Below are 57671 nucleotides of genomic sequence, written 5' to 3'. Positions count from 1 at the left end.
AGGTGACGTTCATGAAGAAATTTGACTTAACGGTAATCGGTGCTGGGGCTGGTGGGTATGTCGCAGCAATCCATGCAGCAAAAAGTGGATTAAAGGTTGCCATTATTGAAAAAGGAAAAGTTGGGGGAGCATGTTTTAATCTGGGATGCATTCCTTCTAAAATCATGCTTGAACATAGTAAAGTGGTACAAAAAATTCGTGAATCTGCACAATGGGGTATTACTGTACCTTCTATAGATGTTGATTTTCCTAAGTTAATGAGTCGAAAAGAAAAAATTATCCAACAACTACTTGATGATATTCATGTGTTTATCCAAAACGCGACGATTACCTTTATCACGGGAGAAGCAAAAGTTACAAGTGATGGCAACATAACTGTAAATGGTGAACAAATCAAAACCGATCACATTATCCTTGCAACAGGTAGTAAGCCTTTTGTTCCGCCATTTAAAGGCTTAGAAAATGCTAAATATCATACAACGGATACAATTTTTAATATCCGAGAGTTACCTAAGCAATTAACGATTATTGGTGGAGGTGTGATTGCAGTTGAGATGGCCTTTAGTTTAGCACCACTTGGAACAAAGGTAACCATCTTAAATCATAGTAAAGATATTTTACAGACGGAAGAGCCGGAAGCACGACCAATTATTCGTCAAAAATTACATGATCTTGGTGTTGAACTAGTTTTAGATTTTGAATTCCAAGAAATCCGAGAAAATGAAGTGATAACATCAAGAGGTAACTATCCTTTTGAACAATTATTGTTTGCAACAGGAAGAAGACCAAATCTTGAAGTGGTAAGTGACTTAAATCTTGAGATGGATGGGCACTTTATTAAGGTGAATGATGAATATCAAACAAGTATACCAAACATGTATGCAATCGGGGATATTATTGGAGGTTATCAATTGGCCCATGCAGCAAGTGCAGAAGGAATTCATGCAGTTGAAGCAATTCTAGGTAATCATCCAAAACCAATTGACCCAGATACTATTCCTCGTTGTGTCTATACAAATCCGGAGATTGCTACCTTTGGATTGTTAGAAGATGAAGTAGAAGAAGAGTGTATCGTTACGAAATTACCGTTCAAAACAAATCCTAAGGCGTTGATGGAAGGAAATGATGTTGGATTTATCAAGTTTATTGCATCAAAGGATCGTCACGACATTTTAGGAGCTTGTGTAGTGGGGGATGGAGCAACAGAAATACTCAATTCCATGTTGTCTGTCAAAGTCGCTGGAGGAGATGCAGATGACCTATCGAAAATCATCTTCCCACACCCTACAGTTAGTGAACACATCGGAGACGCAGCAAGAGCGGTATTCTGGAAAGCAATTCATAGTTAAAGTAGGCGTTTTAAAAACGCCTACTTTTGCGACGAGAATTGTGTAACAACCGCAGGAGCAAATTTTCTCTGAAAAGGATGGTGGCATTTTAATGCGACCACCGCAGAAGCAATATATTCTAGAACGAGGATTGTGTAGCAACCGCAGGAGCAATACTTATATAAGTAAAGAAGGTGTCCAAAGAGTTTTAACTTTTTGGACACCTTCGCTCATTTTCATAATACAAACTTTTTTGTTGCAGTTTTCAAATCGTTCGCTAATTCTTCCAATCCATTCATCATGTCAACAATTTTTTCCAATTCATTATGTTGTCCTGCAGCACTTGCAGTAACTTCTTCGGCACTTGCTGCGGATTGTTCAGATATCGCGACAACTTGTTGCATTCCTAATACAGTACTTTCTTTTTCCTCTAACATTGCTTTTAATCGATCAGTAAATTGCATGATGCGTTGTTCGATATGAGAAGCATGATTTAATTGTTCTTTAAAAGCAACTTCTGTACTTGTCACGGAACCTCTTTGTGAGTTCAATAAACTACTACTTTTTTGAACTATACGGGAAGTTTGTTCGGCTTGTTGTAAAATGGAAGCGACGATATGTTGAACATGTTCTGTTTCACTTTGAGATTGCTCCGCTAATTTTCTTACTTCTTCTGCAACAACAGCAAAGCCTCTTCCGTGCTCACCTGCACGAGCTGCTTCAATAGATGCATTTAATGCCAATAAATTTGTTTGTGCTGTGATAGCTTGAATTGATTCCATGACTTTGTTAATGTTTTGGATTCTTTCACCCAATGTGTTCATTTGTACATCTAAATCTTCATTAACAGTCGATACATCGCTTGTTTGTTGTCGTAAGTTTTCTACTTCTTTCATTCCAAGACGGGCTTGATTGCTTGATTCTTGAATACTTTCTAACATCTCATTTGAAATAACAGAAAGTTCATCAATTTTATCTCCTAATAAGGACAATTGACAATTTGATTGGTCAATTTCTGCTGATTGAACTTGTGAACCTTTTGCAATCTCTTCAATTGCTTTTGCAATTTCTTCACTACTTTGGGACATTTCTTCCATTGAACGATTCATCTGAACCGATTTTTCTAATATTAGGTCAGATGCTTTGCTTACATTCCCTACAACCGTATGCATCTGTTCTCGCATATGATTAAACGCAAAACCTACTGAACCAATCTCATCATTATTTAAGCGGCTCTTATCCACTTCGACTGTTAATTTCCCGGCAGCAGCCTCTTCTAAAGCAAGTTTCACCTTTTGTAAAGGCTTTAAATTTCTTGCGATAAATAGGTATGTTAACACAGCAAGAATAATGGACATGAGAATGGCAGCCCATATTGTGATATTTACGATTGAATTAAAGGTTTCGAGAATAGTTGATTTCGGAATAACCGTTTGGATGATCCATTTTGCTTCATTTTGGTCGATTTGTATAGGCGTAAAGAGTGAGAAGGCATCTTTGTTATTTAAAGCAGTATCTTTAGAATAAAAAGTTACCGTTTCACCAGATTGAATCTTTTGTGATTGTGTGTCCCATTCAGAAATTAAATCAGATATAGGTTGATTTTTTACATTTAAATTTGAACTATCTGAAATAATGGTACCAGCAGGAGTGATGACACGTTGAAGGGCAGTTTCTGGAACATTTTTTGCAATTAGTTCATCAAAGAAGTCTAGGGTGAAATCTGCTAATGCAACTCCGAAAAATTGATTATTTACTATAATCGGAATCGTAGCGGTTACCATAGAGACCGTTCCATCTTTTAATTCATAGTCATATGGTTCAGTAATATAGGGTAATTGTTTTTCTTTCGGTGTTTTAAACCAGTCTTCTTCAGCAACACCTTCGATAGGCATGTTCGTAATATTATTTTCCTCTCTATATGTATACTGAGCAAAAAGATTAGAATTTTTAAGTATACTATCATCCGTCAAATCGATGTCTTTTAAATTGGCTGCATCCAAAATAATAGATACACCTAGAAAGTTTTCGTTGGAGCTTAACACTTTTTGTTGCAAATCGATTATTTGGGTAGGGTTTAACTGATTTTGAGCATATAAAGATGAAATAACATCCGATTCGGTTTTTAAAACACTAATTGTTTTTTCAAAAACTTGTTGAATTTCTTTTGATGTGGTATTACTTACAGCTTGGATATTCTCCTCACTTTGTTTTAAACTATTTCGGTAAATGATAACAGTAGAAACAGTACTATAAATCGCAAATAGTAAAACAAAGATACTAATGGTTAGTAATGATAGCTTTAACACAAGATTTTTCTGTTTTTTCATAAGGACTCACCTACATATACATGATCTGCATAACATTTCTTTAATCAGTACAACGAAGAATTATGGTAAAAAATGTTATAATATGTTGAATATAGCACCGAATATTACTCTTGTGTTAATTAATTTTGAAATGTCAAAAAATTGTTTCAATTTAGGGCTCTGTAAATTCCACTTGTTTTTCTAAGATAATTAATATAATATATTTATTAGGTGCCAAACCTAGTAAAGTTTATACTTTACAACTAAAGCGCTCGCATACGGCACGGATTGCCGGAGTGCTTTATTTTTATGAGCAGGGAGATGAGCCCCTGCTCTTTTTATATGAGAAAAATTTGCGTCGGTTCTAATTATAGAACAGGCGCTTTTTTGTGTTTAAGTAATGAAAATTTTACATAAAAATCAAATTTAATTATTGGGGGTAAAGCATGACCAGAGATATTTAAGTATGATAAAATCCCTTTATAATTAATTTAAATGTGAGTTGAGAAAAATGATGGAAAGTCAAAAATTTGCAATTGTTGATTTGGAAACAACAGGGCATTCACCAGCCTCTGGAGATCGAATGATACAAATTGCAATCGTCATTATGAAAGATTGGTGTATTGAGAAGACTTTTACATCATTCATTCATCCAGGTAAACCAATTCCAATATTTATACAAGATTTAACAAATATTACAGATGCCGATGTGGCGAATGCTTTACCTTTTGAAGACCATGCAAATGAAATTTACGAACTATTACAAGATGCAATTTTCGTTGCTCATAATACTGATTTTGATTTATCTTTTTTGCAATCTGAATTCATGCGTGCAGGCTTACCAAAATGGAGAGGGAAAAAAATTGATACTGTCGAACTATCAAAAATTTTATTCCCTACTTCGTTAAGTTATAAATTAGGGGATTTGGCTGCGGATTTGGACATTCCTTTAGATAATGCTCATCGCGCGGATGATGATGCAAAGGCTTGTGCTTACCTCCTAAAAAAATGTTGGGAAGAGCTTTTATCCCTTCCATTAACGACAGTTGAGCAATTGCATAAAAAGTCTTTTCAACTAAAGACAAATATTTCTCAATTGTTATTCGATGCACTGCAAATCAAACGAAAATCCGTAGAACAAGAAAAAGAAATTATCTATTATAATCAATTGGCTTTAAAGAAACGACCAGTGAAGACAAAAGACTGGGAAAAACCCATACAATTCCCAAAAACGGTTGATGAAAAAATGGTGTTATTCCAACAACGAATCCCATCCTTTGAAGAACGTCCAGGACAATTTCAAATGATGGATGCCATTTGGGAACATTTGAATAATAAATCTGAACTTATGATTGAAGCTTCAACAGGTATCGGAAAAACGATTGGATATCTATTGCCTTCAGTTATCTATGCAAAACAAAACAATAAAAAAGTATGTATTAGCACATATACCACACATTTATTAGAGCAGCTTTTAGCTAGTGAATTACCGAAAGTGGAAAAAATACTCGGTTGTAATGTCAACGTGACCCTTTTGAAAGGTAAACAAAATTATGTAGATGTGGCGAAATTTGAGCAACTACTGAATTTACGAGATTTATCCTATGATGAGACATTAACAATCCTTCAAGTGTTAGTTTGGCTTTCAAAGACAACTACAGGAGATTTAACGGAACTAAATGTTTCGGGTGGCGGTCAGTTATTTATTGATAAAATTCGTAAAAATAATGAGAGCTCAAAGCAGCAACAAAGCTTTGATTATTACGAACGTGCAATCCAAGAAAGTGAACAAGCGGATTTAATTATTACGAATCATGCTATGTTGTTGGCAGATATAGTACGTAATGAACCAATATTTGATAGTATTGATGGATGGATTATTGATGAAGCCCATCAATTTATACAAGCGGCTGTTAATCGAGATGAAACGATTTTCACCTTTACCAATTGGAAATATGTTTTTGGACAAATTGGATTATCAACAGATGAGCAGTTATTTTCCAAATTTCAAGCAGTTGCTTTAAAAAATCAACTTGTTCCGATACAACTTTTCCATCAACTGGAACGGAAATATATGAGGTTAGTGAACTTATTTGATAAAGCAATGCAAGAAATTGTTTTTCAAATGAAAGGCTTTAAACCTAAAGGTAAAGGGGAAACAAAGCAATCCGCATTTTTATCTGAACTAGTACTCGATCAAGGATTAATGAAAAGCGTTTCCCATGCAATGCAAAATTGGATTGAACTTGCCGAAAGAATTGTTGAGTTTTTTAAAGGAGATATAGAACAAGTTCCCAAGCAGCACAAAATTGTAGTAGAGCAGTGGGAATATTGGATTCGAGAATACAAAATCAAAGTTGCAGAATGGGATGAAGTATTCCTACAGCAAAGTACAGAATACTCGTCATGGATTGAAATTGATGTACGTAATCTACCAGGTAGTATTCGGGTTATCAAGAAACCAATTGATATAACTAATACAATCCAGCACTTATTAAACCCAATTCGGGAGAAAGCTGCTATTATTTGGACATCTGGTTCGCTCTCAGTTCCAAATAATGAACGATTTATTGCAGATCAATTAGGGATAAATAGAAATGTGCCTTTATTAACACTTCAAGCGCCAACTCAATATTATAAAGGTGCTCAAGCATATATCGTGACAGACATGCCAGATATTCAAGCCGTTTCCCAGACAGACTTTATTGAATCGGTTGCACTAGCAATCACTAGAATCGTTCGTGCTACAAACGGACGTTGCTTTGTTTTATTTACATCTCAAGACATGTTAAGGAAAACCGTTGAACTTATACAAGAAAGTGAACTGTTACACGATTATATGTTGTTTGCTCAAGGGGTAACGAATGGAAGTCGAATGAGGTTATTAAAAGCCTTCCAAAAGTTTAGTCATTCTGTATTATTTGGGACAAACAGCTTTTGGGAAGGAGTAGACGTACCGGGAGAAAGCTTATCTTCGGTAATCGTTGTACGTTTACCATTCTCTTCTCCAGACGAGCCTACCTTCAAAGCAAAATCGTTGTTAATTCAACAACAAGGACGGAATGCCTTTACGGAATTATCATTGCCAGAAGCAATATTACGTTTTAAACAAGGGTTTGGACGACTAATCCGATCTTCCCAAGATAAGGGTGTTTTTATTGTCCTTGACCGACGAATTGAATCAAAGTCATATGGAGTAGAATTTTTAAAATCATTACCGAAAATTTCTATTCAAAAACTACCTCTACAAGATATGGTTTTAGAGGTTGAACATTGGTATAATAACAAAGATGAGGAAAGAAAGCAGGTTGACGAAAATGATAAGTAAGAAACAAACGAATATGAAGGTGATTCGATGAAAAACTGGATAATTTTCATTTCGGTTTTTTTACTTTCATTGATCCTGGCCATTTCAATCTTCGTAATATGGAAAGCCGATACACCATTTAATAAAATTGAGAAGCAAGCAGAGGAATTAGCAATCTCTTCTGGGAAGCTTACAAAAGTGTCTGATAGCTACGTTTACAATGGTAATAAACCGTATGTTACTATTTTCGGGGAAGATGAAAATGGTAAAGAAAAAGCATTATTTGTTCCGGTCAGCTTAGAAGAGAACTCGATTCAGGAAGTATTTTTGCAAGACGGTATTACTAAGGAACAAGCTTTATCGGTCTTAAATAATGAAGAGAAAGTAAAAGAAATCCTCCATACGAAATTAGGCTATGAGGAAGTCGGTCCAGTTTGGGAAATCACCTATATGAACGAGTCCGAAAAACTAAATTATGTCTACATTGTTTTTGAAGATGGAGAATGGTGGAAACGCATTTTGAATTTATAAGGGGAAGATGAAACGATGAAAAATCTACTAGCCAAACGTGTAAAAACATTAACACCATCAACAACATTAGCGATTACTGCAAAAGCAAAAGCGTTAAAAGACCAAGGTATTGATGTAATTGGTCTTGGTGCTGGTGAACCAGATTTTAATACACCACAAAACATTCTGGATGCTGCTTTAGATTCAATGAATAAAGGATTAACAAAATATACTCCATCAGGCGGACTTCCTGTATTAAAACAGGCAATTATCGATAAATTAGTACGTGATAATCAATTAGAGTATAAACAAAATGAAATCATCGTTGGTATCGGTGCGAAACATGTACTTTATACTTTATTCCAAGTGATTTTAGATGAAGGCGATGAAGTAATCATCCCGATTCCTTACTGGGTATCATATCCTGAGCAAGTAAAACTAGCTGGTGGTGTACCTGTGTATGTAGAAAGTGATGCTTCTCAAAACTTCAAAATTACAGCAGCTCAATTACGTGAAGCAATTACTGACAAAACAAAAGCAGTGATTATCAACTCTCCAAGTAACCCATCTGGAATGGTTTATACACGTGAAGAACTTGCTGAAATCGCTGCGGTTGCAGTTGAACACGATATTCTAATCGTATCAGATGAAATTTATGAAAAGCTTTTATACAATGGAGTAGAACATTTTTCTATTGCTCAACTTTCTGAAGAAGTGAAAGCTCGTACAATTGTCGTAAACGGTGTGGCAAAATCCCACTCAATGACAGGATGGCGTATTGGTTATGCAGCTGGGGATGCAAACATTATTAAAGCAATGACTGACTTAGCATCTCATTCAACATCAAACCCTACGACAACTGCTCAATATGCAACAGTTGAAGCATATAATGGACCACAAGATTCTGTTGAAGAAATGCGTCAAGCATTTGAATCTCGTTTAGAAGTAATCTATCCAAAACTTAGTGCAATTCCTGGGTTTAAAGTGTTAAAACCTCAAGGTGCTTTCTATCTATTACCAGATGTTTCGGAAGCAGCTGCTAAAACTGGATATGATTCAGTAGACGAATTCGCTACAGCTTTACTTACTGAAGCAAATGTTGCAGTAATACCAGGTTCAGGCTTTGGTGTTCCATCGACTATTCGTTTAAGTTATGCAACTTCTTTAGAATTATTAGAAGAAGCGGTTAAACGAATGGACAACTTTGTAAGAACAAAATGGCAAGACTAATTTGAAAGAAACTATAAAGAGTTCTTAATGTATTGGCGCTTGGTTTGCTTTTTCTATAAAACAATTCCAACGCGCCTTTACCTTTTTAGAAGATTCATCGTTGTATTCCTTATGTTTATTGCATAGAAGGGATTATATTACATAGTGGTCAAGTTGGACTAGACAGCGCCTGAATCTGGACAATACTAATATTGTTGGAGGAACAATATGAAAAAAATTATGATTAAAGACATGCCATCATCTATTGGCGAAACAGTAAAAATAGGTGTTTGGCTAGCAAACAAGCGTTCAAGTGGAAAAATTGCATTCTTACAATTACGTGATGGTTCTGGTTTTGTACAGGGCGTAATCGTTAAAGAAGAAGTAGGGGAAGAACTATTTGCAACTGCAAAAGGTTTGACACAAGAAACATCGATGTATGTAACAGGTGTTGTAAAGGAAGATACACGTTCTAGCTTTGGTTGTGAATTAGCTATTACGGACATTGAAGTGATTCATGCTGCAGTGGATTATCCAATTACACCAAAAGAACATGGTGTCGAATTCTTAATGGATAATCGTCATTTATGGCTACGTTCTCGTAAACAACATGCCATTATGAAAATTCGCAATGAAGTCATTCGTGCTACTTATGAATTTTTCAACAATAACGGGTTTGTAAAGATTGACCCTCCGATTTTAACAGGTTCAGCACCAGAAGGAACTTCAGAGCTTTTCCACACAAAATATTTTGATGAAGATGCTTATCTTTCACAATCTGGTCAGTTATACATGGAAGCTGCTGCAATGGCATTAGGGAAAGTATTCTCCTTTGGGCCAACCTTCCGTGCAGAAAAATCAAAAACACGTCGTCATTTAATTGAGTTTTGGATGATTGAACCAGAAATGGCTTTCGTTGAATTTGAAGAAAATTTAGAAGTACAAGAACAATACGTTTCGTATATCGTTCAATCGGTATTACAAAATTGCAAAATGGAATTAGAGCGTCTTGGCCGAGATACATCGAAGCTTGAAAATATCAAAGCGCCATTCCCACGTATTACGTATGATGATGCGATTAAATTCTTACACGAAAAAGGATTTACGGATATCAATTGGGGAGACGACTTCGGTGCACCTCACGAAACAGCAATCGCCGAGCATTATGATAAACCAGTATTTATTACATGCTACCCAACTGGAATTAAACCGTTCTATATGCAACCTCATCCAGAAAGGGAAGATGTTGTATTATGCGCGGACTTAATCGCTCCAGAAGGTTATGGTGAAATTATCGGTGGTTCAGAACGTATCCATGACTTCGAACTTCTTAAACAACGTATCCAAGAACATAACTTAGATGAAGAAGCTTATGCATGGTATTTAGATTTACGTAAACAAGGTTCAGTTCCACACTCTGGATTCGGCTTAGGTTTAGAAAGAACTGTTGCGTGGATCAGTGGTGCAGAACACGTACGTGAATGTATCCCATTCCCTCGTTTATTAAATCGACTTTATCCATAAAATAAAACTTTAAAAAGCGTCCGTTTATACGGGCGTTTTCCTTTAAATGGGAATTTATTTTCAGAGAGCTGAACCTACTTAGAGGAAATTTTGGGAGTACTTGTTTTTCTGATGCTGATGAAGGTTATATTCTAGTGAAAATCCGGTCAAATTGGTCTTTAGAAGTGTAATAAAGGACAATTACTCAGTGGGAATTCGATGAAATAGTCTTGATAAGGTTGATGAAAACCAAAACTCAAAGAAAATTTGTTAAAATGGTCTTCATAAGCGTAATGAAGGACAAAACTGAAAGAAAATCCGTTTGGAATGGTCTTCATAAGGCGGATGAAGGACAAAACTGAATGAAAATCCGTTTGAAATGGACTTCATAAGCTTGATGAAGGACAAAACTGACTGAAAATTCGTTTGGAATGGTCTACATAAGGCGGATGAAGGACAAAACTGAATGAAAATCTGTTTGAAATGGACTTCATAAGCGTAATAAAGGACAAAACTGAATGAAAATCCTGTTGAAATGGTCCTCATAAGGCGGATGAGGGACAAAACTGACCGAAAATCCGTTTGGAATGGTCTTCATAAGGCAGATGAAGGACAAAACTGAATGAAAACCCGTTTGGAATGGTCTTCATAGGGCAGATGAAGGATAAAACTGAATGAAAATTTGCTTGGAATGGTCTTCATAAGGCGGATGAAGGACAAAACTGAATGAAAACCCGTTTGAAATGGTCTTCATAAGGTTGATGAAGGACAAAACTGAGCGGAAAACCAGTAGATATGGACTTCATAAGGCGGATGTAGGACGAAACTGAGCGGAAAACCAGTAGAAATGGTCTTCATAAGCGTAAAGAAGGACAAAACTGAATGAAAACCCGTTTGAAATGGTCTTCATAAGGTAGATGAAGGACAAAACTGAACGAAAATTTGCTTGGAATGGTCTTCATAAGGAAGATGAAGGACAAAACTGACTGAAAATCCGGTTGAAATGGTCTTCATAAGCTTGATGAAGGACAAAACTGAATGAAAATCCGTTTGGAATGTTCTTCATAAGGCGGATGAAGGACAAAACTGAACGAAAATCCATTCAAAATGGTCTTCATAAGCAAGATAAAGCTCAAATTAAACAATAAATCTATCGAACTGGTTTTTATCAGTCTTTTGAAATCAGTTCTCAACCCAAAACCCGTAATAGATGAATTTTCTCAAAAGAAAGGAGTCTTATTATGAATGCAAAAAATCAACGACTCCGTATGTGGTCAGAGCAAGTGCATGTAAACGTACCTCAACTTTTTTTTCAACACTATAAGGCATTAAAAATACCTGATGACGAAGCACTTCTTCTACTCCATCTGCTTGCTTTTCATACAGAGCAAAATGATTTCCCTACTCCTGCTGATCTGTCGGAAAGGCTCCATTTTAACGAAAATGATATAACTCTAAAATTACAAAGATTAATTCAAAAAGGGTTTTTAGAAATAACTCAAGGCATTGATGCACACGGTAAATTGTATGAGAAATATTCGATATATCCATTATGGGAAAGAATTTTAGATTATATTGAAACGTCTACTAGAAATCAAGAACAAGAGGAAGAAAAGAACGAAGAGGGAGCTATTTTTTCTCTTTTTGAACAGGAGTTTGGACGATTGCTATCACCAATGGAAATCGAAACAATTTCCATGTGGATCGATGTAGACCGCCATTCACCAAGTATTATTAAAGCAGCTTTAAAAGAAGCTGTTTTAGCTGGTAAAATATCATTACGATATATCGATCGTATTTTATTTGAATGGAAAAAGAAAAATATTACTTCTGTAAAGCAAGTAGAAAAACATACGGAACAATTCCATCAAAAAACAACTACAGTACAACCAAAACCACAAGCAGAACCAATACAGAAAAAAGTACCTTTCTATAACTGGTTAGAAGAAAGGGAATAAATTTGAAACAGGGGTGAGATCAATGCTTACAAAAAAACAATGGGAACATTGCTTAGAAGAAATGGACAAGATGTTTCCGGATGCACATTGTGAGCTTGTACACGATAACCCGTTTGAGTTAACAATTGCAACACTATTGTCAGCACAATGTACTGATGTTCTCGTTAACAAAGTAACGAAAGATTTATTTAAAAAATATAAAACACCAGAAGATTATCTAGCAGTATCATTGGAAGAATTGCAGAATGATATTCGTTCCATAGGGCTATATCGCAATAAAGCTAAAAATATTCAAGCTTTATGTGAAAAGCTCATCAAAGAATTTAATGGTGAAATTCCTCAGACTCGCGAACAGTTAGTTACTTTACCGGGAGTAGGTCGTAAAACTGCAAATGTCGTTTTATCTGTAGCCTTTGACATACCAGCACTAGCAGTCGACACCCATGTTGAACGAGTGTCAAAACGGCTTGGCTTATGTCGGTTAAAAGACACAGTTCTTGAAGTAGAAGAGACAATTATGAAAAAGACGCCAATTGAAAAATGGTCGAAAACTCATCATCAATTAATCTTCTTTGGTCGATATCATTGTAAAGCTCAAAACCCTCAATGCGGCGAATGTCCTCTTCTTGATCTTTGTAGGGAAGGTCAAAAAAGGCTGAAAAAAGGTTTGGTGAAACAATGATACAAGTGAATAAACAAGCTATCCAAAAAGAAAAAGTGGACCCATATTTTGAACAATGGGAACAATTAAGTACATTAATTCATGAAGCGCATTCTGAACGGAATAATCAAGCAAGGCCATTAATGGAGCAGGGAATTGCTCTCTTTGAAAAATGTGTCCTTGATTGTTCAGAAACCCATGAAAAGACGATGAAAGAAAACGAGCAATATGAAGTGTTACCGATCAACGGAATGGAGCGCATATTATTTATTAAAGCTCGACCTGCTCAATATGCTTGTTATCGACAATTAGATGAGCTGTTTAAAGAATTGAAAAAACGTCTTGCTCGTCTTCGAATCAAATAAGAAAAGGGATTATCATTGGTGTAATGATAATCCCTTTTTTACGTATTTAGCTTAATTCAAACCGCTTCCGCTTTTCGAATCTATTCAGTTTCCGGAGCGGTTGGATTTGTTGGTGGTACTACTTCACCTTGATTTTCACCTGGTCCAAACCAATCTTCAAAATCATCATCTTCATTATTTCCATTACCTTGGCCATTTCCATGACCATTGTTTCCGCCGTTATTATTGTTTCCACCGTTATTATTGTTACCGTTGTTGCCATTACCGTTTCCGTTTCCATTATTGCCGTTGTTGAAGTCATCACCAAATTCTCCTTCAGGTGTTTCAACTTCTGGCACTTCAACTGCTTGATCAACATAGATTGATACGGAAGCAGGGTCACTACGTAAGTCACCGGAAACCGCTACAACAGAGAATGTGTAGTTTTTACCTGGTTCGATATTTGACAATGTGATTTGATTACCCGTAATTGTATCAACAACAACTGGTGCGCCATTATCAACTGCCATCGAAACTTCAAAGCTCACATCTGACGGAGCATTTTCATCATCAGATTCTGGAAGTGAATATTCCCAAGTTAAATCTACTAAACCGCCACCGTCATTATAATTCGCTTTTAAATTTGTTGGCGCATTTAAAGTTTGTGCTTCATATTCCTCAGAAACTTGTGTTGGTTCTGTACCTTTCACAAATAATTCTGTTTGGCGTAATTCAGCTGGCGTAAATTCACTCGCTAATTTTAATGGATTTGACCCAACTTCAATTGTTGCTTCGACTACTGAACTTGGTTTTGTAAAGTTCGGTGTTTCTACATTCGCTGAAATTTGAGACATAATCGACTTAAATAATGTTTGTGGTAATCGACGCTCATCCCACGTTGTAATAGGTTCTGAGTAATTCGAGTAACCACTCCAAATCGCGATTGAATAATTTGTCGTATAACCCGCAAACCAAGAATCTGGAACGGCACTACTTGGTAAATTAAATTGTTCGAAATCTTTCGTATCATAGTTTGTTGTACCAGTCTTACCAGCAATATCAAGTCCTGAAACAGCGGCAGCAGTACCAGATGCGTTTCGTTTGCTACTCACAACATCTCGTAAAATGTCTGTTACCATATAGGCAGTATAGTCATTCATTGCAACTACTGGTTCAGTTTTATAAGTTTTCTTAGAACCATCACGGAATACGATTTCTTTGATTGATTTCGGTTTATTATAAATCCCGTTATTTCCAAAGGCAGCGTAAGAAGCTGACATTTGGACTGGAGTTAATCGAATATTACCTCCACCAATCGCATCGGATTCGTAAACATTTTCTACATCGATACCTAGTTTAGATATGAATTGTTTTGCAGTATCCGTACCAACTTCTTGTAAAGCTTTTACAGCTGGTACGTTTCGAGAAGTATATAAAGCTTCGCGAATTGTCATTGCACCTAAATATTTATTATCCCAGTTTGAAATTATTTTGTCAGAACCAGTATAGGACATTCTTTCATCTACAATTGTTTGACCAGTTGACCATTTTAAGTTTTCAATTGCTGGTCCATAATCTAAAAGTGGCTTAATTGTCGAACCAGGTGAACGTTTCTTTAAGTCGTATGCATAGTTAAATCCACGTTCTGCACCATAATTTCGTCCACCACCAATTGCACGAATCTCCCCAGTTTTTGTATCAATTACTGAAACACCTGATTGGATTGTTTCAGTAGGGAAGTTACTTGGGTTGTTCATAACGTCTTCTACTACTGATTGTGCATTCGGATCTAATGTTGTATAAACTTTAACCCCTTCAGAAAGTGCATCGCCGTCACCATTTGCTTCGATTTCACTTAACACTACATCTAAAAATGCATCATATTTTGTACCAGCAATTGCTTGGCGTTCTTCTTCTGGAAGTAATCGAGAAGTGACATCTATTTTCTTTGCCTCTTCCGCTTCTTTTTCAGAAATTTTGTCGTGTAAAACCATCAAATCGAGTACTAGGTCACGACGTTGTTGAGCGCGTTCTGGGTTACGGAATGGATTGTAATTGTTTGGACTTTGAGGCATACCAGCTAAAAGTGCCATCTCGTCCAACTCAAGTTCATCTAATTCCTTACCGAAGAAGTGTTTTGAAGCTGTTGCAATACCGTGTATGCGTCCAGACATTAAGATTTTATTAAAGTACATTTCAAAAATTTCTTCTTTAGAATATTGCTGTTCAAGTTGAATAGCTAACCATGCTTCTTGTGCTTTACGTTTTAACGTTTTACCGTTATCGAAGAATGAGTTTTTAATAACCTGTTGGGTAATTGTACTACCACCTTGTGCACCAAATCCATGACGGAAGTTGGCTAAAACGGCACTAGCAGTACGCCAAACATCGATACCAAAATGTTTAAAGAAGCGTGAATCTTCTGTTGCTAAAACGGCATCTACTAAACCTTGTGGAATTTCATCATAGGTTACATATTTACGATCAATTGTACCGGTCGTTGCAAAGAGTTCACCATTAATATCGTAGAATTCTGATGATACTGGGTCTTTTAATGCTTCTTCATCTAAATCAGGTGCAGAACTTGCGTAAACAGCAAATAAACCTACACCACCTAGAAACCCTACTACACCAACAATGACTACAATCATTAAAATCCTTTTAATCCATGTCATAATAGGCTTTTTTTGTGCTTTTTTTTGTTTTTCGCGTTGACGTTTTAATTCTTCACGCGTACGACGTTTCTCTGTCAAGATAATCTCCTCACTTTAACAAACTATCATTCTTCGTTTGCTATTAAATTTGGTATTACGGATAAATAATCAATTCTTGGGTTGTAACCTGGTGTTATTTCAAAGGTTTTAGTTTCAAAGACTTTTAGTGGAATTGATTTACGACCACCTTGCTCCATTGTTGTCCACGCTTCACATAGAATGTCGAAAGGAACGACAAAATATCGATCCAAAGACGAAAAGCGTACAATCATAAAGGCGATTCCTTTTTGATTTGTCACTTGTTTCATATGCGTTACTTGGTGTTGGTGAATATTTTTTAATGGAAAAGAGGTTTTATTCTCCGTTTCCTTCGCCTCAAAATCAATATAATAACCATTCCAAACGCCATTATAATCCGTGGTTGATGGTGTTCTGAAATAAGCTTCCCGAATAACCGCAGCACTCCTTGATGGATACTCTACTTTAACGATTTGTACGGGAACAGGTTTCTTATGGATAATGGCTTTTTGTTGATTGAGATAATAGATATTTGTTTCATTTATTTCATCTTCAAGGGTTTTCCCCCGGTTACTAAAAGATAGGTCTTTCTCCTTTTTCACTACATTCTTTTCATTTGTAATTTCATTAGTTCTTGGCCTAAATCGCTTGCCGTTCGGATAATTAAACACCATGAAATCACCTCTTGAAAATGATATTTTACCATTTGACTATATCATAGAATAATAGCGAAAATTTTCTTGTTTTAGCATCCTATGTCTAGTTTTGACAAGTCGAAAGGAGTTTAACAATTAATAGTGAATTTTACAGTCAAGGGAGGAATGACAATGAATCGAATTCAAAAGCTTATTTCGCAAATTGACTGTGTTGATCAAATGATGACGGCTAAAATTGATAATGAACGTGCTTTCATTCACGACCAAATTTTTTCTCGTCTCGGTACCACTTATCAAAAAATAAGCTTAGCAGAAAAGCAATTCCATGTAAAGAATGCGTGTTCCCCTATTACTAGTGAAATAGTTTAATTTTTGATAAACTAAAATCTATAATATATTTCTTAAGAGGTCGTTTATCATGCAACTTATTGAACAAACTAAATTGTTATTACTTGAGTGTGATGCGTCGAAGGATCGTTTCTTTAAACAACGTGAACTTGACGCTTCTCCTCAATTTTTTGAAGAAGTAAAACCCCATGCAGATGAAATTCAACTCCTATTAAAAGATTGGAAACATAATGCAATGAATTGGATAAAAGAAAAGAATCCAAGATATATACACAAAATGCAAATTGACAATGTAGAAGATGCAATGAATCAATTCGTAGTGCAATCCTTTTATAAGGAAACAAGTAAAAAACGATTTCTTCAATCTGTTCAATCTGTTCATTATACATTATCTTTCTTTTTACGATATTTAATGGAGGATAGCGATTATGCTAAATAAAAAAAGAACAATTGATGAACTTTTAAAAGAATGGATGCACGATGAAGAATTAAAACAGAATATCTTGCATTGGCAAACGTTAGAAGGGCAGGAAGCGAAATTTGCACCTTTCCCTGAAAACCTTCATCCTTCTATCCAAAAAGCATTAAAAGTAAGGGGAATCTCTCAATTATATACGCACCAAAGAGAAGCCTTTGACTTTGCAACAAACAATCAATCATTTACTGCTGTTACTCCTACTGCCTCTGGAAAATCACTTTGTTACCATTTACCTGTCCTTCAAAAAATACTAGAAGATCCTTCAAGTCGTGCCATTTACTTATTTCCTACAAAAGCGTTAGCGCAGGATCAAAAAGCAGATTTGAATGATCTAATCGAGTTAATGGGAGAAGAGGTACTGAGCTATACCTATGATGGAGACACAGCACCTGGAATTAGACAAAAAATCCGAAAAGCTGGACATATTATCATGACAAATCCAGATATGTTACATTCGGGAATTTTACCGCACCATACAAAATGGGTTTCTCTTTTTGAAAATTTAAAGTATATCGTGATCGATGAATTACATACATATAAAGGGGTATTTGGTAGTCACGTTGCCCACGTAATTAGGAGATTAAAAAGAATTTGTGAATTTTATGGAAGTAACCCGATATTTATTTGCACATCTGCCACAATTAAAAATCCAAAAGAGCTGGCAGAGAGCTTAACGAATACAAAACATGAACTCATTGCGAATTCAGGTGCCCCTGTAGGGAAGAAAACCTTTTTATTTTATAATCCTCCAATCGTTCACCCTACATTTGGTGTTCGACGAAGTAGTATACTCGAAGTTCGAGATTTAGCTACAAGACTCTATGAAGCAGGTATTCAATCTATTGTTTTTGCAAAATCTCGTGTTCGTGTGGAGATGCTTGTTACCTATTTAAAGAGTTTAACGAAAAAGAAAATCCAAGATGAGTCAATCCGCGGTTATCGAGGTGGCTATTTACCTACTGAGAGAAGGGCTATTGAGAAGGGCTTAAGAAATGGTGATATCCAAATTGTTGTTAGTACAAATGCACTAGAATTAGGTGTTGATATTGGGCAATTGCAAGCTTGTATCATGACGGGATATCCTGGTAATATAGCTAGTGCATGGCAACAAGCAGGTCGCGCGGGTAGAAGACAGGATTCCGCCTTAATTATATATGTAGCGAATTCTACCGCCCTCGATCAATATGTTGTGAATAATCCAAACTATTTACTTGGAAGTTCACCAGAAGAGGCGCTAATTAATCCTGAAAATATTTTGATATTAATGGACCATTTAAAATGTGCTGCCTTTGAGTTGCCCTTTGCTACAACAGATAGTTACGGAGAATTTGAAATACAACAATTATTAGAGTTTTTAGAAGAAGAAGGCGTAGTCATTAAAACGAGCAGTCAGTGGTATTGGATGAGTGAACGATTCCCAGCCCATGAAATAAGTCTGCGTTCAGCATCTCAAGAAAATGTAGTCATTATCGATCAGTCCATTCCTGCTGGTACAAAAGTGATTGGGGAAATGGATACGTATAGTGCAATGACTTTATTACATGAAGAAGCCATCTATTTACATCAAGGAACGCAATTTCAAGTTGAAAAATTGGATTGGGAAGAAAAGAAAGCCTATGTGAGAGAAGTAGATGTGGATTATTTCACAGATGCGAATCTAGCAGTCGAATTAAAAGTCCTAAATGAGGATAAAAGGGTAGATTACGAATCTGCTAGTGTTAGCTATGGCGATATTAGTTTACTAGCTATTCCAACGATATTTAAAAAAATACGTTTCCAAACACACGAAAATATCGGCTCTGGGAAAATCCATATTCCACCATTAGAAATGCATACGAATGCAACATGGATGTCCTTTGAACTACCCGAAAACTGGTCAGAAGAGATGTTAACCGACGCTTTAACAGGTGCTGCTTATGCAATTGGTTCATTTATCCCGCTATTTATTCAATGTGATCGCAATGATTTATCAGTCGTGCCACAAGTAAAAGCGGTTCATAATGATAAACCAACACTTTTTATTTATGACAGTTATCCTGGTGGCATTGGTTTAAGTGAAAGAGTATATGATATTTTACAGCCAATTCTTGAACAAACGATTGAACATGTAAAACAATGCCCATGTAATTCAGGCTGTCCATCTTGTATTGGAGCACAAGACAGTTTAAACGAAAGTAAAGGTAAAGTGTTAAAAGTATTGTCAATTTTATTACGTGAAATGATGTGATTAAGATATGTCATATGAAAATAAAATGATGCAGCTTAAACAAATGCTTGGGAAAAAACAAGAGAAAAAGGTGGAAAAGCCTTCCTTTACAAAACCTGATAAACCTTGGTATGTCGACGAGTGGAAAAAAGAAGGGCTAGAAGTTATTGAAAATGATTTTGGGATGTTATTTAAAAGGCAAGTAGAGTATCCCCAAGATTATATGCATGGTTCATATCAATTAAAAATGTTTTTTGAAGCTATTGAGAAATGGCAAACGTCAGCGATTGAACATCCATTTTCAATTGATTATGACGAGACAGTTGTGTTTTTCGATACAGAAACAACTGGGCTAAAAGGTGTTGGAACAAATATCTTTTTATTAGGTTTTTTAGAAGTATTAGAAAATAAATTTCTTTTAACACAATATGTTTTAGCAGATCCATCCCACGAGGCTGCCTTTTTATTTGAATCCAAATTATGGCAGCGTAGTAAAACGATCATAACATATAATGGCAAAAGTTTTGATTGGCCACAATTAGAAACAAGATGGACATTAAATCAACAAATATTGCCAAAGTTAAAAAACATGCGACAAATTGATTTATTACATAGCACAAAACGCATATGGAAAAATAATTTGGAAAGAATGAAGTTAACACAGGTAGAAGAAACAAAACTTGGATTTAAACGAAATGGAGATATCCCAGGTTTTCTTGCTCCAATTATTTATACAGATGCGGTAAAAAGTGGTAATGCTAGTAGCCTTATGAAGGTGTTAACCCATAATGAATGGGATTTACTTTCACTAATTACACTCTATATCCATTCAACAAATCTTCTACTTGAAAGTCATTCACAAGATACGGCTACTACCTACACGAATATTGGAAAGTGGTATGGAGATTTAAAGATTACTGAGCAAAGTGAAACGGTTTTACGTACTGTAACAAATACCTTTCATGATCAAGATGTAGGATTAGCGCATTTTTATTTGGCAGTACAGCAAAAAAAACAAAAAGAATATGATGAAGCAACAAAATCATTTCAAAAGGCTTTAATGACGATTGGGAATAAAGAAAAGTTAAAAGCTTTAGAGCATTTAGCTATCATTTATGAACATCAGTATAAAGATTATAGTAAGGCATTTGACTATACTTTAAAGGGAATTGAAATGATTCAGAATAATGATTCAAAAGCAAGAAAATTACTAGATTGGACAAAACGTCTAAATAGGTTGAAAAATAAAATGGAAAGGGAAATAAATAATTAATACAATTTCCCAGGAAACCGCAAATTTAGACAATTTTCAACTTGGTCAATTTACACAATTTTTAATAGTTTCTAACAATCCTTTTTATATTTGACATATGATATAATTGAAAATAAGGTACGTATTTGCATGGAAGGGCGATGTGAATGGAAATTAAATTAAGTTCTAAGATCATATTAGAAAAAGAATTTAAAAAATCGATGAAAGGTTACAATGTTGACCAAGTCGATCAATTTTTAGATCAAATTATGGAAGATTATGACGCATTCGAAAAAGTAGTGGAAGAATTGCGTGCTGAAAATAAACGTTTAAAAGAAGAACTAGAAAATACAGCAAGTCGAAGAACACAAGTCCAACAACCAGTGACGAGCAATACAAACTTTGATATTTTAAAACGCCTATCAAACCTTGAAAAAGAAGTGTTTGGTAGTAAACTTTTTGAATAAACATCAATTAGGTATTGTTTTTGTACTTAACTTTTAGTATAATAGCTTTTGTCATAGTCATTCAGGTAATCGCTGCAACTCTTTGAAGTTGTAGAGGAAAGTCCATGCTCACACGGATCTGCGATGACCGTAGTGTTCGTGCTTACTGAAAAAATAAGGTAAGGCAAGCAATTGCTTGACGGCGGAAGGATAACCTAAGTCGTAAGATATGGTTAACACTTCCTGAAAGTGCCACAGTGACGTAGCTTCAATGGAAACATTGAAGGTGGAACGAGGTAAACCCCACGAGTGAGAAACCCAAATTATGGTAGGGGCACTCTCCTGAAGGAACTGAACGGATGGAGGGACGCTAAATTTTAGCGTAGATAGATGATTACTGCCCGGTTCGTACGAGGCTGAGGCCGTTTGAGTACTCGGGAACAAAACATGGCTTACGAATCACTATGATAAAAAACATATTAACCTCATGAATAATAACTAATAAGGACAAAAAATGTCCATTTAACAAACATACTTTTCTCCAATGCGAGATAGTATGTAATACATAAGGGCATTTTGCTCAAGATGATAGGCTCTCCATCACTTTGGAGAGCCTTTCTTTTAGCAAGAATAGGGAGAAATAATATGAGGAAAGCTTTAAGTATGTTGAAAAAACTAAGTGAAAATGGAAACTTAGTTAATTCTTATCAAGTTTTCACGAAGATTTTCGAGAATGTTTATGAAGGTATTATGGTAACCGATGCAGACAAAAATATCATCATTGTAAATCCAGCCTTTGAAATTGTAACAGGATACAAATTTAAAGAAGTTGTAGGAAAAAATCCAACACTTTTACAATCTGGAGTTCATGATCGCTCATTTTACCTGAATATGTGGAAAAGTTTAGCTGATCATGATATTTGGCAAGGTGAAATCTGGAATCGCCGAAAAACCGGTGAAATTTATCCAGAATGGTTAACAATACTTAAAATTAAAGACGAAAATGGGAATGTAACGAATTATTGTGGGATTTTCACTGATTTATCTGAACGTAAAACGGTTGAAAATGAGCTGAAAAAACGTGCATTGACTGATTCACTTACAGATGTAAATAATCGTTTCGCTTTTCTTGAAAAAATGAATACCCTCCTCTTAGAATCTTCAAACACTGTTCAACATGCTGTCTTTTTCTTAGACTTAGATCGATTCAAGCAAGTTAATGATACACTAGGTCATTCCATTGGTGACTTACTTCTCGTTGAAGTGGCAAAGCGAATTAAACGCTTATTAAAGCATAAAGATATTATCGCGAGGTACGGTGGTGACGAATTTGTTATTACCTTAACAAATATCCATCATCCTAGAGAGGCTGCCAAGTTTGCAGAGGAAGTTATTCGTGAAGTAGAACAGCCAATCATGATAAATAATCAAGAATTATTCGTTTCAACAAGTATAGGAATAAGTATTTATCCGCATGATGGTGTTACAACGGAAGAATTAGTGAATCGTGCAGATAAGGCGATGTATTTTTCAAAACAAAACGGGCGTAATCGATTTTCATTCTACTTTGAAGAATTGAATACTGATAACGAACGTTTAATCGCGCTTGATACAGAAATTCGAAAAGCGATTGAACATCGTGATTTTGAATTATATTATCAACCAAAAGTGGATAGTAAAAAGAACAAAATTATTGGGGTAGAAGCCCTTGTGCGTTGGAAAAATGAAAAATTGGGGTTTGTTTCACCGGGAGAATTTATCCCATATGCGGAAGAAACGGGTTTAATTATTCCAATTAGTGAAATCATTTTGGAAAAGGCATGTGAAGAATTAGCCGTACTTAGAATGGCTGGATATTCAAATTTAACCATTTCCATTAATATTTCCAGTATTCACTTCCAACAACAAAATTTCTTAGAATCCATTCAAAGGATTTTAGAGAAATATAATACATCTGCCCAAAATTTTGAAATCGAAGTGACAGAGCGGACTGTAATGAATAGCGAAGAAGAAACGATTCGCAAATTAGTTCGTTTGAAACAACTTGGTTTTAAATTATCAATTGATGATTTTGGAACTGGTTATTCTTCCTTAAGTTACTTAGTGCGTTTCCCATTAGATTATTTAAAAATCGACCGTAGTTTTATCCATCATATAGTGACCTTAGATGATAAACAAGCGGTAGTAGACGCAATTATCCAAATGGCACATCGATTAAAAATGGAAGTTATCGCAGAGGGTGTTGAAAGTATTCAACAAATTAATATTTTGCGAGATATGGGCTGTGATTATATTCAAGGATATTTCTATAGTAAACCAATTCCATTGGATGAGTTAATTGAATTTTTACAACTCTGGGAATATGAACATCAAGGAGAAATTGAATGATGGCAAAATTTAAATTAGTAGCAACCGCTGCAATGGGACTTGAATCAATTGTAGCTCAAGAAGTACAAGATTTAGGTTATGAAACGAAAGTAGAAAATGGAAAAGTTTACTTTGAAGGCGATGAAACAGCAATTGCAAGATGTAATCTTTGGTTACGTGTTGCAGATCGCGTAAAAATCGTTGTAGGAGAATTTCCTGCTGAAACATTTGATCAATTATTTGAGAATACAAAAGCATTAAATTGGGAACAATATTTACCAGTTGATGCTAATTTCCCTGTTTCTGGTAAATCTGTAAAATCAAAGTTATTTAGTGTTCCAGACTGTCAAGCAATCGTTAAAAAAGCAATCGTTGAGAAAATGAAGCTTCATTATAAACGTCTTGGTTTCTTAGATGAATCTGGAGCAACGTATAAAATCGAAGTGTCCATTTTAAAAGATGTAGCAACATTAACTATCGATACTTCAGGTGCAGGTTTACATAAGCGTGGTTACAGGCAGAACCAGGGGGAAGCTCCTTTAAAAGAAACACTTGCAGCAGCATTAGTGAAAATTTCTAGATGGAGCCCAACACGTCCTTTTGTTGATCTGTTCTGTGGTTCAGGTACCATCCCACTAGAAGCTGCGATGATTGGACAAAACATTGCACCGGGTTACAATCGTGAATTTATTTCAGAAGATTGGCCATGGATGAAAGCTAAAATTTGGGATGATGCTCGCAATGAAGCGGATAATCTTGCAAAATATGACCAACCACTTGAAATTATTGGTTCCGATATCGATCATCGTATGGTCCAAATTGCTCAAGAAAATGCCCTGGAAGCTGGGTTTGCAGATTTAATTACGTTTAAGCAAATGCAAGCAACTGACTTTACAACGAAGTTAACTGATGGTGTAATTATTTCGAACCCACCTTATGGAGAACGTATTGGGGAAAAAGAGGAAATCGAGCAAGTAATTAAACAATTAGGGGATATTATGAAAAACTTTCCTACTTGGTCGGTTTATATGCTTTCTTCGATGGAAAACTTTGAGCAGCTATATGGTAGAAAAGCTACGAAGAAACGAAAATTATTTAACGGGTTTATTCGCACAGACCTTTACCAATATTGGGGTCAAAAATCGAAACGTGACTAATAGATGTTGAATAATATATTTTAACGGAAGGAGAACGGTCTCCTTCCGTTTCAATGTCTTCTTATTAAATAGAAAAGTTAGCGTGTTGTCTAGCCAAAGTCATGAATAGAATGACTTATTGTAGGCATAGAGATAGGAGAAAAATAATGAGACAGTCTTTACCGTTTGAATTATCTAGAGATAAAAACTTTTTTGATTCATTAGGCGATTGGATGGGTGACGTCCTTTATGACGAGTTGCCCGAAAAAGGATTTGAATGTCGTGATGAACAAATTTTCATGGCATACCAAATTGAACAGGCGTTAAAAGAAAAAAATGTCCTTTTTGCTGAAGCAGGAGTAGGAACAGGAAAAACGATTGCCTATCTTTTACCTGCCATCTCGTATGCACGTTATACAGGGCGACCTGCATTAATCGCATGTGCAGATGAAACATTAATCGACCAGCTTGTAAAAGAAGGCGGCGATATTTATAAGTTAACTGAACATTTAGGTTTAACCATCGATGTTCGTCTTGCAAAATCCCGTGATCAATATTTATGTTTAAAACGTTTTGAAGAAGCTGAAAAAGTTGTAACAGACGAATGGATAGACGATATTGCCATGTCTATTCCTGATGGTGTATATGCACAAGGTTCGATGATTTCGATTGAACCCTATGGTGCAAGAAGTGACTATTCAACGGTTAGTGATGAAGATTGGCAAAAGGTAAATTACAATGCCATTATGCAATGTTCTGTATGTGATATGCGCAATCGTTGTGGTCAAACATTACATCGTGCACACTACCGCAAATCAACAGATTTAATTATTTGCTCTCAAGACTTTTTAATGGAGCATTTAGCAACAAAAGAATCTCGTGAACGAGAAGGACAATTACCACTTTTACCAGAAGTGTCGATGATTGTACTGGATGAAGGGCATTTACTTGAATATGCAGCTCAAAAAGCAATGACTGTAAAAGTTCAGGGCCATACGATTGTGACTTTATTAGAGCGATTAATGGTGGATGGTGTAAGAGAAAAAACTCTATACACGATGGAAAAATTACAAGATGATCATGAATTATTCTTTGATCAACTTCGTGACGATGTGGTGCCATCGGAAGAAGATCGTAAAGCAATTAAAAAATCTGCTCGATTAATTGCCCTTGGGAAACAATGTATTCAAGATGTAGAACAATTGCTAGAAGAATTTGTGTTTGAATCGGAATTATATATGATTCCAGAATACGAATTAAATATGGCTGAGGAATTTTTAGAGCAATATCAAGCTGCAATGAGAATTTTTGTTGCTCAAGGTGATGCAGTCGATTGGTTAGAAGATACGGACGGGGAAGAAACATTAGTTATAATGCCACGACTCATTACGGAAGTTCTTCAAGAGAAACTGTTCTCGAAAAAAACACCAATCGTCTTTTCATCTGCAACATTATCAGTTAAAAAAGATTTTTCATATATCGCTTATAGTTTAGGCATTAAAAAGTACCAATCCTTCAGTGTACCATCTCCATTTGACTATGATGAAGTGATGAAAATCTATTTACATGAAATAGACCAAAAGGATAAAGTCGCAAAAGTTGAACAGCTTTTAAAAGACAACAAACAAACGTTAATTTTATTTAAATCAAAACAAGCGATGCTACAGTTTAAATCAAAATTATCAATGATGGCAAGACTTACGGTAGCATTTGAAGGTGATCGCGAACTTTCTGCTATCGTTCGTGATTTCCAAGAAGGCACAATTAAAACATTATGTTCTTATCATTTATGGGAAGGGTTAGACTTACCAGAAGAAGCGCTGACTCGAGTTGTTATTTATGATTTACCATTCCCGCCGAAAGATCCACTATTCGAGGCAAAAAGAGCGTTTTCTGAAAATCCATTTGAAGAAGTAGAATTACCGTTCATGCAGCTACGTCTGCAACAAGGTATTGGTCGTTTAATTCGAACTTCAAAAGACTTCGGAGATATCCATATTTTATTAAATGAAGAGGATCAAAAGGTGAAAAATTCATTTATTGACATTTTACCAGTAGATCCAATGTAAATATTGAGGGCTGACGTTTTAAGAGAAAAAAATCTTAAGCGTCAGCCCTTTTTTGACAAATTAATACAGATAAGTATGATAAAATGATTTGGATATTATGAATAATGAAAGGGGGTTTTCGTTTTGAACCATGTATTACTCTCAAAACTTATCCCGCCAGATCCATCTATTCATTATTTACACAGAAGTCGTTTACTGAAAAAACTATCAAAAAGTGCCCATGTCAAATTAACCGTTGTACACAGTGGAGCAGGCTTTGGAAAAACATCAGCACTTGCCCAATTAATGACCAATCAAAATCAGCGCTTCTCTTGGTATCAGGTAACGGAAGATGATGATGACATTTTGCCTTTTTTAAGGCATTTATTTTATAGTATTCAACGGGTGAATCCTTCCTTTGGGAAAGAAATTGAAGAATGGGATCATTTTTATAGCTTTCCGAAAGTAGAAGATTTGAACAAACTTTATCGTACCTTTATTAATGAATTTTGTAAGACAGAAGAACCTTTATTTGTGATTATTGATGATTTTCATCTAGTGAATCATGTGTTTCAAATCAATTATATAATGGATAAAATCATTGAACATTTACCACCACACATTCATTTTATAGTGGCATCGCGAATTTATCCAAATTGGAAATGTATTTTGCCATTACGAATGAATGCTAATTTAGTAGAGTGTAAAGAGGAAGACTTTGTTTTTTCGGCAGAAGAAGTGGAAATCTTATTTGAAGATTTTTTTGATCGAAAACTTTCAAAAGAAGAAGTCAATAATATTCTAACTTTGACTGAGGGATGGCCGATTGTCATTTTGTTATTAGCAATGCAATCAACAGAAAGCACCCTACCCATTCAAGAGATTGCTAAGTTTTCTTTACAAGACTTCTTTTCCTATTTATCAGAAGAGGTATTTGAAAATTTAAATGCTGGACAACAGGAAGCATTATTAAAATATAGTATTTTCCAAACGTTTTCCTTACAGCTCATTGAAACGTTTTACAATAAAGAAATGGCCACGCAATTAAAGGAACTTGTAAAATATCATGCATTTATACAGCCCCTAGTTGGTTTTCAGGAGTTTCGTTTTCATGCGCTTTTTAAGCAATTTCTTGAGGTGAAATTGCAGGAAAAAGATTATGAACAATGGACAGAACTACAAAAGCAGGCAACAAACTATTTTTCCCATCAAAAAGACCCTGTAAATGCTTTATATCATGCATTCAAATCTAATGATGAAGAGCTCATTGCAAATACATTAATGTCTTTTGCAACAACCTTTATTCGTGCAGGTCAGTTTGATTATTTTTTAGAAAGAGTGAAGGAACTAGGGGAAGATACGAGGAAGCATTTTTATCCGTTATATTTTTTCGAAGGCGAGTGCCAGCGATATCGGGCGCAATATGAAAAAGCAAAAAAAGCCTATGAAAAATGTATGAAATTTGCAACTGAGCAACAAGATCGTTTTTATATTTTAAAGGCAAATGCTGGAATTGCCCATATTTATTTAGATACGATTCAGCCTGCTTTTGCACAAAAATATTTAATGAATGCATTGCACCTTGTTGACACGGTAGAAATGGATGCGGAAGAACTTCATTTATTGCAACGTCAATATGCTGAAAACCTAGTGAATTTAGGTAGAGCTGGGGAAGCGGAAGAATGGGTTCTTTCAAAAGGACTTCCTCAACAAGTGTTAGCCCAAGGAAATTTAGACGTTCGAATTTTGCTAAGGCAAGGTAAACTGGCTCAAGCAAGGAAACTCATTCAACAAAGGGAAAATGAACATAATTATTCATTAGATGCCCATCGTGAATCCGATGTGTTACATGCTTTAATCCTATCTTTACTAGGAGAAAATGAAGAGGCATTACGCTGTTCCATAAATACAATTCATAATAGTTTGCAAGATTATTCCCAGTTTTCATTGGCGGTAGCCTATTTACGAAAAGGACATGCAACTTGGGTTTTAAATCCCTTGCTTTTAGAAGAAGCTGAAACTTGTTATTTAAAAGCGATTGAAGTAATGGACGAGATTCATGTTACAAGGGCAAAAGCTGAATCTTATTTAGGTTTAGCCATCGTAAAGATAAAACAAGGTGTTCTTCATGAGGCATTATCTTTTGTAAAAATAGGTTTGTATGAAACAGAAAAAGCGCAGGATCAATGGGTAACCGCACTATTACTTACAGCTTCTACGATTATTCATTTAGAGAATAATAATTTAGGAGAAGCGAAGAAATGCGCGGAGAAGGCAAAAGAATTATTTGAGATAAGTCCTGATTATTACGGGATGATGGTGACTAATTTTTGGCTTTCCTACATTGCTTATAAAAATGGTGATACTCAAGAATTTATGCAATGCTTCGAATCATTTGCTTCGTTATGTAGTGAACATAATTTTTACTTCTTTTTAAATAAACGAACTTTATTCGGTCCAGAACGATTCTTAAGTTTTTGGGAGACGGTGAGTTATGCTTTACAAACGAAGCCGAATGACCAAAACATTCAACAAATTGCACAATTTCTCCAATTACATCCAGATAGTTTAATTCCAAAGCATACTTTTGCCTTGCGTGTTTTGGGACCATTTACAATGAAGCGAGATGGATTGGAAATAGTAGATAAAGAGTGGAAACGGGAAAAAGCGAAGGAATTGTTCTTATATTTATATTTTCATCGAAATCGCTTTGTGGCAAAGGAAGAGATAATGCATACGTTATGGCCAAATAGTGATGAACAATCCATGAACCGCGATTTTAAAGTGGCCTACAATGCTTGTTTAAAAGTGCTACAGCCAGATCGTTTAGCTCGTGATGATAGTCCATATATTTTAAGAAAGCAATCAATGTATAAATTACATCCTGTTATAGCATTTTCCTCGGATATGGAATTTTTCGAGAAGTTTGCGAAGTTAGGATTAAATGAAAAAAACACGCATTTTGCATTGGAGTTACTCTTAAAGGCATACAGCATGTACAAAGGACCAGTATTAGAAGATTTATCGTCTTTCCAATGGGTAGAAGGGAAAAGAGCTGAATTTCATAAACTTGTTATTTTGGTAAATGAAAAGATTGCTCAAATTTATGCGGAGCTAGAAGATTATCAATCGACAATAGAATGGGCAGAGAAACTACTTCAACTTGATAGCACGTGGGAAGAGGGCTATCGATTGCTTATGTTAGCCTACTACCATCAAAATAACCGTCCTCAAGCAGTTCGATGGTATGAGAAATGTGTGGAAGTGTTGGAGGAAGAATTAAACATCGAGCCAATGGAAACGACAATCCTAGTGTACGAAATGATTTCACGCTAATGCAGACAGAATCTATTTGGGTTCTGTATGCGTTGGTGTTTTTTTGTACTTGCTACAGTCTGATTGTTGGGATTTATTCTAATAGAAGTTCAAATGAGAGTCGTTTATAGTGAGAGGACTAAGCACACAAGCAGCAGAGCCAACTTGTAGTTGTCTCTACTGCTTGTCTTAGTGCTTGTTGCAATGTCCTCTCACATCTAGGTACGCCTTCTAATAAATTCTCGATATATTGCGCGGCTTACAGTGGTAGGCCGCGTATTCTAACGGTAAATCTTTCTACATAAATCGAGGTGAATTATTTCTCTCAAATCAATACTGCACGTTCTAGAATGGAATTCCAGAATCTTTTCTGGCAGTGATACGGCATCAATTTTGTCACTCTCAACAAAATTAAAGAGATATTCTTGTTTATAAGACTTTTTCTTTATTAATTAGGTTTGTTTCTTGAAGGTGAATCAGCAATGTTTTTTGTATTAAAAATAAGACTTACACTTTTTTACTCCAAAATTCTAGTGACATAGGATATGTTTTGTAAACAGTGCATAGCTTTTATTAAATTATTTGGAGACTAATTGATTATCATTTTGTCTTTCAATTAGGAATAACAGTTTAATATTTAAAAACAAATGAATATGCCTATAAGAGTACAATTTGTAGCAGAGTAAAAAATTATTGATGTGAAGATATACAAATAAGCGGATTACAAAAAAACTAATTTTTGAGACTATGAAAATAGAAAATAATAGTATGAACTTTGTTTTAACCTATTTTTTTTACGTGACAGAAGCAATTTTACCAATTAGAAAACGCGGCCTACTACTGTAAGCCGCGTAACAAATTAGAAGTTTTAGAAAGTGGAACAATTGTGAGAGGACCTTAACACAAGCACAAAGACAAGTCGTAGAGACAACAACAAGTTGGCTCTGCGGCTTGTGTGCTGAGTCCTCTCACTAAACGATTCTATTTTTGAATTTTTATTAGATTTAATCAGATAAGCAATTAAATTAATACTAACTTTTTGCACCTGTCGCTTCGCTTTCGGTGCAACAAAAAAGAAGCTGTCATAAATCATGGAGGATGGTGCACCTGTCGCTACGCTTTCGGTGCAGAAAAAATCGATATCCTATCCGGGTTTTTTTGCACCTGCCGCTTCGCTTTCGGTGCAGCAAAAAAGAAGCTGTCTCAGAACATGAAGGATGGTGCACCTGTCGCTACGCTTTCGGTGCAGAAAAAATCGATATCCTATCCCGGAGGATATCGATTTTTTTGTAACCAATTTGTAACTCCTATTTAGTATCTTATATTCAAAGCAGTGTAAGCGCTTTATAAAAGGATAGGGGGTAATCGGATGAAGAAGTTTTGGTCATTATTTTTCATCATGGGATTAGTCGTACTGATGTTGGTAGCTTGTAGTAGTGATGAACAATCGGCAACGAAGGACTCGGATGAAACGGTTACAACAGGGGGAGAGGCAGAGGGGACTGAAGCCACAACAGAGGGCGGCACAATCAAAGTCGGTGTTTTAGCCTCATTAACAGGCGCACTTGAATCTTATGGAAAACAAACGCAAAAGGGATTTGAACTTGGTTTAGAATATGCAACGGATGGCACGATGGAAGTCGCAGGTAAGAAAATCGAAGTCATTTGGGAAGATACTGAAACAAAACCGGAAGTAGCGGTTCAGAAAGCTACAAAACTATTAGAAGATGATGGTGTTGACTTCTTAGTTGGTTCTTCCAGCTCAGGCGATACATTAGCTGTACTACCACTTGCGGAAGAATACGAAAAAATTATGATCGTTGAACCAGCAGTAGCGGACAGTATTACAGGTTCCGAATTTAATCCATACATTTTCCGTACAGCACGTAACTCTTCACAAGATGCGTATGCAGCAGCTGCAGCCATTGCTGGCGATGGTGTGAAAATTGCAACCTTTGCACCGGACTACTCATTTGGTTGGGATGGTGTTGCGGCATTTAAAACAGCTGCAGAAAAATTAGGAGCTGAAATTGTCGTGGAGGAATATGCAGATCCAGCAGCAACGGATTTCACATCAAACTTACAAAAAATTATTGAAGCAAAACCTGATTATTTATTTGTTGTTTGGGCAGGGGCAAACTCGCCTTGGAATCAAATTGCGGACATGAAGCTACAAGAAAACGGTATCAAAATTTCTACTGGTGCACCAGACATTGTCGCGTTACAAATGATGGGTCCTCTAGTGGGAATGGAAGGGTTCTCGGTTTACTATCACACACTACCACAAAATCCAGTAAATGATTGGTTAGTAGAAGAACATAAAAAACGTCATAACGGTGAAGTACCTGACCTGTTCACACCAGGTGGTTTCTCAGCAGCTATTGCCATTGTGGAAGCTTTAGAAAAATCTGGTGGGGATGCGGATGGCAATACACTAATTCCGTTAATGGAAGGGATGTCCTTTGAAACGCCAAAAGGAACAATGACTTTCCGTAAAGAAGATCACCAAGCATTACAAACAATGTATTCAATTCGTTTAGAAAAAGTAGATGGTGTGGATTATCCAGTACCTGTGTTAATTCGTGAATTATCACCGGAAGAAACAGAGCCACCAATCTTAAATTAATCAAATAGAGAACAGATCATTCATTTGATCTGTTTCTCTTAAAATCTTTTCAATTTAGAAGATTTTAAGAGGGACAGATTTGAAGGGGGAGGAGTAACACATGGAACCAATTATTCGAACTGAAAACTTATCCATTCAATTTGGTGGTCATAAAGCAGTTGATAAAGTGAACTTTGAAATGCCTGAAAAACACTTTAAATCCATCATTGGGCCAAATGGTGCGGGGAAAACGACTTTTTTCAATTTAATAAGCGGTGAACTGAAACCAACTGAAGGGGATGTGTTTTTTAAAGGGCAATCCATTGCAAAATTATCTTCCATTGAACGGACGCGAATCGGATTGGGACGTTCCTTTCAAATTACAAATGTTTTTCCGAACTTAACGGTTTTAGAAAATGTTCGCCTTGCTGTTCAATCAAAAGAAAAGGTTCGATTCCACTTCTTAAAACATTATTTACATTATAAAAAGATTACAGAAAAAGCTGTGGAACTGTTAGATCAAGTATTGTTATCGAATAAAATCCATGCCATTGCAAGTCAATTGTCCCATGGAGAAAAACGAAAATTGGAAATTGCCATGCTACTCGCCCTTGATACAGAAGTATTATTACTTGATGAGCCTACAGCTGGAATGTCCTTAGAAGAAGTACCTGCAATTTTAGAAGTGATTAAATCCATTAAAGAACAAGGGAATAAAACCATTCTACTAATCGAACACAAGATGGATATGATTTTAGATTTATCCGATTCTATCATGGTGCTTTTTAATGGCAAGCTCCTTGCTGATGGGACGCCAACTGAAATTATGAATAATACAACCGTTCAAAATGCATATTTAGGGGGACTTTACGATGGAGAACTTGTTGAAACTTCATAATATCCATACTCATATAGGTCAATATCACATTTTACAAGGGATTGACTTTGAAGCGAAGGAAGGGGAAGTCTCTGTTTTACTTGGTCGAAACGGTGCGGGGAAAACGACTACTTTAAAAACAATTATGGGGTTAACCCCTGCATCCAGTGGTGCGGTTCATTATTTAAATCAAGATATTACTAAAAAACCAACCTATGATATAGCCAATTTAGGGATTGGATATGTCCCTGAAAATCAAGGAATCTTTGGCCAATTAACGGTAGAGGAAAATTTAAAAGTAGCGATTAGAAAAGAAACGCCTGAAATAATGGAAAAGCAAGAATATGTGTTAAATCTTTTCCCTGACTTGAAAAAGTTTTGGAAAAAAGCAGGGGGAAATTTATCGGGTGGGCAAAAACAAATGCTTGCGATGGCGAGGGCATTTGTAAATGATAGCAAATTGCTGTTAATCGATGAGCCTTCAAAAGGATTAGCGCCGATCGTGATAGAAAAGGTTATGGAAGCGATTGTGGAGATGAAAAAACAAACAACCATTGTCCTTGTCGAACAAAACTTCTTAATGGCAAGCAATATTGGCGACACATACACTCTCATTGATGATGGCAGAACGGTTCGGAGTGGGGAAATGAGTGAGTTAATTCAAAACGATGAACTAAAACAAAAATATTTAGGTATCGGCTAGGGGGAAATGGGATGGATTTATTAATTAGTCTCGTTATAAATGGCCTAGCAACTGGAATGTTAATTTTCCTTCTTGCTGCCGGTTTAACATTAATATTTGGTTTGATGGATGTGTTGAATTTCGCACATGGTGGTCTCTTCGTTTGGGGAGCTTATACAGGTGTAGTTACCTATGCCTATACAGAAAGTTTTCTCATTGGTATTGTAGTTTCCATTCTTACCGGAATCATTTTAGGGTTCATTATGGAAAAATTAATTATTACACCGGTATATGGCAATCACGTTCAACAAATTTTAATTACCCTCGGATTTATGCTAGTCCTACAAGAGATGATTAAAGTAGCATTTGGACCGAATGCCATTCCTGTGACTGTGCCAAGTTATTTAGCAGGCAGTTGGGAAATCGGTGAAGTCATTGTCATTAAGTACCGAGTATTTATCATTGTCGTTGGTTTTATTATTTTTGGTATCTTCCATTATATTTTAACTCGTACGAAAATCGGGCTTATCGTACGTGCAGGAGTAATTAATAAAGAAATGGTTCAAGCATTGGGCATTAATATTAAACGAGTATTTTTATTTGTTTTCATGACGGGTGCCTCCCTTGCTGCATTAGGTGGAATGTTGATGGCTCCATATTCAGGTTCGATTTATGCAGAGATGGGGATGGAATTTGCCATTTTAGGATTTATCGTTGTGGTTATCGGTGGAATGGGAAGTTTTTCAGGATCGTTGCTTGCTGCCATTTTAGTAGGGTTAGCAGGTAGTTTCATGGCTTACTATGTTCCATATTTATCCTTAGCAGTAAACATGATTCTTATGGCTATTGTACTCATCTTCCGTCCACAAGGTCTATTTTCAATGATTAGGAGGGAAAGTACATGAATCAACCGGCATTATTATCGAAGCAAAATATCATTTTTGCCATACTTCTAGTTGTTTTAGTGGCTTTCCCTTTTGTTGCAGATTCTAGAACGTTAACGATTTTATTAACGCAAATCTTTATTTTTGGCATATTGGCGATGAGCTATGACATTTTACTAGGTTACACAGGAATTGTTTCCTTTGGCCATGCTATGTTCTTTGGAATCGGTGCCTATTCAACAGCGATCATGTTAAAGGAAATTCAGCCAACGATTCCTGTATTTATCGGCTCCATTGTCGTTGGAATGGTTTTAGCAGGGATTCTAAGTTTCTTTGTTGGATTGTTAACTTTACGATTAAAAAGCCATTTCTTTGCAATGTTAACACTAGCAATCTCTGGGCTACTACTAGTGGTTGCAGAAAAATGGCGTAGTGTAACGAAAGGAAATGACGGGTTTACTTTTAGAGCACCAGATGTGTTTAAAGATCGTATCGTCTTTTATTTTTGTGTTCTTGCTTGTCTTGTAATTGTTTTTCTCATACTGCGAAGATTTGTGAATTCACCATTAGGGCGTGTACTCATTGCCATTCGGGAAAACGAACAACGTACAAGATCACTTGGTTTTAAAACATTACACTACAAAGTGATTTCTTCAATTGTGGCTGGTGTGATTGCTAGTTTAGCAGGGTCACTTTATGCGATTTCATTACGCTTTGTCAATACGAGTATGATGACGATGGATATTACCCTTGATGCATTACTGATGACCATCATCGGAGGAGTTGGCACATTAGTTGGTCCATTAGTCGGTTCTGTTGTTATTGAATTTGCACAACATTACTTGTCCGGATTAGCAAGGGATTATCCAATTTTTGAACGATGGATTATTTTCTTTGGAATCATCTACATTTTGGCGGTTGTGTTCTTCCCAAAAGGTATTGTAGGTTCCATCCTAACAAAAATTTCAAAATGGAAGCAGCGTGATCAAGTCCCTTTACCTGAATCGAAGGAGCGATCGAAATGAACGTAGGAATTATCGGATTAGGAGTTTATTTACCAGACAAACGCATGACTAGTGAAGAAATTGCTCGACTTGCCAATATCCCAGTTCATATCGTCCAAACAAAGATGGGTATTGAAGAAAAAACGATTGCAGGTGAAGACGATCATACTGTGCAAATGGCCATATGTGCTGCAAAAGAGGCGATTCAAAACGCCAATATTAATCCAAAAGCAATCGATGTGGTTATTTATTTTGGAGAGGAGCATAAAGAATATCCGCTTTGGTCTGCAGGAATCAAAATCCAAGAAGAAATCGGGGCTACGAATGCTTGGGCTTTTGATACCCAGTTGCGATGCGGAACTGCAATACTAGCGATAAAATTAGCGAAAAGTTTAATGGCTTCAGATGAAGATATAAACACGGTCCTTCTCGCAGGGGGCTATCGTAATCACGATTTAATCGATTTTAACAACCCAAGAACGCGATTTATGTTTAATTTAGGTGCTGGTGGAGGCGCACTTATTTTGCAAAAAGGGGCAATGGAGAATATTGTGTATGAATCGGATTTAATTACAGATGGCTCTTTTTCAGAAGATGTGTTGATTCCAGTTGGAGGGACAAAACAGCCTTTAACACCACTTTTACTTGAACAAGGATTATATCGTTTTGACGTAACCGACCCAGAAGGCATGAAAACAAGGCTTGAACAGAGATCCCTAGATAATTTTATTAAAGTTATTCGAAATTCTTTAATGAAAAGCGGCTTTAAAGAGGAAGACTTATCCTATTTAGCCATGCTTCATATGAAAAAATCTGCCCATGATTATGTGTTAAAAGTATTCGATTTAAAAGAAGAAAACTCCATTTATTTATCGAAGTACGGCCATATTGGTCAAATTGATCAGTTACTATCTCTAAAACTAGCATTAGATGAGGGCAAAATTAAAGAAGGAGATATCGTAACATTAGTTAGTGCAGGAATTGGGTATGCATGGGGTGCAACAACTATCCAATGGGGGAAACGAAAGGAGACAGAGGCATGGGTGAATTAAAATATGTTGAATTACCAAATGGTGAAACTCTTTCTTACCGTGAGCGAATCGGGGGAGAAGAACTTTGTATTTTTGTTCATGGTAATATGACTTCTTCAAAACATTGGGATGTATTAATAGAAAATTTCGATCCTCGCTATACGATTATTGCTCCAGATTTGCGCGGCTTTGGAGCGTCTACTTATAAAAATAGAATTACCCATATGCGGGATTTTAGTGATGACTTAAAAAGTTTCGTGGATTCATTAGGATTAAAAGACTTTAGTTTACTAGGTTGGTCCACTGGTGGAGCAGTAGCGATGCAGTTTTGTGCTGACTACCCAGGACTATGCAATAAATTAATGCTACTTGCATCCGCATCTACACGGGGGTATCCATTTTATCAAACAAATGAAGACGGCACTCAAAGTACAATTCGACTAAAGACAATTGCTGAAATCGAAAACGACATTGGCAAAACAATTCCAATGCAAGGTTTATACGATACAAAAAATCGAGATGGCTTAAAGGCAGTTTGGAACGCTGTCATCTATACTCATAACCAACCAGATGAACAAAAATATGAAGAGTATGTTGATGATATGCTGACGCAACGAAATTTAGCGGATGTGTACCATGTCTTAAATACCTTCAACATTAGTCATCACGACAATGAAGCAGCAAAAGGTACTGGTGAAATTGATAAAATTCTAATTCCAGTACTTATTCTCTATGGCGAAAGAGATTATGTTGTGCCAGGTAATATGACAGAGGAATTAATTGAAGATTTCGGTGAGAAGGCGAAAGTTGTAAAGCTAGTAAACTGTGGCCATTCTCCATTATTAGACGATTTAGACCAGCTGAAAAATGCGATTGAACAATTTTTGAAAGATTGAGGTGGGCATTTTGCGATTAAAAGATAAAGTAGCAATTATTACAGGTGGAGCAAATGGAATCGGTAAAGCTGCAGCAGAAGTGTTTCTAAATGAAGGGACAAAAGTAGTGATTGCTGATTATGATGCAGAAAGTGGCAAACAAGTAGAATCCCAATTTCTTGAACAGGGGTTTGATGTGACATTTCTTCAAGTGAATGTGGCGGACCTAGCAAGTGTTAAAACGATGGTTCAACAAGTACTATCAAAATATTCAAAGATTGATATTTTAATCAATAACGCAGGAATTACGCGAGATGCTATGCTCGTGAAAATGACAGAAGAAGATTTTAATCGAGTGTTAGATGTCAATTTAAAAGGGGTATTCAACTGTACCCAAGCAGTTGTGCCTTATATGATTGAAAAAGGTTATGGCAAGATAATCAATACATCCTCAGTTAGTGGGGTCTATGGCAATGTTGGTCAAACGAACTATGCGGCGACAAAAGCGGCGGTTGTAGGGATGACAAAAACTTGGGCAAAGGAATTTGGTAGAAAAGGCATTAATGTCAATGCTGTTGCACCAGGCTTTACGAGGACAAATATGGTTGAAAAGATGCCAGAAAAAGTCTTGAATCATATGGAATCCATTGTTTCATTACAACGTTTAGGAGAACCCAAGGATATTGCCAATGCCTATTTATTTTTAGCATCGGACGAATCAAGTTATATTACAGGTCATGTATTACATGTTGATGGCGGAATAATGATGTGATGATAGGAGGGTGTTTGAAATGCTTAATAGCGAGTCTTGGATCTTAAAAAGAGCTAGTTTAACACCTTTCAAAATTGCATTAATCGATATCCAAACAAATAGGCAGTGGACTTATAAAGAGTTAGCAAATGAAACCTTAAAATGGCTTAATGTTTTGCAGAAAAAGGGACTATCAAAGGGAAGTCGTGTGGCACTTATTGCAGAAAATAGTATCGACTTCTTCCCGATACTTTTTGCTTGCGGATTGGGCGGCTTCATCTTTGTTCCCTTAAATTGGCGACTCGCTGAAAAAGAATTAATTCATATAATTGAAGATTGTACACCATCATTACTATTAACAGATCACAAATTTGAACAATTGGGGAAACGTATTTTTCAACATACTTTTACTTTACAGTGCAGCGAAGAAAAAGCTGACTATCAATCTACAAGTATGAGCGGTAGCGATCCATGGTTAATGATATACACTGGGGGAACAACCGGGAAACCTAAAGGCGTTGTCCTTTCCTTTGATGCAGTGAACTGTAATGCATTAAACACGATTGTAAGTTGGGGACTTGAACCTTCAGATTGTACGTTAAACTATATGCCTCTATTTCATACAGGTGGAATCAACGCTCTTGCATTGCCAATTTTAATGGTGGGTGGCACAGTTGTAATCGGCAATAAGTTCAACCCAGAAGAAGCAATTCGTGCTGTGAATGATTACAAGACAACGATTTCTCTATTCGTACCGACAATGTATCAAGGCATGGTGGATACGGATTATTTCAAAGAGTCCACTTTTCCCACAGTAAAAGTATTTTTATCCGGTGGGGCACCCTGTCCTAAAACTATTTACGACCATTTTGCCAAAAAGGGACTTCAATTTAAAGAAGGCTATGGCCTGACAGAAGCTGGACCTAACAACTTTTACATTTCACCGGAGCTCGCAGCCAAGAAAAAAGGATCCGTTGGGAAAAGTATGCTATTTAATTCCGTTCAGATACGAAACGAGGAAGGCGCAATTTGTAAAGTAAATGAAGTAGGGGAGTTATACCTTCAAGGAAAACATGTCTTCACAAAATATTGGAACAATGAAAAAGAAACAGCGAAGAGTTTGGACAATGGCTGGTTAAAAACAGGCGATTTAGCAAAAATGGATGAAGATGGCGACATTTACATTGTTGGTCGTAAAAAAGACATGATCATCACTGGAGGGGAAAATGTTTACCCTCAAGAAGTGGAACAATGCATCATTACCCATCCCCAAGTGAAAGAAGTAGCAGTAGTAGGTATACCCGATAAAAAATGGGGTGAAATCGTCACAGCATTCATTGTAAGTAAAAATCCTTCACCTGAAATGAAAGATGACATCCTAGCACTATGTAGAACACAACTAGGAGTATACAAAGTACCCAAACAAATCGACTTCGTGGAAGAACTACCAAAAACCCACGTAGGCAAAATCGACAAAAAACAACTAATAGAGCGATCTGTATAAGCAGATCGTTTTTATTTTAATAAAAATAAATTGATATATTTTTAGTGATAAGAAAGATATTAAAGAACAACTTACTTCACCTCAAAAAGATAGAATTTTATATTAGAAGACGCGGCCTACCACTGTAAGCCGCGCAAATTATCTAGAAGTTTTAGAAAGTGGAATTAAAAGTGAGCGGACCTTTACACAAGTACAAAGACAAGTCGTAGAGACAACACAAGTTGGCTCTGCGGCTTGTGTACTAAAGTCCGCTCACATAAACAAAACTTAATTAAAATCTCAATCAAAACAACTAAATTTCCTTTGTTTACTTATCTATAAGATGTATCCAATAAGTATCTTTTAAAATGGGAAAATTTATTGAAAAAAGATGTGTCATATCCTAAAATTGAATTTGTATTGCTTAATTGGTACCTACCAAAAGGAAACAAAAAACCTCCCCAAACGAATCTATTAATTCGTTCAGGAAGGCTACTGTTACCAGAACTTATAACCAGTTGACCCAAGCGGAGAATTATTAATAATATCAAAGATTGGGAATGTGTAAGCAATTAGAATTAGGGCTACCAAGATTACACCCCATAATTTAAAGTTTTCTAGAATCGCTGGTGTTCTCTCAGCACCTTGAGAAAGTTCTGCTAGAGGGAACTCTTCTTCTCCTTTTGGTGCAAACCAAATTAAGTTAATCACGATACCAATAATTAATATAATCGCAATGAATAATACTGTTCCACCAACTGCTTGCGCAATTTGGTATGGAATCCATTCTGCTGCTTGTTCAGAGCCACCATAAGTTGAGTATTCAGAACGACGAGGAGCACCGAATAAACCAGCAATATGCATTGCACCAGACATAATGAACATACCAATCGTCCACATAATACCAGATGTTACAGCTAAATCGTTCATCTTTTTAGTTAAAACACGTCCAGTTAAATGTGGAATTAACCAGTAAGCTGCACCAAAATATGTTAACACTACTGTTGTTGCAATTGCTAAGTGGAAATGTCCTGTTACCCAAATTGTATTATGGATTAGTTCGTTCATTTGGTATGAAGCATTTACAACTCCGCCTGCACCACCAGGGATAAATGCAGCCATACCGATAAATGGTAATAAGAAACGGCTATCTTTCCAAGGTAATTTTTTGAACCAACCAAATAAACCTTTTCCACCAAGTTCGCGACCACGAATTTCAAATGTAGCAAACATAGAGAATGCAGTTAATAGGGATGGAACAATTACAAAGAATGTTAAAACAACTTGTAAGAATTTCCAGAATCCATCAATCCCTGGTTCAGTTAATTGATGGTGAACACCAACTGGGATTGAGAATAGTAAGAATAACATAAACGCTAGACGAGCTAGTGAATCAGAGAAAATTTTCGCGCCAATAACTTTAGGTACTACTGTATACCAAATCATGTATGCTGGTAATAACCAGAAGTAAACAAGTGCGTGACCAAAATACCAGAATAATGTACGAGATAGTAGAACATCGACACGTTCAACAAGGCCTAATGACCAAGGTAATAATTGGAATAATACTTCAGCTGCTACACCTAGTGTGCAGACAAACCACATTAGATTGTTTACAACAACCATAAATGATAATAGTGGAGATGTTTGACCTTTATTTTCCTTACGCCATTGAATATAACGTAAACCTTGTGCTAATGCGACTGTCCATGAGCCAACAACAACCAATGCTAAACCTAAATAAAAGATCCAGTGTGCTTGTAATGGGGCATAGAAAGTATATAAAACAGATGCTTCATTTAATAAGACCATTGTTGCTGAAGCGGCAGTACCGATTGTCATAATCCAGAAGCCAGCCCAGCCAATCGTACGTTGTTTATTAGAAAGTGCTCCGGATGTGCGGCTGATCGCTGCAGTTTGGAAGCCTAGAATAAAGTATGTTGTTAAAATAAGTCCTAATAATACACCGTGTACTGTTAAGATTTGATAATAGTTAATTCCTGCAGGGAGTTTAAATTGACCAGAGCGTACAAATACTTGTAATAAACCGGCAAAACCACCTAAAAATAATGCGATAAATGCTACAACAATATGGGCTAATGCAAGTTTTGCGTCTCGACGATCAACTTGAACAAATTTTTCTTTGAAAGTTTCTTTACTACCGTTTTTCTTTGTTATTTCTTTAGTGACTGTTGCTGTTGTCATCTGTGTCCACCACCTTAAGTGTAGAATACATCATTGCGTGACCTGTACCGCAATATTCGTTACATACGATTACATATTCACCGGCTTTATCAACCGTTGTGATTTTTTCCGATACATAACCAGGTTCTAACATGAAGTTAATATTTGTTCCTGCAACCTCAAAGCCATGAACTACGTCTTTTGTTGTAGCGATAAATCGTACCTTTGAACCAACAGGAACTTCAATTTCCATTGGGTTATAACTAAATGCCGAAGCAACTAAAACAACTTCGTAATCCCAATCTTTACCTTCAACTTTGTGTACGCCAGGGTTATCAAAAGGTGCAATTTCATCTACCTTTTCATAATTAATCGTCCATTTTGAGTTATTTGGATGCGTACCGCCATGAAATGCGCTCACACCAACAATAACGAGAAACGCAATCAGCATGGCTGCGCCAAATGTTAGCCACCATTTTTCATACTTGTGTATGTGCATGTTGATGATCCTCCTTAAATATCATTCTTCTAAAATCGATCCATAAATAAATTGAAACAAAGTGCCCAAAGAATAATGATAGAAATTCCTACGCCAAATGTAGCGTAAAGAGTTCCTTTTAAATTATCGTTGGACTTATTGTGTTTCCCCATGAAGCTCCCTCCTAAATTAGAGAAATATTATTTCACGAACTCATCATATTAAAAAATTTTTTCTCGTGATGTGAAAAAAATCACACTTTGGATATCCAAATGTGAATTTAATGTGAAAGGTAAATATTATAAATAAATAACAAAAAACACACTATTACCAGATAATAGTGTGTTAAAGTAGCTATTTTAGGAAAATATTAATCTATCTCTACTCATCGATCGTAAAAAGAATCGTTAGGGCTCCAGCATTTTCTATTGTTGTAGGGAGTCTAAAGCATTTTTCGAAACCGAATAATTTTGTATGACCAACCATGACAGTAGGAGGTGTTATATCAATATTTAATTCTCCCGTTCCTACATGCGTACATAAATTCCCTGCGAACATGTTCCCAAATTCCCCAGTAAATGATTCTAACATTTCACCTTCTAGAGGCATTCCAAACATTTGAGCTCCAATTGCACTAAATGCATCGGAAGTACTATCAAGAATAACTCTCCCTTTAATATCCCCTAATAAACCAATTAAAACGCCCATTTCCTTCTGTATGTATGGTTCTGACAAAATGGATGGTGCATGAAAGTTAATATTTGAAGGAAGAATGGTTTTTAATGAGTGCATAGACCCATTCAAGATTGTTTGAATATGTTTCGAATTATTCATTTTATACACCCTTTTTTATGCTTTTTTTCATATTACCATTTACTTAGCATATTCGTATACAAAAAATATTAAAATGAACTTGACGATATTCTGACTTTTTTCATATAATGGATGAAAATGATTCTCATTAACGAAAAAAGAGGTGTAGAATAATGGTTTATGCTTTTGTAGGTGCAACATTAGTCATTTATGCAGGAATCGGTACTTATGTTTGGAAAAGAACAATTAAATCATAACCCCACTTATAATGACACTACACCGATATAGCTTCTATTCAATCCCCATTGTATTAATCCTATTATACAAATATAAAATTTATTTCCCTTTTATTCTTATTTTTTAGCCGATTTGACTACTAAACATGGTAGTATATAATTGTGACAATAATGAGACAAAAGGGGTATAGTTTTTAATGAGTTCTTTTGATGAAAAATTACAGCAACTATTACAGCAATCCGCTGTTCAATACATAATTTATAAAAACAATGAAGACACAGAACGAATGGAGAAACTTCATTTATTTGCACGAAAACTTTTACAAAAAGAATATGTAATTGGTTTTGCTGGACACTTTTCTGCAGGGAAGTCGAGTATGATCAATGCCCTATCTGGGGAAGACATACTAGCAGCTAGTCCAATTCCAACAAGTGCAAACATTGTAAAAGTACATAAATCTGAAGAAGACTTTGCAATAGTTTATATGCATCATGATAAGCCGGTAAAATTTGAGGCAGGATATGATTTTAAAACGGTAAAAGAGCTTAGTAAAAATGGGCAACTTGTTTCTCAAATTGAAATTGGCCATCAAGCTTCATCTCTTCCATACGGTGTAACAGTGATGGATACGCCAGGTGTGGATTCAACAGATGACGCCCATGCGATGTCAACAGAATCGGCACTTCATATTGCGGATGTCGTATTTTATACAATGGACTACAACCATGTGCAATCAGAGCTTAACTTCCAATTTACAAAACAATTAATGAAATATAACCCAAATGTGTATTTAATTGTTAACCAAATTGATAAACATAAAGAACAAGAGTTATCTTTTGAACAATTTAAACAATCTGTTCACCAATCCTTTGCAGCGTGGGGAGTAGAACCAAAAGGAGTCTTCTTTACATCTTTAAGAGACTTTGATCACCCTCACAATGACTTTACAACAGTGAAGAAAATTGTTATGGACTCAATGAACGATTGGCAGGAACAATTAGTCCTTACTGCTGAAAATACACTAAAGAAATTACAAAGTGAACATTTGGCGTTTTTAGAGGAAGAGAAAAATAATTTATTTGCTGAATATGAAAATATTCTAAGTGATGACGAATGGGAAAATCGTCAAGACATTCTAGACCAATACGAAAAATTAAAATTACAAACAAACCTATTCTCCATGGAAAACTGGGAAGAGTCCTTTAAAGAAAAGCGTAAAGAGCTATTAGCAAATGCTGCAATTATCCCAGCAGATTTCCGTGAAAAATTACGACTGTATCTTGAAAGTAAACAACCAGGATTTAAAGTGGGCGGTTTATTCACTGCGAAAAAGAAAACGGAAGAAGAAAAAAATCGCCGTATTCAAGACGTGTATGACCAATACAAAACGATCTTACAATCTCAAATTATCGGGCATTTGAAAAATTTAATGAAGCAATCTTTAAGAGATGTAGGTGTTTTAAAGGATGAAAATGCTGCTCAAATCGATGCAATGCAATTTGATGTTCCATTTTCTCTTATTGAAGACCAAGTGAAAGCAGATTCACTAGCAACGGGGGATGCGCTTCTAAACTTTGCAAACCGTGTAGCAGAAGCCACAAAACGTTATTTTGTTGATGCAACAGATGAATGGAAAGCAAGTCAAAAATCGGTTTTAGAAAATGCAGCAACTACTTTATCTGCACCTGTAATGGCAAAGTTAAATGCTTTATCAGGCAAAGTGACAGCAATTAAATCAATCATGACGTTAGATGAAAGAAAACAAATTGCTGAAAAAGAGATTACTTTAACAACAAAAGATGTTCGCAATGCAGCAAAAGCTCAAGAGAAAAACTGGCATAACGATTTTGAACAATCACTAAAAGAAATTCGTTTATTTGACCCGGCAATGCTAGCTCCAAAAGAAGAAAAAGTAGAAGAAACTTTCGAAGAGCAACAAACGACTAATTCCTTCAACGTGAAGGGCGATGAAGTAATTCAAGCAGCTATTCGTACTGCAAATGCAGTAAATAAAGTAAATGGCTTTGAAGAAGTTGCAAGCTTCTTAATGAAGAAGGTAGAACGTCTTCAACAAAAAGATTTCACAATTGCCTTATTTGGAGCGTTCAGTGCCGGAAAATCAAGTTTCTCTAATGCCTTAATGGGTTCAAAAGTATTACCTGTTTCACCAAACCCAACGACTGCTGCAATTAATAAAATACGCCCTGTTACAGATGAACATCCTCACGAAACTGCGGACGTTCAATTAAAAACAGCAGAACAATTATTAGAGGACATTAAATTTTCTTATGAAGCAATTGGATTAACGATTAATTCTCTACAAGAAGCATATACACGTGCTGAAGAGGGACTTAAAGTTCAATTAACCGATGAGCGTTTAAATGTTCATAAATCATTTATTCGTGCCTTTGCACAAGGGTTCCCAACATTTGAATCGAAACTTGGGGAAACGTTACGTGTTAACCGTGAAGAGTTCGAAAAATTTGTTGCGGAAGAAAATCGTTCATGTTTTGTAGACAATATTGATTTCTACTATGATAGTCCATTAACAAGAATGGGTGTTACATTAGTTGACACACCAGGGGCAGACTCAATTAATGCTCGTCATACAGGGGTTGCCTTTGACTATATCCGTAATGCAGATGCAATTTTATTCATTACGTATTACAATCATGCCTTTGCAAAAGCTGACCGTGAATTCTTAATTCAATTAGGTCGTGTAAAAGATGCCTTTGAATTGGATAAAATGTTCTTCGTTGTAAATGCGATTGACTTAGCTTCTACGAAAGAAGAAGAGGAAGAAGTAAAAAGCTATGTACGTAATGAATTACAACGCTTCGGAATTCGCTTCCCGAAACTTTACGGGGTATCAAGTTTATTAGCCCTTCGCGAAAAAGTGGAACAACAAGAGCACAATTCTGGTATGCATGATTTTGAACAAGCTTTCCATCATTTCTTAAATGAAGAATTAACATCGATTGCGATTCAAGCGTTACACGAAGAAGTGGAAAAAACACATAACCGATTCTCAGACCTAATTACTCAAACAGAAGAAAACTTAAAACGTAAAGATGAGCGTTTAGAAGAACTTGCGAAATTAGAGCAACATGTTCGAAATACGTATAGTACAACTTCAACTCATATGGTTGAAAGTGACCTAAAACAAGAACTGGATGAATTATTGTATTACTTAATGCAACGTGTGTATTATCGTTATCCTGACTTCTTCAGAGAAAGCTATAATCCATCAACATTTGCGTCTATGCCAGTTCAAAATGCGTTAGAAACAGCTTTAAAAGAAACGTTAAATGCATTGAAATTTGACTTTGCCCAAGAGTTACGTGTAACGAACTTCCGTTTAGTTCAGTTTATTCAAAAGAAAATGATTGAACGTTTCAAAGATGAAGTACGTGGATTAAAAGAGTTAAATAACAGCTTCTCATTTATTGCTTATGAGCCAGATGAGCCGGATTTATTAAGTTTTGATGGTCCATTTGAAGACTTTAATAAATATGCAACAGTGAAATCTCATTTCAAAAATGCAAAAGCCTTCTTTGAGAAGAATGAGAAAGAGAACTTAAAAGCTGCTTTAGAAGATATCACTAAGCCAGACGCTCAAAGCTATTTAGAGAAGGAAAAAGAGGAATTGTTGAAATGGGCAACGAACTTTATTCAAAACGAAGCAAATCGTTTAAATGAGCACATTTCAAATCAAGCAATGAACCAAATCGAAACAGAAAGACTATTACTTCAAGAAGAAAGCAGATTAGAAACTTGGAAATCTATTTATGCAGACTTACAAAAAACGGGGGTATAGTGTTTGGGGAACGTATTTGTTGAAGCAACCGAAGTAAAATCTGGTCGATTTATTGATACTCGTTTTAATTTACAAGACCAAGAGTGGGGACTAAAAGAGTATCAAAACGCGCATATTGAAGGTAGTATTTATTGGGATTTAGAAAAGGATTTATCCGATTTATCGAGCACAGAAGGCAGACACCCAATGCCTTCTAAAGCTCAATTACAACAATTGTTCGAGCAATCTGGTTTAAGTTACGAAGATACGATTTATGTGTATGATCAAGGTGGGGCACCTTTTGCAGCCCGTGCTTGGTGGATGTTAAAATACGCGAACTTCCCAAAGGTTTATATCGTAAATGGCGGAATAGATGCTTTGAAGGATGCAGGTTTTAACGTTACAAACGAAATACCTAAGTTCAATCCAACAACATTAAATATTGATTGGAACGAAGGAATTTATGTAAATCGCCAATACGTGAAAAATGTTGTAGATGGTGTGGAGCATGCAAAACTGTTAGATGCTCGTGCAGCTATTCGTTATCGAGGAGAAATGGAACCTATTGATAAAGTAGCCGGACATATTCCGAATGCGATTAATTACGATTGGGAACAGTTAAAAGAGGGTCCTTCAATACGATTCAAAGATGAGTTATTAAATGTTGTACAAAAAAACGAGGATATCGTCGTGTATTGTGGTTCAGGCGTTACTGCATCACCATTATATGCAATCCTAGCCGATGCTGGTTATGACAATTTAAAGCTGTATGTCGGCAGCTTTAGTGATTGGATTAATCATTATGATGTGGACACTGGAGATAATAAATAAGTGAAAAAATGAAACGTATAACGTCAAATTATACGTTTCATTTAATTTTCGCATATGAATGAATAGTCATTCATTAAATGAAGGGGGGAGTAGATAGATGATGATAAAGAAAAGTATTGATTTTGGCAATATCAATGGCATCAGTTACGCTAATGGAAAAGTGACGTTTAATAAAGTATCCATGAATGTTTATTGTTACGTAGTCGATGGAATGTTAGTCGATACGGGTCCGAGGTCACTTATGAAAGAATTAACACCATTTTTATTAGGGCAAGATTATGAGCAAGTGGTTATTACACATCATCATGAAGATCATACTGGATGCGCCTCTATCATTGAACAGCAGAGGTCTGTACCAATTTATATTCATCAAATGTCTGTAGAAGAATGCAAGAAGCCTGCCCATTATCCGATGTATCGAAAACTGTTTTGGGGTAAACGAAAACCGTTTCATGCTAGAGGGTTGGATTTAACGATTTCCTCGCGCACTTCCACTTGGGATGTGATTGAAACACCAGGGCATGCAGAAGACCATATCGTTTTACTAAATCAACAGACAGGGCAGCTTTTTACAGGAGATTTGTTTGTTCAACCAAAAACGAAACTAATTTTAAGAAATGAAAGTATTCCAACAATCCTGCGTTCTATTGAAAAGGTTCTAACCTATGATTTTAATGAAATGTATTGCTGTCATGCTGGTTTTGTTAAAAATGGAAGGGAAATGTTACAACGAAAGCGAGACTATCTATTAAACCTTCAGGGGCAAGTGCTTCGTTTATATGAAGAGGGCTATAATCCACGCCAAATTCATGAAGCATTATTTAAACGAAAATATCCCATTACAAAGATTTCTTTTGGAGAATGGGATTCCTTGCATATGGTAACGTCCATTTTAACGGAATTGGCCATAAAAAAATAAAAAATTTTCTTCTATTGTGTAACCTTTTTTCTCGTGCCTCGACTAATTTTACGAAAACAGAGAGAGGAGTGACATAATTGAAGAAAACATTATCGATATTACTTTGTTCCGCAATTGCAGGCACGATGGTTTCTCCCGTTGCAGGAGCAAATGAATTAGAACCAGTCCCTGTAGTGGATCAAAAGGAAGAAGTGCAGCAAATGAACTTCTATACAATTACTGGTACCATCACAAAAATTGCTGAAGAATCAAAAGGGACTTTCTTTGCAAGTGTCAAAACAGACGAAGAGGAGTATGGATTCTATTTTAATAATCAAACTTTAGTTTTTGATAATACTGGTAAAGAAGTAAAACTTGAAGAGGGTATGGAATTTACAGGGTATGTGGATTCATCTAAGCCAATGATGATGATTTACCCACCACGCTATTCAACAGATGTGGTGATTGTTCATACTGATGAACCTGGCACAGTAGAACTTCAACAATTTGATGAAAATTTACTTAATAAAAAGCAAGATTTAATCATTCATTTATCAAAAGAAACTGTGATGGAGAATCTCTCTAAAAAACTAGTTTCAAAAGATGAAATTATTAATAAAGAAGTTCTCATATTCTATGAAGTGGTACTAGAAAGCTATCCAGCCCAAACAGGTCCAAAAAGAGTCATTTTGCTAGAACGTGAACAAACGGCTGTTGATAAAGCGTTAAAAATTGCAGAAACTGATTTTTATGATGTGAATGGTGAAACAATGATCCCTTTACGACTTGTAGCGGAAACATTAGGGTTCAAAGTTGAGTCGACAGGAAAAGGAGCAATTGTTTCAAAAGGCAATCTATCCTTTACGATTACGCGCGGTTCCACAACCTATGGATACAACAAAGCCTTAAGATTCTTTAAAGAAGCACCTGAGTTATTAGAGGAAAAGAAAACGTACGTACCAATCGAATTTTTACACCTATTAATCGAGCACACTGAAAAATAATAATATATATTGGCTACCAACCAAAAACGGCTATTTACACAAATTGTGTAGATAGCTTTTTATTTTTCTAAAAAGGGGATATTGGTTAATTTAAATATCTATGGAATTAATAGAAGAATTATCATGTTAATAGAAAATTTGGTATGAAATTAGAAAAATACATCTTTTATTAGAAAGTATCTAGCCGTTAGAAAATAAATTACTGACCCTTATTTTTCCATTTCCCTCTAAAAATATTTTTCAATTCTATTATTCAATCGAAAAAAAAGTGAACTTTTTTTGAAAATTTTTTCAGAAATTTTAAAAAAGTTTGTGAAAAACTTCTTATTTTCTCTACTAAAGCAAAACGTGTAATTCTTCACAGAGAACCCCCTGATATATATGGTGTAGAAAAATGAAAGTGTTTACACGAATTATTCCAATATAATTATTTTTGGTAAAAAACCTTTTGTGAATATTTGCACAATTATTAAAAAACGCGCAAATTCAACGAAAATGAAGATTTTATAAAGAAAAATTAGCAAAATTCCGTTGACTTTAACGCAATAAAGCACTATGATACAAAAATATAAGAATTATTGGTTGGATAAAGAAGGGATGGATGAAAATGGATTTAATGAAAAAAGCAATCGAAATGCATAGTGAATATAGAGGGAAACTGGAAATTAACTATAAAATACCAGTAGTAGATTCATACGATTTAAGTTTAGCTTATTCACCTGGGGTAGCTGCACCATGTATTGAGATCGAAAATAACCGTTCAAGGGTTTATGACTATACAATTAAAGGGAATTTTGTAGCAGTTGTAACAGATGGCACAGCAGTTTTAGGTTTAGGGGATATTGGCCCTGAAGCAGCGTTACCAGTAATGGAGGGGAAAGCTCTATTATTAAAACGTTTTGCAAATGTGGATGCTGTTCCAGTTTGTTTAGATACAAAAGATGTGGATGAAATTGTACGTACTGTTAAAGCGATTAGCCCTACGTATGGTGCAATTAATCTAGAAGATATTTCAGCACCACGTTGCTTTGAAATTGAAGATCGTTTAAGAAGAGAATGTAATATTCCAATTTTCCATGATGATCAACATGGAACTGCAATCGTTGTAGGGGCTGGACTACAAAATGCACTTAAAATTGTTGATAAACAAAAAGAAAATGTAAAAATCGTAATTAACGGTGCCGGTGCTGCAGGTATTGCGATTGTAAGACTTTTACTTCAAATCGGTTATAAAAACATTGTAATGTGTGATTCAACTGGGGTTATTTATCAAGGTAGAACAGAAGGAATGAACCCTATTAAAGAAAATATTGCATATATTACAAACCCGAACCGTATTAAAGGTAGCTTATCAGAAGCGCTAGTAGGAGCAGATATTTTCATCGGTGTATCTGTTGCAAACTTACTAACAGAAGAGCATATTAAATCAATGAGTTCAGATCCTATTGTTTTCGCATTAGCAAATCCAAATCCAGAGATTACGTTTGAAAATGCAAAAGCATGGGGGGTACGAGTAATTGGGACTGGCCGTTCTGACTATCCAAACCAAGTAAATAATCTATTAGCGTTCCCTGGTATTTTTAGAGGGGCATTAGATGTTCGTGCTACTGATATCAATGAAAGTATGAAATTAGCAGCGGTAGAAGCAATTGCTTCCCTTGTAACAGATGAAGAGTTACATGAAGACTATGTAATTCCGAAATCTTTAGATGAACGTGTTGCACCTGCTGTAGCAAAAGCGGTAGGAAGTGCAGCAATTGAAACTGGGGTTTCAGATTTATTCCAACAACCGTTAAAAGTTGAAGCAGGAGTTTAAAAATAAGCACTCCAACAGCCCACAATTGAGGCTGTTGGAGATTTATTTAATTTTCAAGTTGTGCAGTTAGTTCTTCTAATTGGTCGACTAATGAACTGATAAATTGGATTGTATTTCGAAGTGGGTGATCTGTTGTCACATCAACACCTGCCATTTGAGCAAGTTCTACAGGTGTTTTTGTACCACCGGCTTTTAATACATTAATCCAATCGTTTACAGCAGGTGTGCCTTCTTTTAAAATGCGTTGAGAGACTTCTGTTGCAATTGTTAATCCGGCTGAATAAGTGTATGGATATAAGCCCATATAATAGTGAGGTTGACGCATCCACGTTAATTCGGCGCCTTCTGTAATTTCAACTGCATCTCCCCAGAAATCAACCAATACATCGCGTTTCAACTTATTTAAAATCGAAGCATTGACACTTCCACCATCATCGATGATTTCGTAAACTTTACGTTGGTAAGCGGCCTCTAATAAATGGGTAACGAAATTATGATAGTACGTTCGAGCAATGATTGTAGAGATTACCCAGCGTTTGAACCTTGCATCATTTGAATTTGAAAGTAAGTGGTTGGCCATAAGCATTTCATTCATCGTTGAAGGTGCTTCAATAAAGTATAAGGAAGGACGGGCATTAAAAATGTTTTGTTCTGCATTGGCAAGGTAAAAATGCCCAGCATGCCCAAGTTCGTGGGCTAAAACAAACACTTCATTCATGCGAGAAGTCCAAGAAATTAATACATAAGGGTGATAACCATATGGGCTTGAACAAAAGGCTCCTGTGGATTTTCCGATATTTTGGGCAAAATCAATCCATCTTTCGTCAAATGCACGGTCTAGCATAGCTTGATAGTCTTTACCTAAGACAGACAAACCGTCCTTCATATATTGACGAGATTCTTCTATTGAAATTTTTGGCTCATATGAAGGATCTAATGGTATTTTCAAATCAGCAAACGTCATTTTTTCTAATCCATGACTTTTTTGTAGAAGTTTCGCATACTTACGCATAATCGGGGCTAATTCACTTGTAATCAGGTCAATTTGGCGGTCATAAAGCTCTTTATCAACTTGCTGCTCAAAAAGCAATGAATCAAAAATAGAATTAAAGCCGCGTAAGTCAGACTCTGTTTTTTCGATTTTTAAGTGGGTATCGTAGGTTTTTGCCGTTGTATGCTGATAGTCACGGAGTTTGTTAGAAAATGCGGTAAATGCCGCTCTCCGAATGTCTGTATCCGTTTCAAGCTCCCAATCTCCTTCGAAAGAGTTGTAGCTTAGTGGATAGCTTTTGCCGTTCACTTCAAAGTTTTCGAATTTCATATCAACTAGTTTGGTTGTGTTGTAAAGTTCATATGGAGCTTCAAAAATTGATCCGAAAGCAGCTAACGTTTTTTCAACTTCAGGATGTAATTGATAAGGTTTTTTGCGTATTAATTTATCGATGTAGTGAGAAAAATCTTGGGCCTTATTTTTTGTTTCTGTAAGTGTTTCTTCATCTAATTGTAATAATTCAGAAGTAATAAATGATAGTTGCGCACTGATTTTTGAGTAAAGTTGGCCAACCTTTGCAGCACGCATTTGGGCTGTGTCATTTGTTTGATCCACGCTTAAAGAAAGCTGCGAATAGTTACCGATTGGCACAAGCTTTTCGGATAAGTTTTTGTATAAGGTAATTACTTCTACAGCAACTGTTGAATTTGTGATTTTCCCTTTAAATTTTGCTTCAATCGCTGTAGCTTCCTCTGATACCTCTTGTAATGCCTCTTCAAACTGTTGTTCATTTTCAAATAAATCAGTTAAATCCCAAGTTTCTTCTAGTTTTACTTCGCTACGTTTTAACATATTGCTCCTCCTTTTCCCCTTGAAATTATTACGGAACTCGAAATAATTGTACCATATTTTTCTTTTAAGAGACAACGTGAACAAGAGAGGGGAGACTGAATATTTAACTAGAATCATTACGGAAATAAAAAATCACCTGAATTGCTAGGTGATTTTTTTATTACATTTCTTTAAGTGCTTTATTCATTCAATCTTCATTTTCAACAGAAATCAAAGAAAATCGTTTAATGCACAATAGCTTTTTTAAGATTTAAAAATGTTTATTATTAGAGTTACCTTTTGACACAAGCTTTTCGGTTAAGTTTCTATATACTGTAATTAACAACCATAGTAATTGTTAAATTTGTAAATTTCCCATTAATTCGAAGCTACTTCTAATATCAAATGTAATATGTTATTCATTTTTTATGTATCGATTATATCTCAAGATTCTTCTAGTTTTACTTCTCCTTAACCTTTGTTCTTAAATTATCTCTTCAGAAATTTGAAATAAATGTTCCGTATTTTCATTAAATGCGCAACAATGAAGGGGAATGTAAAAAAATTCCAATAAAAAAACAACCGAATTACAAGAATTCGGTTGTATATTATTCCCCTTTATTATATCGAACAATGTATTATCTTTGGATATATAGAGCGAGCGTTCTCCGCTTTTCTAATGTCTAGCTCCGCGCGTTAGCCGTTCGGAAACTTCAACTTCCTCCTGCGTGTTCAAGAACACTTGTCAGAAGTCTCCAGTTTCTGTCACGGCTGAACGAACGCGCTCCGCTTTTCTAGATTGTCTAGCTGCGAACGCTAGCTCTTTCGGACACTTCAACTTCCTCCGGCGCGTGTAAACACGCTAGTCGGAAGTCTCCAGTGCCTTCAAGAGCTAGGCGAGCGTTCTCCGCTTTTCTAATTAGTACACACCTTCAGTAAGCATACCGTTAGCTACTTTTACGAAGCCAGCGATGTTTGAACCTACTACTAAGTTACCTGGGTAACCATATTTTTCAGCTGCTTCTTTACTGTTTGTGTAGATAGATTTCATGATGTTGTTTAATTTTTCGTCTACTTCTTGGAATGACCAGTAGTTACGGCCAGAGTTTTGAGCCATTTCTAATGCAGATACTGCTACACCACCAGCGTTTGCAGCTTTTGCTGGACCGAAGTATACGTCGTTTTCTAAGAATAAGTTAATTGCTTCAAGGTTTGAAGGCATGTTTGCACCTTCTGCAACGAATTTCACGCCATTAGCGATTAATGTACGAGCAGAATCGCCATCGATTTCGTTTTGAGTTGCACATGGTAATGCGATATCACATGGAATTGTCCAGATACCTGTGCATCCTTCTGTATATGTTGCACTTGGACGATAATCTACGTATGTTTTGATACGATCGCCTTTAACTTCTTTAATTTCTTTAACTAGTTTTAAATCAATACCTTCTGGGTCATAAATATATCCGTTAGAATCAGAACATGATACAACTTTTGCCCCAAAGTGTTGTAATTTTTCGATTGCATAGATTGCAACGTTACCAGAACCAGATACAACAACTGTTTTATTTAAGAATGATTCTTTTTTCTCTAATAACATTTGTTCTACAAAGTATACTAATCCGTAACCAGTTGCTTCTTTACGTGCTAGGGAACCGCCGTATCCAGGAGTTTTACCAGTTAATACGCCTGCTTCGTAAGCGCCACGGATGCGTTTATATTGGCCATATAAATAACCGATTTCTCTTCCTCCAACACCGATATCACCTGCAGGAACATCGACATCTGGACCAATGTGACGGTATAGTTCTGTCATGAACGCTTGGCAGAAGCGCATAATTTCTGAATTTGATTTACCTTTTGGATTGAAGTCAGATCCACCTTTACCACCACCGATTGGTTGACCTGTTAAAGAGTTTTTGAAGATTTGTTCAAATGCTAAGAATTTCATAATTGATTCGTTTACTGTTGGGTGGAAACGTAAACCGCCTTTGTAAGGACCAACTACATTATTAAATTGAACGCGGTAACCACGGTTTACTTGTACTTGGTTGTTATCGTCTTGCCATGCTACACGGAATGAAACAATACGATCAGGTTCTACGATACGAGATAAAATATTATTTTCAATATATTCAGGATGTTGTTCAAAAACAGGTACTAAAGAAAGGAAAATTTCTTCCACGGCTTGTAAGAATTCTGCTTGGTGTCCGTTTTTTGCTTTAACCTGTGCGAATACTGAATCTATATACTCTTGTGCTGCTGTTTTATTGTCGATGAATTGTGTCGTCATTGTGTGACCCCCTAAATTTGTTGATGAATGTATAGTATTATGATTTTTCGAACAATTCAATAAAAGATTTTGGTGACAAACCGATGTAACCTGTGTAATGGTTGGAAAAATATTATATAAATATAATAAATTAAAGGAATTATTTTCTGGAGGTGGAAACGATTTTACAGCTATTAATTGATGCAGATGCATGTCCAGTTATTGATTTGGCGCTATTTGTTTCATCTGATTATGAGATTAAACCGTTCTTGTTTTGCGATACTTCCCATCGTATAGAAAGGGAGAATGCAATAACAATTATCGTTCCGAAAGGACCCGATTCCGTTGATTTTAAGCTAGTGAATGCGGTTACAAAGTATGATATTGTTATAACACAGGATTATGGATTAGCTGCCATGTGTTTGGCAAAAGGTGCCTTTGTCATTGATCAAAATGGAAGAGAAATGACAGCAGACAACATAGACCAATTGCTCGCATTTCGTTTTGAAAGCGCAAAATTTAGAAAAGCAGGTGGACGCACTAAAGGACCGAAAAAACGAACGGAAAAAAATAATATTGCCTTCGAAAGGAATTTTCGACAAATTTGTGAACGAGCAATTTTAGCAAAAAAAAGGGGTGAGATGAGTGATTGAACGAGAAGAATCAATCTCAAAATTAGATGAAATCCATCTAATAAATGAAATAAAGAACTTAAAATCAGTATTATGGATAAATCCGAATAGAAAACCCATACCTAATCAAGAACAATTCTCATTTCAACAAATGCATGAAGCAAGTGAACGATTGAATCGACTTTCTTCATATATAAAAGTAGCTTTTCCTGAAACAGAAAAATTAAAAGGAATAATTGAATCTCCTCTTAAAGAAATTCCTCAGATGAAAAAGCTCATTGAAGGGCGTAGAGGTTTTAAGATACCCGGAAGATTAATCTTAAAATGCGATCATTCCTTACCGATTTCAGGGTCGATCAAAGGGTAGTGTAAAAACTTCTATGAAAAACTGAAAATCACAAAGTATTAGGCTCAAAATTACTCTTCGAACGAGATGACAATCGCTCTTGACAAACATTCCGAAAAGGTTGCGCCTTGTTTTTGAGGGCGAAGAGGAAAAAGTAGGCACACTAAATAACCCTCGCCAAATACCAATTTTAACCTTTTCTCCATTCGGTTTGTCAAGAGTTCGCTACGCCGATTG

The 57671-nt window shown here is 35.9% G+C and carries 42 protein-coding genes and 1 other RNA gene; 34 read left to right on the top strand and 9 right to left on the bottom strand.

The genetic code is table 11. The annotated features are described in order from the left end of the window. The first annotated feature begins 11 nt into the window (after window positions 1–11). Entirely contained in the window at window positions 12–1349 is a 1338-nt protein-coding gene (gene lpdA / locus D8M03_RS09640; protein WP_121214561.1) for a dihydrolipoyl dehydrogenase, read from the top strand. Window positions 1350–1564: 215 nt separating this feature from the next. Here lpdA and D8M03_RS09635 read toward each other — a convergent pair whose 3' ends face one another. Beyond that, window positions 1565–3658, bottom strand: a complete 2094-nt coding sequence (locus D8M03_RS09635) for a methyl-accepting chemotaxis protein (RefSeq protein ID WP_121214560.1) — start codon at window positions 3656–3658, stop codon at window positions 1565–1567. Window positions 3659–4148: 490 nt separating this feature from the next. Between D8M03_RS09635 and dinG the strand changes: the two genes are divergently transcribed. The 7 genes from dinG to D8M03_RS09600 all read left to right on the top strand — a co-directional run bounded on the left by dinG (window position 4149) and on the right by D8M03_RS09600 (window position 13150). Beyond that, window positions 4149–6965: an ATP-dependent DNA helicase DinG gene (gene dinG, locus D8M03_RS09630; RefSeq protein ID WP_121214559.1), complete on the top strand. Its 2817-nt coding sequence runs from the start codon at window positions 4149–4151 to the stop codon at window positions 6963–6965. A gap of 27 nt (window positions 6966–6992) precedes the next feature. Next, entirely contained in the window at window positions 6993–7475 is a 483-nt protein-coding gene (locus D8M03_RS09625) for a cell wall elongation regulator TseB-like domain-containing protein (RefSeq protein WP_121214558.1), read from the top strand. A 15-nt stretch (window positions 7476–7490) separates the two neighbouring features. Next, window positions 7491–8684 carry a pyridoxal phosphate-dependent aminotransferase gene (locus D8M03_RS09620; protein WP_121214557.1) on the top strand — a complete coding sequence of 398 codons (1194 nt, stop codon included), beginning with the start codon at window positions 7491–7493 and terminating at the stop codon, window positions 8682–8684. Window positions 8685–8903: 219 nt separating this feature from the next. Continuing rightward, window positions 8904–10187 carry an asparagine--tRNA ligase gene (gene asnS / locus D8M03_RS09615; RefSeq protein WP_414674156.1) on the top strand — a complete coding sequence of 428 codons (1284 nt, stop codon included), beginning with the start codon at window positions 8904–8906 and terminating at the stop codon, window positions 10185–10187. A gap of 1220 nt (window positions 10188–11407) precedes the next feature. Continuing rightward, window positions 11408–12124, top strand: coding sequence for a DnaD domain-containing protein (locus tag D8M03_RS09610; RefSeq protein ID WP_121214555.1), 717 nt, complete (start codon window positions 11408–11410; stop codon window positions 12122–12124). Window positions 12125–12146: 22 nt separating this feature from the next. Beyond that, entirely contained in the window at window positions 12147–12806 is a 660-nt protein-coding gene (gene nth, locus D8M03_RS09605) for an endonuclease III (RefSeq protein WP_121214554.1), read from the top strand. Beyond that, window positions 12803–13150, top strand: coding sequence for a YpoC family protein (locus D8M03_RS09600; RefSeq protein ID WP_341943159.1), 348 nt, complete (start codon window positions 12803–12805; stop codon window positions 13148–13150). The genes nth and D8M03_RS09600 overlap by 4 nt, the downstream gene beginning before the upstream one ends. 80 nt (window positions 13151–13230) lie before the next feature. On the opposite strand, the gene D8M03_RS09595 is transcribed toward D8M03_RS09600, so the two are convergent. Continuing rightward, on the bottom strand, window positions 13231–15882 hold the full coding sequence (locus D8M03_RS09595) for a PBP1A family penicillin-binding protein (protein ID WP_211330892.1): 2652 nt from the start codon (window positions 15880–15882) through the stop codon (window positions 13231–13233). Window positions 15883–15908: 26 nt separating this feature from the next. Beyond that, entirely contained in the window at window positions 15909–16535 is a 627-nt protein-coding gene (recU, locus tag D8M03_RS09590) for a Holliday junction resolvase RecU (protein WP_121214553.1), read from the bottom strand. Between the two features lie 153 nt (window positions 16536–16688). On the opposite strand from recU, the gene D8M03_RS09585 reads away from it, so the two are divergent. The 19 genes from D8M03_RS09585 (at window position 16689) to D8M03_RS09495 (ending at window position 40326) form a co-directional block, all read left to right on the top strand. Then, on the top strand, window positions 16689–16886 hold the full coding sequence (locus tag D8M03_RS09585; protein WP_121214552.1) for an endonuclease: 198 nt from the start codon (window positions 16689–16691) through the stop codon (window positions 16884–16886). A gap of 49 nt (window positions 16887–16935) precedes the next feature. Continuing rightward, window positions 16936–17304 carry a YppE family protein gene (locus tag D8M03_RS09580; protein WP_121214551.1) on the top strand — a complete coding sequence of 123 codons (369 nt, stop codon included), beginning with the start codon at window positions 16936–16938 and terminating at the stop codon, window positions 17302–17304. Then, window positions 17294–19570 carry a DEAD/DEAH box helicase gene (locus tag D8M03_RS09575; protein ID WP_121214550.1) on the top strand — a complete coding sequence of 759 codons (2277 nt, stop codon included), beginning with the start codon at window positions 17294–17296 and terminating at the stop codon, window positions 19568–19570. The genes D8M03_RS09580 and D8M03_RS09575 overlap by 11 nt, the downstream gene beginning before the upstream one ends. Window positions 19571–19577: 7 nt before the next feature. After that, window positions 19578–20822, top strand: coding sequence for a ribonuclease H-like domain-containing protein (locus D8M03_RS09570; protein ID WP_121214549.1), 1245 nt, complete (start codon window positions 19578–19580; stop codon window positions 20820–20822). 146 nt (window positions 20823–20968) lie between these two features. Beyond that, on the top strand, window positions 20969–21268 hold the full coding sequence (gene gpsB / locus D8M03_RS09565; RefSeq protein WP_121214548.1) for a cell division regulator GpsB: 300 nt from the start codon (window positions 20969–20971) through the stop codon (window positions 21266–21268). Window positions 21269–21325: 57 nt separating this feature from the next. Then, window positions 21326–21706: RNase P RNA component class B (rnpB, locus tag D8M03_RS09560), an RNA gene on the top strand. Between the two features lie 204 nt (window positions 21707–21910). Next, a complete protein-coding gene (locus D8M03_RS09555) occupies window positions 21911–23635 on the top strand; it encodes a putative bifunctional diguanylate cyclase/phosphodiesterase (RefSeq protein ID WP_414674155.1) in 1725 nt (574 codons plus the stop codon). Continuing rightward, entirely contained in the window at window positions 23635–24771 is a 1137-nt protein-coding gene (locus D8M03_RS09550) for a THUMP domain-containing class I SAM-dependent RNA methyltransferase (RefSeq protein ID WP_121214564.1), read from the top strand. The genes D8M03_RS09555 and D8M03_RS09550 overlap by 1 nt, the downstream gene beginning before the upstream one ends. Before the next feature lie 146 nt (window positions 24772–24917). Beyond that, the gene (locus tag D8M03_RS09545; RefSeq protein ID WP_121214546.1) at window positions 24918–26819 is read left to right on the top strand and encodes an ATP-dependent DNA helicase; all 1902 of its coding nucleotides are present in this window, start codon (window positions 24918–24920) and stop codon (window positions 26817–26819) included. A 123-nt stretch (window positions 26820–26942) separates the two neighbouring features. Then, entirely contained in the window at window positions 26943–30134 is a 3192-nt protein-coding gene (locus D8M03_RS09540; protein ID WP_121214545.1) for an AfsR/SARP family transcriptional regulator, read from the top strand. A gap of 1348 nt (window positions 30135–31482) precedes the next feature. Further along, entirely contained in the window at window positions 31483–32739 is a 1257-nt protein-coding gene (locus D8M03_RS09535; protein ID WP_121214544.1) for a substrate-binding domain-containing protein, read from the top strand. A 100-nt stretch (window positions 32740–32839) separates the two neighbouring features. Continuing rightward, window positions 32840–33616 carry an ABC transporter ATP-binding protein gene (locus D8M03_RS09530; protein WP_121214543.1) on the top strand — a complete coding sequence of 259 codons (777 nt, stop codon included), beginning with the start codon at window positions 32840–32842 and terminating at the stop codon, window positions 33614–33616. Next, window positions 33591–34298: an ABC transporter ATP-binding protein gene (locus D8M03_RS09525; RefSeq protein ID WP_121214542.1), complete on the top strand. Its 708-nt coding sequence runs from the start codon at window positions 33591–33593 to the stop codon at window positions 34296–34298. Before D8M03_RS09530 ends, D8M03_RS09525 begins: the two co-directional genes overlap by 26 nt. Window positions 34299–34309: 11 nt before the next feature. Then, on the top strand, window positions 34310–35182 hold the full coding sequence (locus tag D8M03_RS09520) for a branched-chain amino acid ABC transporter permease (protein ID WP_121214541.1): 873 nt from the start codon (window positions 34310–34312) through the stop codon (window positions 35180–35182). Next, window positions 35179–36186, top strand: coding sequence for a branched-chain amino acid ABC transporter permease (locus tag D8M03_RS09515; RefSeq protein ID WP_121214540.1), 1008 nt, complete (start codon window positions 35179–35181; stop codon window positions 36184–36186). The genes D8M03_RS09520 and D8M03_RS09515 overlap by 4 nt, the downstream gene beginning before the upstream one ends. Further along, window positions 36183–37217 (top strand): 3-oxoacyl-ACP synthase, encoded by a 1035-nt coding sequence (locus D8M03_RS09510; protein ID WP_121214539.1) that lies wholly within the window; start codon window positions 36183–36185, stop codon window positions 37215–37217. The genes D8M03_RS09515 and D8M03_RS09510 overlap by 4 nt, the downstream gene beginning before the upstream one ends. Further along, window positions 37205–38092 carry an intracellular short-chain-length polyhydroxyalkanoate depolymerase gene (gene phaZ / locus D8M03_RS09505; RefSeq protein ID WP_121214538.1) on the top strand — a complete coding sequence of 296 codons (888 nt, stop codon included), beginning with the start codon at window positions 37205–37207 and terminating at the stop codon, window positions 38090–38092. The genes D8M03_RS09510 and phaZ overlap by 13 nt, the downstream gene beginning before the upstream one ends. Before the next feature lie 10 nt (window positions 38093–38102). Next, window positions 38103–38843, top strand: coding sequence for a 3-oxoacyl-ACP reductase FabG (gene fabG, locus D8M03_RS09500; RefSeq protein ID WP_121214537.1), 741 nt, complete (start codon window positions 38103–38105; stop codon window positions 38841–38843). Window positions 38844–38862: 19 nt separating this feature from the next. Beyond that, entirely contained in the window at window positions 38863–40326 is a 1464-nt protein-coding gene (locus tag D8M03_RS09495; protein WP_121214536.1) for a class I adenylate-forming enzyme family protein, read from the top strand. A gap of 477 nt (window positions 40327–40803) precedes the next feature. Here D8M03_RS09495 and D8M03_RS09490 read toward each other — a convergent pair whose 3' ends face one another. From D8M03_RS09490 to D8M03_RS09480, 4 genes are all read right to left on the bottom strand, one after another. Continuing rightward, window positions 40804–42510, bottom strand: a complete 1707-nt coding sequence (locus tag D8M03_RS09490) for a b(o/a)3-type cytochrome-c oxidase subunit 1 (protein WP_121214535.1) — start codon at window positions 42508–42510, stop codon at window positions 40804–40806. Beyond that, window positions 42488–42988, bottom strand: coding sequence for a cytochrome c oxidase subunit II (locus tag D8M03_RS09485; RefSeq protein ID WP_121214534.1), 501 nt, complete (start codon window positions 42986–42988; stop codon window positions 42488–42490). The genes D8M03_RS09490 and D8M03_RS09485 overlap by 23 nt, the downstream gene beginning before the upstream one ends. Window positions 42989–43017: 29 nt before the next feature. After that, a complete protein-coding gene (locus tag D8M03_RS17975) occupies window positions 43018–43140 on the bottom strand; it encodes a hypothetical protein (protein ID WP_281272156.1) in 123 nt (40 codons plus the stop codon). Between the two features lie 208 nt (window positions 43141–43348). Then, window positions 43349–43801 carry a chemotaxis protein CheX gene (locus D8M03_RS09480; RefSeq protein WP_121214533.1) on the bottom strand — a complete coding sequence of 151 codons (453 nt, stop codon included), beginning with the start codon at window positions 43799–43801 and terminating at the stop codon, window positions 43349–43351. Between the two features lie 412 nt (window positions 43802–44213). On the opposite strand from D8M03_RS09480, the gene D8M03_RS09475 reads away from it, so the two are divergent. The 5 genes from D8M03_RS09475 (at window position 44214) to D8M03_RS09455 (ending at window position 52362) form a co-directional block, all read left to right on the top strand. Continuing rightward, a complete protein-coding gene (locus tag D8M03_RS09475) occupies window positions 44214–47834 on the top strand; it encodes a dynamin family protein (RefSeq protein ID WP_121214532.1) in 3621 nt (1206 codons plus the stop codon). 3 nt (window positions 47835–47837) lie between these two features. Continuing rightward, a complete protein-coding gene (locus tag D8M03_RS09470) occupies window positions 47838–48644 on the top strand; it encodes a sulfurtransferase (protein WP_121214531.1) in 807 nt (268 codons plus the stop codon). 97 nt (window positions 48645–48741) lie between these two features. After that, entirely contained in the window at window positions 48742–49563 is an 822-nt protein-coding gene (locus tag D8M03_RS09465) for an MBL fold metallo-hydrolase (RefSeq protein WP_121214530.1), read from the top strand. Window positions 49564–49640: 77 nt separating this feature from the next. Further along, window positions 49641–50546 carry a stalk domain-containing protein gene (locus D8M03_RS09460; RefSeq protein ID WP_121214529.1) on the top strand — a complete coding sequence of 302 codons (906 nt, stop codon included), beginning with the start codon at window positions 49641–49643 and terminating at the stop codon, window positions 50544–50546. A 607-nt stretch (window positions 50547–51153) separates the two neighbouring features. Further along, window positions 51154–52362: an NAD(P)-dependent malic enzyme gene (locus D8M03_RS09455; protein ID WP_121214563.1), complete on the top strand. Its 1209-nt coding sequence runs from the start codon at window positions 51154–51156 to the stop codon at window positions 52360–52362. Window positions 52363–52408: 46 nt separating this feature from the next. On the opposite strand, the gene pepF is transcribed toward D8M03_RS09455, so the two are convergent. Together pepF and gdhA are read right to left on the bottom strand one after the other, a co-directional pair. Continuing rightward, window positions 52409–54205, bottom strand: a complete 1797-nt coding sequence (gene pepF, locus D8M03_RS09450; RefSeq protein WP_121214528.1) for an oligoendopeptidase F — start codon at window positions 54203–54205, stop codon at window positions 52409–52411. Window positions 54206–55103: 898 nt separating this feature from the next. Then, window positions 55104–56477 (bottom strand): NADP-specific glutamate dehydrogenase, encoded by a 1374-nt coding sequence (gdhA, locus tag D8M03_RS09445; RefSeq protein WP_121214527.1) that lies wholly within the window; start codon window positions 56475–56477, stop codon window positions 55104–55106. Between the two features lie 161 nt (window positions 56478–56638). On the opposite strand from gdhA, the gene D8M03_RS09440 reads away from it, so the two are divergent. Then, window positions 56639–57109, top strand: coding sequence for a YaiI/YqxD family protein (locus tag D8M03_RS09440; RefSeq protein ID WP_121214562.1), 471 nt, complete (start codon window positions 56639–56641; stop codon window positions 57107–57109). Then, entirely contained in the window at window positions 57102–57455 is a 354-nt protein-coding gene (locus D8M03_RS09435) for a PALP domain-containing protein (RefSeq protein ID WP_121214526.1), read from the top strand. Before D8M03_RS09440 ends, D8M03_RS09435 begins: the two co-directional genes overlap by 8 nt. Window positions 57456–57671: the final 216 nt, after the last annotated feature.

This window comes from Ureibacillus endophyticus (assembly GCF_003628435.1).
Taxonomy (GTDB): Bacteria; Bacillota; Bacilli; order Bacillales_A; family Planococcaceae; genus Ureibacillus; species Ureibacillus endophyticus.
The sequence above is the reverse complement of the archived record's forward strand: the minus strand, read 5'-3'. Positions and strand labels throughout refer to the sequence as shown.

Excerpts from the sequence above, each read along its gene's own strand:
- D8M03_RS09525 (WP_121214542.1), top strand. The coding sequence starts at position 33,591 with ATGGAGAACTTGTTGAAACTTCATAATATCCATACTCATATAGGTCAA.
- D8M03_RS09625 (WP_121214558.1), top strand. The coding sequence starts at position 6,993 with ATGAAAAACTGGATAATTTTCATTTCGGTTTTTTTACTTTCATTGATC.
- D8M03_RS09610 (WP_121214555.1), top strand. The coding sequence starts at position 11,408 with ATGAATGCAAAAAATCAACGACTCCGTATGTGGTCAGAGCAAGTGCAT.
- dinG (WP_121214559.1), top strand. The coding sequence starts at position 4,149 with ATGATGGAAAGTCAAAAATTTGCAATTGTTGATTTGGAAACAACAGGG.
- D8M03_RS09580 (WP_121214551.1), top strand. The coding sequence starts at position 16,936 with ATGCAACTTATTGAACAAACTAAATTGTTATTACTTGAGTGTGATGCG.
- D8M03_RS09490 (WP_121214535.1), bottom strand. The coding sequence starts at position 42,510 with ATGACAACAGCAACAGTCACTAAAGAAATAACAAAGAAAAACGGTAGT.
- D8M03_RS09480 (WP_121214533.1), bottom strand. The coding sequence starts at position 43,801 with ATGAATAATTCGAAACATATTCAAACAATCTTGAATGGGTCTATGCAC.
- D8M03_RS09515 (WP_121214540.1), top strand. The coding sequence starts at position 35,179 with ATGAATCAACCGGCATTATTATCGAAGCAAAATATCATTTTTGCCATA.
- D8M03_RS09620 (WP_121214557.1), top strand. The coding sequence starts at position 7,491 with ATGAAAAATCTACTAGCCAAACGTGTAAAAACATTAACACCATCAACA.
- nth (WP_121214554.1), top strand. The coding sequence starts at position 12,147 with ATGCTTACAAAAAAACAATGGGAACATTGCTTAGAAGAAATGGACAAG.
- D8M03_RS09510 (WP_121214539.1), top strand. The coding sequence starts at position 36,183 with ATGAACGTAGGAATTATCGGATTAGGAGTTTATTTACCAGACAAACGC.
- D8M03_RS09535 (WP_121214544.1), top strand. The coding sequence starts at position 31,483 with ATGAAGAAGTTTTGGTCATTATTTTTCATCATGGGATTAGTCGTACTG.
- D8M03_RS09455 (WP_121214563.1), top strand. The coding sequence starts at position 51,154 with ATGGATTTAATGAAAAAAGCAATCGAAATGCATAGTGAATATAGAGGG.
- pepF (WP_121214528.1), bottom strand. The coding sequence starts at position 54,205 with ATGTTAAAACGTAGCGAAGTAAAACTAGAAGAAACTTGGGATTTAACT.
- D8M03_RS09575 (WP_121214550.1), top strand. The coding sequence starts at position 17,294 with ATGCTAAATAAAAAAAGAACAATTGATGAACTTTTAAAAGAATGGATG.
- D8M03_RS09530 (WP_121214543.1), top strand. The coding sequence starts at position 32,840 with ATGGAACCAATTATTCGAACTGAAAACTTATCCATTCAATTTGGTGGT.
- phaZ (WP_121214538.1), top strand. The coding sequence starts at position 37,205 with ATGGGTGAATTAAAATATGTTGAATTACCAAATGGTGAAACTCTTTCT.
- D8M03_RS09570 (WP_121214549.1), top strand. The coding sequence starts at position 19,578 with ATGTCATATGAAAATAAAATGATGCAGCTTAAACAAATGCTTGGGAAA.
- D8M03_RS09545 (WP_121214546.1), top strand. The coding sequence starts at position 24,918 with ATGAGACAGTCTTTACCGTTTGAATTATCTAGAGATAAAAACTTTTTT.
- gdhA (WP_121214527.1), bottom strand. The coding sequence starts at position 56,477 with ATGACGACACAATTCATCGACAATAAAACAGCAGCACAAGAGTATATA.
- lpdA (WP_121214561.1), top strand. The coding sequence starts at position 12 with ATGAAGAAATTTGACTTAACGGTAATCGGTGCTGGGGCTGGTGGGTAT.
- D8M03_RS09485 (WP_121214534.1), bottom strand. The coding sequence starts at position 42,988 with ATGCACATACACAAGTATGAAAAATGGTGGCTAACATTTGGCGCAGCC.
- D8M03_RS09585 (WP_121214552.1), top strand. The coding sequence starts at position 16,689 with ATGAATCGAATTCAAAAGCTTATTTCGCAAATTGACTGTGTTGATCAA.
- asnS (WP_414674156.1), top strand. The coding sequence starts at position 8,904 with ATGATTAAAGACATGCCATCATCTATTGGCGAAACAGTAAAAATAGGT.
- D8M03_RS09550 (WP_121214564.1), top strand. The coding sequence starts at position 23,635 with ATGGCAAAATTTAAATTAGTAGCAACCGCTGCAATGGGACTTGAATCA.
- D8M03_RS09520 (WP_121214541.1), top strand. The coding sequence starts at position 34,310 with ATGGATTTATTAATTAGTCTCGTTATAAATGGCCTAGCAACTGGAATG.
- gpsB (WP_121214548.1), top strand. The coding sequence starts at position 20,969 with ATGGAAATTAAATTAAGTTCTAAGATCATATTAGAAAAAGAATTTAAA.
- D8M03_RS17975 (WP_281272156.1), bottom strand. The coding sequence starts at position 43,140 with ATGGGGAAACACAATAAGTCCAACGATAATTTAAAAGGAACTCTTTAC.
- D8M03_RS09635 (WP_121214560.1), bottom strand. The coding sequence starts at position 3,658 with ATGAAAAAACAGAAAAATCTTGTGTTAAAGCTATCATTACTAACCATT.
- D8M03_RS09465 (WP_121214530.1), top strand. The coding sequence starts at position 48,742 with ATGATGATAAAGAAAAGTATTGATTTTGGCAATATCAATGGCATCAGT.
- D8M03_RS09495 (WP_121214536.1), top strand. The coding sequence starts at position 38,863 with ATGCTTAATAGCGAGTCTTGGATCTTAAAAAGAGCTAGTTTAACACCT.
- recU (WP_121214553.1), bottom strand. The coding sequence starts at position 16,535 with ATGGTGTTTAATTATCCGAACGGCAAGCGATTTAGGCCAAGAACTAAT.
- D8M03_RS09555 (WP_414674155.1), top strand. The coding sequence starts at position 21,911 with ATGTTGAAAAAACTAAGTGAAAATGGAAACTTAGTTAATTCTTATCAA.
- D8M03_RS09600 (WP_341943159.1), top strand. The coding sequence starts at position 12,803 with ATGATACAAGTGAATAAACAAGCTATCCAAAAAGAAAAAGTGGACCCA.
- D8M03_RS09475 (WP_121214532.1), top strand. The coding sequence starts at position 44,214 with ATGAGTTCTTTTGATGAAAAATTACAGCAACTATTACAGCAATCCGCT.